The sequence below is a fragment of the Amycolatopsis mediterranei genome (assembly GCF_026017845.1).
GTDB lineage: Bacteria > Actinomycetota > Actinomycetes > Mycobacteriales > Pseudonocardiaceae > Amycolatopsis > Amycolatopsis mediterranei.
In genome coordinates this window covers 4354321-4409651 of record NZ_CP100416.1, presented here as the reverse complement: position 1 = coordinate 4409651, position 55331 = coordinate 4354321, and the positions used below count along the sequence as shown (strand labels likewise).

Here is a 55331-nt window from a genome sequence, read left to right as displayed (position 1 = left end):
CCGCGCGGCGGCGATCAGGTCCGCCACCTCGCGTTCGAAGGACAGCTGCTGGGGCAGCAGGGTGACGCCGCGCTCGATGCCCAGGGTGCCCATCGCGGTGCGCCAGCCCTGGCCGACCTCGCCGACGACGAGGTCGGCCGAGGTACGGGCGCCGGTGAAGAAGACCTCAGCGAACTCGTCCTGCCCGGCCAGGTTCCGGATCACCCGCACGTCCACGCCCGGCTGGTCCCGTGGCACGAGCAGCATGGTGAGCCCGCGGTGCCGCCGCGAGTCCGGGTCGGTCCGCACCAGGACGTACAGCCAGTCCGCGGTGTGGGCCATCGTCGTCCACACCTTCTGGCCGTCGATCACCCATTCGTTCCCGTCGAGCTCCGCGCGGCAGCGCAGGGACGCCAGGTCGGAACCCGCTCCCGGCTCGCTGAAGCCCTGGCCCCACAGCTGCTCGACGCGCAGGATGGGCGGCAGGAACCGCCGTTTCTGCTCCGGCGTTCCCAGGGCCAGCAGCATCGGCCCGAACAGGTCGAGGCCGCTGGTGGTGGCCCGGTAGGGCGCGCCGGACCGGGCGTACTCGTAGTTGAAGACGACCTCTTCCAGCAGGGTCAGGCCGCGGCCGCCGTACTCCACCGGCCAGCTCAGCCCGAGCCAGCCGCCGGCCGCCAGTTCGCGGTCCCACGCCAGCCGCACCTCCCACGCCTCCGAGTCGGCCGGGCCGCCGATCCCGCGGTGCGCGGCGAACTCGCCGACCAGGTGCTCGGCCAGCCAGGTGCGGGCCTCCTCGCGGAAGTCCGCGACCGCGGGCCCGAAGTCCAGTTCCACCGGACGCTCCTCTCGACGGGTGGTCACAGGCCCAGCAGTCCCGCGAGCCGGGCGCGGTGCTCGGCCGGAGTGCCCAGCAGCACCTCGGAACCCTTGGCCCGCTTGAAGTACAGCTGGGCGGGGTGCTCCCAGGTGAACCCGATCCCGCCGTGCACCTGGACGGCGCCGGCGGCGACCCGGGTGAACACCTCCGAGCAGAACGCCTTGGCCACGGAAGCGGCGGTCAGCAGTTCGGTGGTGTCGCCGCCGGCCAGGGCACGCAGGCCGTCCTGGACTGCGGATCGGGCGCACTCGACGTCGGTGAGCATGTCGGCCAGCCGGTGCTTGACCGCCTGGAAGGACCCGATCGCGCGGCCGTACTGCTCGCGGATCTTCGCGTAGTCCACGGCGAGTTCGAGGGCGCGGGAGGCGCCGCCGAGCTGTTCCGCGGCCAGCAGGACGGCCGCGGCGGCCAAGGTGCGCTCGACCGCGGGCCACGCGCCACCCGCCTCGCCGACGAGCCGGGCGGGGACCGCGTCGAAGTCCAGGCGAGCCTGTTTGCGGGTCTGGTCGAGTGCCGGCAACGCGGTCCGGCGCAGGCCCGCGGGCTCGCTCGCGGTGTCGACGGCGAACAGCGCGATCCCGGCGTCCGTTCGCGCCACGACCAGCAGCAGATCGGCCGTGTGGCCGTCCAGGACGTAGGTTTTGGTGCCGGTCAGCCGCCAGCCGTCCGCGCCGCGGCCGGCCCGGGTCGTCACACCGCTTTCGTCCCAGCGGCCGGCCGGTTCGGTGAGGGCGAGAGCCGCGATCGTCTCGCCGGAGGCGATCCCGGGCAGCAGGTCCTTCGCCGCGGACTCGTCGCCGGCGCGCACGAGCACCTCGGCGGCCAGGGCGACCGTGCCGAAGTACGGCGCGCACAGCAGCGCGCGGCCCATTTCCTCGAACACCAGCCCCAGCTCCGCGCAGCCGAAGCCCGACCCGCCGTACTCCTCGGGGATCGCCAGTCCCGGCAGCCCCAGCTCGCCGCTGAGCTGCCGCCACACCTCGGCGTCGTAACCCGCCTCGGTCGCCATCTGCCGGCGCACGTCGGGCTCCGCGCTTCGCTTGCCGAGGAAGGCGCGCAGCACTTCGCGCAGCTGAAGCTGTTCCTCGCTCAGCACACCGGCCAAGGCGGTCTCCGTCATCCGACACCTTCCCGGTCGCCCACAATCAGTTATATAATTATAGTATAACCGGCACGGCGTGAGTCAATGCCCGAGAAGGAGAACCATGAGCGACCGCTACGGCGAATTCCCCTCCCTCACCTTCGAGCGCCCGGCGCCCGGGGTGCTGCGGCTCGTGCTCGACGCGCCGAACCTCAACGCCGTCTCCTCGCGGATGCACACCGAACTCGCCGACGTCTGGGCGGTGATCGACCGGGACACCGACACCCGCGCGGTGCTCGTGCAGGGGGCGGGCAAAGCGTTCTCCGCGGGCGGAACCTTCGACTCCATCGAGGACATGAGCCGCGACTACGCGGTCCGCGCCCGCGTGATGCGCGAAGCGCGGGACATGGTCTACGGCGTCCTCGACCTTTCGAAGCCGGTCGTCGCGGCCATCCACGGACCCGCGGTCGGCGCCGGGCTCGCGGTCGGCATGATGGCCGACATCTCGATCGTGGGCCGCCGGGCGAAGATCGTCGACGGGCACACCCGCCTGGGCGTCGCGGCGGGCGACCACGCGGCGATCTGCTGGCCGCTGCTGTGCGGGATGGCCAAGGCGAAGTACTACCTGCTGACCTGCGAGGTGCTCACCGGCGAAGAGGCCGAGCGGATCGGCCTGGTGTCCCGGTGCGTCGACGACGAGGACGTGCACGCCGAGGCACTGCGCGTGGCCACCTCGCTGGCCGCGGGTTCGGCCAGCGCCATCGGCTGGACCAAGCGCTCGCTCAACCACTGGTACCGCACCGCTTCGCCGATCTTCGAGTCGTCCTTGGGTCTCGAATTCTTCGGCTTCGGCGGCCCCGACGTGCTGGAGGGCCTCGCGTCGCACCGGGAGAAGCGCAGCCCCGAGTTCACCGCGGACATCCCGCTCTGAGGCGGGTTCACGCCCCGCGGAACTCCGCGGGGCGCCGCTCCCGGAAGGCGCGCAGGCCCTCGGCCCGGTCCTCGGCGGTGAACATGACGGCCACGGTTTCCCGCTCGGCCGCGATCCCCGCGTCGAGGTCGCCACCGCTGCGGTCCACCAGGGCCTTGCCCGCGGCCAGGGCCAGCGGGGCGCCGGCCGCGAGCCGGGCGGCGAGGGCTGTCGCCACGGTCAGGACCTCCCCCGGCTCGGCCAGCTCGTTCACCAGGCCGATGGCGTGGGCCCGCTCGGCGTCGATCGGTTCGCCGGTCAGGATCAGCTGCTTGGCGATCCCCGGCGGGACCAGGCGCGGCAGCCGCTGGGTGCCGCCCGCCCCGGGCAGCACGCCGAGCTTCATCTCGGGCAGCCCGAGCTTGGCGCCCCGCTCCGCCACCCGCAGGTCGCACGCGAGGGCGAGTTCCAGCCCACCACCGAGGGCGAACCCGTGCACGGCGGCCACCGACGGCTTCGCGAACTTCTCGAGCCGGCCGAAGACCTCGGTGAGCCGCCCCACGAAGGCGCGGAACTCGTAGGCGGTGCGGAGGGATTCGATCTCGTCCAGGTCGGCGCCCGCCGAGAAGCCACGACCGGCCCCGGCGACGACCAGCGCGCGGACGCCCGGGTCGGCGTGCAGCGTGTCGAGCACGGCGTCGAGCCGGTCCACGGTCGCGGTCCCGATGGCGTTGAGCCGGTCGGGCCGGTTCAGGGTGAGCACGGCGACCCGGCCGGTCACGTCGACGTTCAGCAGGTCGGCCATGTCGTTGCCTTTCACAGCATGGTCAGGCCGCCGCTGACCGAGATCGTCTGCCCGGTCAGGTAGGCGGCCGCGTCGGAGGCGAGGAACCCGACCACGCCGGCGATGTCGGCCGGCTGGCCGACGCGGCGCAGCGGAATCGCCCGCAGGGTGGCTTCGTACATGCGCCGGCTGTAGTCGGCGACCTGGCCGAGCAGTGCCGTGTCGGTCGGGCCCGGGCACACGCTGTTGACGGTGATGCCGTGGCGGGCGACCTCCCGGGCCAGCGCCTTGCCGAACGCGATGATCCCGCCCTTGGTCGCCGAGTAGACGACCTCGCCGGAGGAGCCGACCCGGCCCGCGTCGGAGGCGATGTGGACGATCCGCCCGCGGTCCCGCTCGATCATCCCGTCCAGCACGGCCCTGGTCACCGTGATGGTGCCCCGCAGGTTGACCGCGATGATCCGGTCCCAGCTGTCCTCGGTGCTGTCGACGAACCGGCCGATGACGTCGATGGCGGCGTTGTTCACCAGGACGTCGACCGGGCCGAGCGCGGCTTCCGCCTCGGTGACGGCGGCCCGCACCGCGGCGCTGTCGGCGATGTCCGCGACGACCGCCGCCGTCTTCACGCCGTGGCGCTCGGTGATGTCCGCGGCGACGTCGGCCGCCGCGGCCCGGTCCAGGTCGCACACCGCGATCCGGTGGCCGCGGGCGGCCAGTTCGGCGGCGATGGCCGCGCCGATGCCACGGCCGGCACCGGTGACGAGCGCGACCGGGTCGGTTGCGTCCACGAATCCTCCACTCAGGTCAGGTTTCCGGCGAGGTCGGCGATGGCGGTCGTCATCGCCCGGCCGCGCGGGGACAGGTCGTAGCCGGCCAGCGGATATCCGTTGCACAGCAGGGCGAACGACACCCCGCTGACCGGATCCAGGAAGCCGAGCTGGTAGGCGGCGCCGCTGTTGCCGAACAGGGCGGGGGAACCGGTGGACGGCAGCCCGCCGCCGGCGGTCGACCCGGCCACGGTCACGAACAGCCCCATGCCGACGGGAGTGCCCCCGCCGTAGGCCTCCTCGCCCGCCGGGCGCTCGATGCGGCGGAGCCGGCTGCCCTCGGCGACGGCGTCGGCCGTCCAGAGTCCGGAGTGGACGAGGGCCTGGAAGTACAGCGCCACGTCGGCCGCCGTGCCCACGAGGGAGTGGCTCGGCTCGCCGCCGGCGAGCACCCGGGGGTCGGCCAGGTACCACGGGCCCCACGGATCGGGCTCCTGGTCGTCGCCGGTGCGGTCGGTGGCGATCATCGGCAGGGCCGTGCCGGCCGCGACGCCCAGGTCGAGCGAGGACAGGCCGAGCGGGCCGGCGAGCTCGGTGCGCAGGTATTCGGCGAAGGTCAGCCCGGTGCGGCGCTCCACGATCTCCGCGAGCACCCAGGCCGCCGAAGTGAGGTGGAACTGCAGCCGGTCGCCGGGCGGGTAGTCCAGCCGCCAGCGGGCGAACGCCGCCAGCCGCTGTTCGCGGCTGAGCAGCTTCGGATACCCCAGCGGCGCGAACGGGAACCCGGCCGTGTGGGTGAGCACGTGCTCGACGGTGACGGCGTCCTTCCCGTTCGTCCCGAACTCGGGCACGATCGCGCAGACGTGCTCCCGGACGTCGAGCCGGCCCGTCCCGATCAGGTGCCACACCACACCCGCGACGATCGACCGGCCGACGGACTGGAGGACGTACCGGTCCGCGTTGGTGGCGTCCCCGAAGGTTTCGAAGGCCGCCAGCCGGCCGTGCCGGGCCACGGCGACCTGCATCGACGGCAGCGGCATCTCCTCGACCGCCTGCCGGATCCGGCGCAGCAGCGCGTCGAGCCGGCCGGGATCGACACCGAGCGCGGCCGCCTCGCGTTGCCCGACTTCGGTCATCCGTCCTCCTCGACTCGGCCCACGGCACAAGCTAGCATAAAGAATAATATTAGTTAACTGATTGGAGCAGCTGGTGGGCATCCTCGACGGCAAGGTGGCCATCGTGACCGGCGGCGGACGGGGGCTGGGCCGGGCGCACTGCCTGGCCCTCGCCGAGGCGGGTGCGACGGTCGTGGTCAACGATCTCGGGTCCGGCCTGCACGGCGAGCAGACCGGTGAGTCCCCGGCCGAGGACGTCGCCCAGGAGATCGTCAAACTCGGCGGGACCGCGGTCGCGAACCACGCCTCGGTGACCGATTGGGCCGCCACCGAGGCGATGGTCGCCGACACCGTCGCGGAGTTCGGCCGGCTGGACGTCGTGGTGAACAACGCGGGCATCGTGCGTGACCGCATGCTGTTCTCGATGTCCGAAGCGGAGTTCGACGCGGTGATCGCGGTCCACCTCAAGGGCACCTTCGCGCTGACCCGGCACGCCTGCGCCTACTGGCGCGCGGCGGCCAAGCGCGGCGAACCGGTGGCCGGCCGGGTGATCAACACGACCTCGGGCACCGGCCTGTTCGGCAACGCGGGCCAGGCGAACTACGGTGCGGCCAAAGCGGGCATCGCCGGCCTCACCGTGATCACCGCCATCGAGATGCGCCGCTACGGCGTGACGGCGAACGCGATCTCCCCGATCGCGGCCACCCGGATGACCGAGAACCTGGCCGTGGCCGGCACCGGCGGCGACGCGCACGGCTTCGACCCGCGCGACCCCGCGAACGCCTCCGGCGCGGTCGTCTACCTCGCTTCCGACGCGGCGGGCTGGCTGACCGGCCAGGTGCTGCGCATCGACGGCGCCACCGTCAACCGGCTGCAGGGCTGGACGGTGGTCGGCAGTCACCCGAGCGCCTCCGGCCAGGCGATCACCGCCGAGGAGCTCGCCGAGGCCCTCCCCCAGCTGTACGGCGCCGCGCCGACCGGCCGTCCCGCGGTCCGCTAGGACACCGGGCCTCACGCTCTGTTGCCACGACGACAGCGCGTGCTAGCTTTGTGCACTTCATCGGGCTGCCTTCCGGATGGGTCGACATGAGCACTGTGGCTCTGCGTCACCACTTCGACACCATGGACTGGGGTGTCGGGCGGGCGGTCTCGCTCGCGACGGACCCGGCCGACCTCGCCCCCTCGGCGACCGCCCGGCGCTGGGCGAACGACCTCCGCTCGGTGCTCGGCGCGGCCCCGCGCGGACGGCGGGTCCTCGCCGGCTGGAAGCACCTGCAGCCGGACGGCCCCGGCCCCCTCGACCGCCGCGCCGCGGACGCCTGCCTGCGCGCCCTCGACGGCCTGCTCGCCGCCGGGCACGAGCCCGTGCTCACCCTGCTGCACGGCGACGAGCCGGGCTGGCTGGACGCCCACGGCGGCTGGCTCGCCCGCGACAGCGCGTTCCGGTTCGCCGACTACGCCGCCGAACTCGGCCGGCTGCTGGGTGACCGGGTCAGCCGCTGGGTCACCTCGGCCGACTTCGGCATCCCGTCGCTCGGCGAACGCGTCGCCGGGATGACCGGGCCCGGCCGCGGCGTGGGTGCGGCCGGGCTCGCCGCCGTGCACCACGTGCTGCTGGGCCACGGTCTCGCCGTGCGCGCCCTACGCGCCGCCGGGGTGCGTGCCGAGATCGGCGGTACCGCCCTCCTGGCCGGCGGCTACCCGGCCAGTGACGACCCGGCCGACCGGGCGGCGGTGGACACCGCGGAGTCGTGGGCGAACCGGCTCTTCCTCGATCCGCTGCTGCTGGGCCGGCACCTGGTCACCGAGGACGGCCGGTGCCCGGTCGGCGAGTCCGGGTGCGTGCGGCCCGGCGACCTCGAACTCATCTCGTCCCCGCAGGACGTGCTGTACCTGACCTGGTACGCGCCGGTCCGGGTGACCACCCCGCAGAACCTGCCGCTGCTCCTGCCGGCCGAGAGCTGCTACCGGGCGCTCAACGAAGTCAACGGCCTGCTCGTCAAGCTGGGCTTCGCGCTCGTGCCGTTCGACGGCGTGGAAACCGGCCGGTACGGCTGGCCGGTGCTGCCGGAGGCCCTCGCCGACGCGCTCGCGGGCTTGGCCGGGAGCTACGGCTCCCGGCTCCCCCCGGTGCGCATCGTGGACAACGGGATGGGTGACGCGAGCGGCGGCGCGACCCGTCGCCGCGCCGTCCTCGCCAGCCGGCTGGGTTGGCTGGCGAGGCTGATGGAGCGGGGCGTGCCGGTGCGCGGCTACGAGTATTGGTCCCTTGTGGACAATCTGCCGTGGCTGCGGCGGTACGCCCGGCTGTACTCGATCTCCGACCCCGCGGCCCCGGCCGAGAGCCTCGAAGGCGGCGACTGGACGCGGTCCGGTGCGTTCGCCCGTCCCCAAGAGGCACCGCGCGAAGGGCACACCCTGCACATCGTCTGAGCCGGTCAGTCCCCGCGACCGGCGTCCTGCTCGGCCAGCCAGCGCTGGTGCCGGTCGAAGTGCGCGGGGTCGCGCTGGACCCAGATGCCCGACGCCTTCGCCAGCAGCGCCCGGTTCGGGAGCAGGACCAGCTCGCCCCGGATGTACCAGCGGGAGCCGGCCCGGCGCTCCACCCAGGCACGCACTTCCAGGGGCCGCTCGACCGGCACCGGCTTGACGAAGCTGACGCTCAGCTCCGCGGTGACCGACAGGACCCGGTGCAGCAGCGGGACGTGCCCGAGGCATTCGTCGAGCACCGCGGCCGTCCAGCCGCCGTGGGCGACGTCCGGGCCGCCTTCCTGGTCGCGGGGGCAGTGGACGTCGAAGAGCGCGGTGTCGTCGCCCTCGAGCCGTTCCCGCTCGACACCGAGCCGGCAGGAACCCCGCACCCGGCAGGCGCCGCACAGCGCGACCCCGCCGCCGGTGCGGGGCGGTTCCTGGAAGTCGGAGCCGGCCCAGCGCCGCTCCGGGCCGGTCAGCGTCCGCTCCAGACGGGCGGGCGCTTCTCCGCGAACGCGCGGGCGCCTTCGACGGCGTCGGCGGAGGAGAAGACCGGATCGGTCAGGACCCGCTGGCGTTCCCACTGCTCGGTGGCGGGCCACTCCCCCGCCTCCGCGACGATCTGCTTGGTCGCGTGCACGGCCAGCGGTCCGTTCGCCGCGATCCGCGCGGCCAGGTCACGGGCGACGGCCAGTGCGCCGCCGGGCTCGGTCAGCCGGTTCACCATGCCCCAGTGGGCCGCGACGCCGGCGCCGAACAGGTCACCGGTGAGCGCGTACTCCAAGGCGATCCCCCGCGGGATCCGCTGGGGCAGGCGCAGCAGCCCGCCCCCGCCCGCGACGAGCCCGCGCTTGGTCTCGGGCAGCCCGAACCGGGCGTCCCGCGCGGCCACGATCAGGTCGCACGCCAGGGCGATCTCGCAGCCGCCGGCCAGCGCGTACCCCTCGACGGCGGCGATGATCGGCTTCACCGGCGGGCACGCGGTGAAGCCGAGCAGGCCGCGACCGGGGATGTCCGGCGTGTCCCCGGTGAGGAACGCCTTGAGGTCCATGCCGGAGGAGAAGGTGCCGCCGGCGCCGGTGAGCACGGCGGTGACGAGGGTCGGGTCCTCGTCGAGCCGGTCCAGGGCGTCCGCGACGCCGCGGGCGAGCGCGCCGTTCGCGGCGTTGCGCACCTCCGGGCGGTTCATCGTGATGATCAACGTCGCGCCATCGCGCTCGGTCAGGACTTCGTCAGCCATGTCGTGCCTTCTTCCCCGGCTCAGCCGAGCAGTTCCAGGATGGTGGCGTTGGCCTGGCCGCCGCCCTCGCACATGGTCTGCAACCCGTAGCGGATCCCGTTATCCCGCATGTGGTGCACCAGTGTGGTCAGCAACCGGGCCCCGGAGCCACCCAGCGGGTGCCCGAGGGCGATCGCGCCGCCGTTCGGGTTCAGCGCCTTGACGTCGGCGCCGAGCTCGGCCAGCCAGGCCAGCGGGACCGGCGCGAAGGCTTCGTTCACTTCGAACGCGCCGATCTCGCCGATCGTCAGGCCGCTGCGGACCAGGGCCTTGCGGGTCGCGTCGATCGGCGCGGTCAGCATGATGACCGGGTCGGCCGCGGCGAGGACGGCGGTGTGCACGCGGGCCAGCGGCCGCAACCCCAGCTCCGCCGCCTTCTCGCTGGTGGTCAGCAGCAGCGCCGCCGAGCCGTCGGAAATCTGGGAAGAGTTCCCCGCGGTGATGGTCCCGTTCTCCTTGAACGCCGTCCGCAGCCCGGCCAGCGATTCCGGCGTCCCGCCGCGGCGGATGCCCTCGTCGCGGGAGACGACCGTGCCGTCGGCGAGCGTGACCGGGGCGATCTGCGCGTCGAACCGGCCCCCGTCCTGGGCGGCGGCCGCCTTTTCGTGGCTGCCGAGCGAGAACTCGTCCAACTGCGTGCGGCTGAATCCCCACCGCTGCGCGATCATCTCCGCGCCGACCCCCTGGTTGGGGTACGCGCCGTCGTAGCGGGCCAGGTAGCGCGGGCCGTACGGGTCCTGTCCCATCGCGGAGGAGCCCATGGGCACCCGGGACATCGACTCGACGCCGCCCGCCACGACCACGTCGTAGTGGCCGGCGATCACCCCGGCCGCGGCGAAGTGCAGCGCCTGCTGGGACGAGCCGCACTGCCGGTCGACCGTCACGCCGGGCACGGACTCGGGCCAGCCCGCGGCCAGGACGGACGTGCGCGCGATGTCCGCGGTCTGCTCGCCCGCCTGCCCGACGCAGCCCCACACGACGTCGTCCACCAGGGCGGGGTCCAGGCCGCTGCGCTCGGCGAGCGCGCCCAGCACGTGGGCCGACAGGTCCGCCGGGTGCACCCCGGACAGTCCGCCGTTCCGCTTGCCGACCGGCGTCCGCACCGCTTCCACGATCACCGCGTCACGCATGTCGCATCCTTTCACTGTCCCGTTTGGACTCGGCCGGGGCGCCAGGTCGCGCCGAGCAGCACGGCGGCGCCGAGCAGCCCGCCCCCGGCGGCGATCGCCAGCCCGGCACCCCCGGCCAGGGCGCCGTCCCAGCCGATGGCGTGGTCCAGGGAAATCCGGCCCGGGCCCACGAGCGCGAGCGCCGCGCAGATCACGGCGATCATCAGGACGTACTCGTAGCCGTCCTTGAACACGAAGAAACCGTTGGCCCGGTGGGCGGTGATCCCGGCGACCGCCATCGTCCCGACCACGAACGCCGCCGCGAGCGGCGTGAACAGGCCCAGCACGAGCGCCGCGCCCGCGGCCAGCTCGCCCGCGCCGCTGAGGATCGCGTGCAGCCGCGCCGGGCGCATGCCGAGCGAGGAGAACCACCGGGCGGTGCCGTCGACCCCGCCGCCGCCCCACAGGTGGTTGTAGCCGTGCGCGCCCATCGTCGCTCCGACCACGAGCCGGACGAGCAGCGCGGCGGTGTCAATAGTGTTCACGGTGGTCATCGCGGGCTCATCCGGATCGCGCCGTCGAGGCGGATCACTTCGCCGTTGAGCATCGGGTTGGCCACCACATGGGCGACCAGCGCGGCGAACTCGGCCGGATCACCCAGCCGGGAGGGGTGCGGCACCTGCTTGCCCAGCGCCGCGCGCAGTTCTTCGGGCGCGGCCGCCATCGGCGGGGTGTCGAACAACCCGGGGGCGACGGTGACAACGCGGATCTGCTGACCGGCCAGGTCGCGGGCGATCGGCAGGGTCATGCCGACGACACCGCCCTTCGACGCGGAGTAGGCCGCCTGCCCGATCTGCCCGTCGAAGGCCGCCACGGACGCGGTGTTGACCACGACACCCCGCTCCTCGCCGAGCAGTTCCTGCTTCGCCATCCGCTCGGCGGCGAGCCGGATCACGTTGAACGTGCCGATCAGGTTGATCTCGACGATCCGGGTGAACTCCGGCAGTGGGAAGACGCCGTTGCGGCCGAGCATCCGGACGGCGTTGCCGGTGCCCGCGCAGTTGACCGTCACCCGCAGCGCGCCGAGGGAGTCCGCGACGTCGAGCGCGGCCGCGACCTGCTCGGGGTCGCGTACGTCGGCGGGCGCGAACCGGACGTTCTCGCCGAGCCCGGCGGCGACCTGTGCTCCGTCCGAGCCGGGCAGGTCGACGATCACCACGCGCGCGCCCGCGCCGAACAGGGCCTGCGTGGTCGCCAGGCCGAGCCCGGACGCTCCGCCGGTCACCAGGGCGACCCCGTCACGGATGTCCATTCGCCATCACCTTTCGTCTTTCACTGCGTTAGCGGGACAAGATCGTCACCGCGGACGCGCCGGGCGCGCCGTAGAGGTGGGTGTAGCCGACTCCCGGGTTCCCGCCGACCTGGCGGTCGCCGGCCCGGCCCTGCAGCTGCCGGACGATTTCGTAGATCTGGCGCAGCCCGGAAGCACCGATCGGCTCGCCGTGGGCGATGAGGCCGCCGTCGGTGTTGACCGGCAGCGTGCCGCCGATCTCGGTGGCGCCCTCGGCGAGCCACTTCTCCTGCTCGCCGTCGGCGCAGAACCCGTTCTCCGCCAGGTGGATCAGCTCGGAGCCCGCGTCGGTGTCCTGCAGCTGGGCGACCCGGACGTCCTCCGGGCCGATGCCCGCGACCTCGTAGGCCGCCCGGGACGCGTCCACGGTGGGACTCGGCGCGCTGGTCAGCGGCAACGACGGGCTCTGCAGCTCGAACGCGCCGAAGCGGCGGGACCGCAGTTCCGCGGCACGGACGTACACCGGCGTCGAAGTGAATTCCCGCGCCAGGTCACCCCGGCACAGCACGACGGCCGCGGCGCCTTCGTCCGGACCGCAGTACATGAAGCGGGTCAGCGGGTGGTTGACCACCGGAACGTCGAGGATCTCCTGCTCCGAAAGCGGCTTCCGCCGCCACGCGTGCGGGGTGATCGAGCCGTTGCGCAGGTTCTTGGCGGCGATCTTGGCGAGACTGGCGGTCGACACCCCGTGGTCGTGCAGGTACTTGCCGATCTTCGTGCCGAAGAAGTGGGTGGTGAGGAACAGGCCGGTCTGGCCGTACCAGGCGGGCAGCCCGGCCACCGCGGGATCGGCGGCGAACGCGCCCCGCGGGTGCTTGTCCATGCCGATCGCCATCGCGATGTCGGCCTCGCCGTGCCGGATGGCCGCCGCGGCCATCTGCAGCGAGGTGCCACCGGTGGCGCACCCGTTGAAGACGCCGCGCACCGGGATGCCGGTCAGGCCGAGCCGGCCGACGATCGCGTCCGGGTTGGACACTTCGTAGCTGCCGACGTACGCGCTCTGCACCCGGGACCATTCGGTCCCGGCGTCGGCCAGCGCCGCCTGGGTGGCCTCGGCCCCCATCTCCAGGGCGAGCTTGTCCCCGTGCCGGCCGAACGGGTGCAGGCCGACGCCGATGATCGCCACATCCGGAGTGCTCACGGCGTCTCCTCCGCGTCGTCGGGAACCGGAGCGAACGCGTAGGTCAGCACCTCGGTGCCGTCCTCCCGGGTGGTGTAGGGGACGATCCGCAGCTCCATCGGCTGGCCGATCCGCAGCTTCGCCGGATCGGCCTCGGTGAAGCGCGCCTGAACCAGCAGCTCGCCGGGCAGTTCGACGTAGCCCAGCGCGTACGGCCGGAACGTCTCGTCGGTGTCGTTGCCGTCATACGGCGGCGAGGGCGGCCGGAACTGCTGCGTGGTGAACGCCCAGAGCGTGCCGCGCCGGCCGAGGAGATGGCGCTCCTCGCCCGGACGGGCGGGAAAGGAGAGGACGCCGTCGTCCCCCCGGGAGGCGATCAGCCTCGGTTCACGCGACGGCCACGTGAACAGGCCGTCCGCGACGGCCACCTGCGTCGTCATACACCAAGGCTAGCAGTAGCTGAATCATCTATCCATATCTTTTAGTTAGATAATTAAGCTCAAACTCTTGCGAGGGTCTCTCAACCCGACATAGCATCGCAGCCATGACACTGCGGGAGCGCAACCGGCTGCGGACCGCCGCCGAGGTCGAAACCGCCGCGCTCGAGCTGTTCGAACGACACGGCTACGACCACACGACGGTGGAGCAGATCGCCGCCCGGGCGGGGATCTCCAGCGCGACCTTCTTCCGGTACTTCCGCGCGAAGGAGGACGTGCTGTTCAGCGGGGAGGACGCCGCCGCGCTGAAGCTCGTCGCCCTGGTGGCCGGCCGGAGCGATCGACGGCGCAGCGTGGCCGCGCTCGCCGAGCCGGTCTGCCGGTTCGCCCACCACGCGGTCGCCGACCCGGCCACCGGCGGCCAGCGGCTGACCCACCTGGTCATGACCACGCCGGCGCTGGAGGCGCGCAGCCTCCGGCTGCGGCTGCGCTGGGAACGGGAGATCGCCGGGCAGCTGGCGCGCGAAGCCGGCGCCGCCCGCCCGGACCTCGGCCCCACCCTGGTGGCCGCGGTCGCGGTGTCCTGCCTCGCCAGCGCGCTGCGCGCCGGGCACCACGCCGACGGGTCCATCGCGGACCTGACCCGGCAGGCGTTCGCGCACTGCACAGACCTCACCTGCTGACCAAGACGAGGAGATCCACGATGGCGGACCAGCTGCCCTACAAGATGATCGATTTCGACACCCACTCCTACGAGACCGAAGACTGCTTCACCCGGTTCATGCCGGAGGGCAAGAAGGACAGCGCGATCCAGACGGTCCGGCTGGCCTCGGGCAAGAAGGTCCTGCTCGCCAACCACAAGATCGTCAACGCGCTGGAGAACGACCTCGACAAGGCCTACGTGCCAGGCTCGCTGGCCGAGATGCTCCGGCAGCGGTCGCTGGGCGTGGAGTCCGATTCCGAGCGCTTCTTCGAAGACATCAAGGACGAGTACCTCCGGCACGACGCCCGGCTGGCCAAGATGGACGAGCAGCAGATCGAACGCGCGCTGATGTACCCGGGCGGCTGGGCGCTGATGGCCGAGGCCTACCTCGACGGCGTCGACCCGCTCTACGACAACCTGCACTCGTTCAACCGCTGGATCGACGAGGACTGGGGCTTCAACTACAAGGATCGGATCTACGCGCCCGCGATGCTGTCCCTTCGCGACCTCGACCGGGCCGTGGCCGAGCTGGACACCGTGCTCGACGCCGGCGCCCGGTTCATCCTGCTGCCCGCCGGACCGGCGTACGGCCGTTCCCCCGGCGACCCGTACTTCGACCCGATCTGGTCGCGCGTCAACGAAGCGAAGGCGCGCGTCGCCTTCCACATCTCCGAGTTCCACTACCAGTCCAATGTGGCCTCCCAGTGGGGCTGGGGGCTGGTGCCACCGTTCCAGTTCTCGGCCTGGCAGTGGCAGAACACCTACGGCGAGCGGCCGATCACCGACACGCTCTCGGCGCTGATCTTCGACAACCTCTTCGGCCGGTTCCCGGACATCCAGGTCGTGGTCAGCGAGTTCGGCGCCGAGTGGGTCCCGCACTTCCTGAAGCACATGGACAAGAGCCGCGGCATGGGCCGCAACGGCGTGTGGCTCGGCGGCCAGCTGCCCGAACGCCCGAGCCGGATCTTCCACAAGCACGTCAAGGTGGTGCCCTACCCCGAGGACGACATCGTGGGCCTGGTCGACCGGCTGGGCACCGCCGACTCGCTCGTGATGGGCTCGGACTGGCCGCACGCCGAAGGACTCGCCGAGCCGGCCGACTTCTACGACCGGATGAGCGGCCTCGGCGACGAGAACCGCCGGAAGTTCCTGCGCGACAACGCCCTCTCGGTCCTGGAGGACTGACCACGACGGCCACCTCGCCGGCCGTCCCCCGGCGAGGTGGCCCCCGAGCAGCCCGGCCGCCGCGTCCCCCCATCGATGAAGCGCGGCGGCCGGGTACCCAGGGCGCTCACATCCCCATGGACCGGCCGATCAGGTCCTTCATGATCTCGGTGGTCCCGCCGTAGAGCCGCTGCACCCGGGCGTCGCGCCACAGCCGGGCGATCTCGTACTCGTTGACGTAGCCGTACCCGCCGTGCAGCTGGAGGCAGCGGTCGAGGATCTCCCACTGCGTCTCGGTGGTCCACCACTTCGCCCCGGCGGCCTCCTCGGCGGTCAGCTCACCCGCGTTGACGGCGAGGACGCACTGGTCGAGGTAGGTCCGCATGACGTCGATCTTGGTGCGCATCTCCGCCAGCGCGTGCCGGTTCACCTGGAACTTCCCGATCGGCTGGCCGAACGCTTCCCGATCGCCGGCGTAGGCGAGGGTGATCTCGTAGGCCCGCTGCGCGCTCGCGACGGCGTGCACCGCGATGCCGAGCCGTTCCTTCGGCAGGTTCCGCATCAGGTGGTAGAAGCCCCGGTTCTCCTCGCCGATGAGGTTGTCCACCGGCACCCGCACGTCGGTGAAGATCAGCTCGGCGGTGTCGGCCGAGCGCTGGCCGATCTTGTCCAGCTTGCGGCCCCGGGAGAAGCCGGGCGTGCCGGCCTCCACGGCGATCAGGCTGATGCCGCGGTGCCCCGCCGCCGGATCGGTCTTGCACGCGACCATCACCAGGTCGGCCAGCAGCCCGTTCGAAATGAACGTCTTGGTCCCGTCGATCACGTATTCGCCGCCCTCGCGGCGGGCCGTGGTGCGCAGGCCGCGGACGTCGGAGCCGGCTCCCGGCTCGGACATCGCGATCGCGGTGATGATCTCGCCCGAGCAGAACCCGGGCAGCCACCGCCGCCGCTGCTCCGGCGTCGTCAGCTCGATCAGGTACGGCGCCATGATGTCGTTCTGCAGGCCGAGCCCGATCCCCACCGAGCCGCTGGCCCAGTACTCCTCGGTGAGGACGGCGTTGAACCGGAAGTCTCTGACGCCGGAGCCGCCGAACTCCTCGGGCACCTCCCAGCCGAGCAGGCCCTGTTCGCCCGCCTTCAGCCACGCCTCCCGGCTCACGTGGCCGGCCGCTTCCCACTCCTCGACGAACGGGACGCACTCCTTCTCGAAGTACGTCCGGCAGGTTCGGCGGAACAGCTCGTGCTCTTCGGCGAAAATCGTCCGGCGCATCGGCCGACTCCTCGTCCCGGCCTGGCCGGCCGTCGTGTGCGGGTCACCAAAAGCAAGTAGTTAACTAATTGAACTATAGTGCCCGCTGTCAAGGTCCACGGGCACCGGGTGATCGCCTGCTCTACGCTGAAGCGGGTCGGCTCGACCGGAAAGGGGTGGCGTGGACCAGACGTCGGAACGCGACCGGCTCGTGGACGCCGCCTACCGGGCGCTGGTGGCCACCGGCGGCGCGAGCCTGTCGGTGACCGAGGTGCTGCGGGCCGCCGAGCTCTCGACGCGCGCGTTCTACCGGCACTTCGCCTCGAAGGACGAGCTGCTGCTCGCCCTGTTCCGGCAGGACTCCGACCGGGTGGCGGCGCGCCTGCGCCGGGCCGCGGCCGCGGACCCCCCGACCGCCGCCCTGCGCGCGTTCGTGCAGGCCATGCTGCGCATCACCGCCGATCCCCGCCGCCGCCAGCGCGTGCTGGTGATGTCGTCGGAGGAGATCGCCCGCGCGAAGGGGTTCGCCGCCGAACGCCAGCGCTACCACGCGCTGGTGCAGGACGAGCTCGTCGCCATCCTGGAGCGCGGCCGGGCCGACGGCACGTTCCCCCTGGCCCGGCCGTCCTCGGACGCCGGCTGGATCCGCGCGGCGATCCAGCACGCGTTCGACGAGCAGATCACCGGGTCGGCCCCGGCCACCCCGGACGAGGCGGCCGAACTGCTGACCGGTTTCGCGCTGCGCGCGCTCGGAGCGCGCGATGCGGAGCCGGCCGGCGGCTGACAGACCCAAGTCGCCACACCGCAGGTGTTGACAGCCTGGCGTTGAAGGACTCTACTGAAAACGTCATTTTCACTCGACCGGCACGCGACACCTCTCGGGCGCGTCCGGCGGCGGCCGACGGCCCGCCGGCAGGAAGAAGGATTTCCGATGGAGAAGATCTGGGCGAACTCCGGCGACTCGCACTTCCTCGAGCCCGAAGAGCTCTGGCGGGAGAACCTGCCGGCGCGGCTGGCCGAGCTCGTCCCGCGGGCCGAGCGCGACCCCGACGGCGAGTGGGAGACCGTCCACATCGACGGCATGTCGTTCCGCCGCAAGCTGCCCACCGGCCGCAACAAGGAGTTCCTCGAGGCGACGCACCGGGCGCCGGGCGCCCGCGACCTCACCAAGCGGATGGTCGACCTGGACAACGAGGGCATCTGGGCGGAGCTGGTCTTCCCGTCGCTGGGCATGTGGAGCTCGTCGTTCCGCACCCCGGAAGTCCTGCGCGAGGCGCTCAAGGTCAGCAACGACTGGGCCTGGGACGCCATCGAGGAGTTCTCGCCCCGGCTGGTCGCCACCGCGCAGGTGTCCACCTTGGACATCGACGACGCGGTGAGCGAGCTCGAACGCGTCGCCGAGATGGGCTACCGCGCCGTCTACCTGCCGGTCGCCCCGCACCCGCTGCAGAAGGACTACAACCAGGACGCCTGGGAACCGTTCTGGACGGCCGCGGAGCGGGCGAACCTCGTCCTCGCGTTCCACATCGGCACCGACCCCATCGACCTGTCCAAGGGCGGCGCGTCCGGTGTGGTCTACCGCGGGCCCGGCGGCGCGGTGCTGAACTACACCGAGACGACGTTCGGCGGTCAGCGCGCCGTGATGAAGCTCGTCGCCTCCGGCGCCCTGGACCGCCACCCGGACCTGCGGGTGCTGGTGTCCGAGGGCGGGGCCACCTGGGTGCCGTTCGTCGCGGACCGGATGGAGGAGGGCTACCGCCAGCACGCGATGGCGGTGCGGCCCAAGCTCAAGCGGTCCCCGAAGGAAATCATCTACTCGCAGGTGTACGCCTCCTTCCAGCACGACGAGTCGGCGATCGCCGCGTGCACCGCGATGGGCTACCGGAACGTCCTGTGGGGCAGCGACTACCCCCACATGGAAGGCACCTACGGGCACACGCAGGAGACGCTGCACCACCTGTTCGACGACGTCGCCCCCGAGGTCCGGCACCGCATCACCGTCGGCGCCTTCACCGAGCTGTTCCCCGGCGTGCCGCCGCTGCCGGCCCCGGCCGCGGCTTGAGGCGCAAGGGAGCGCCGCGAGATGAGTGACGACAACGTCCTGTACGACTCCCCGACCGAGTTCCTGCACGAAGTGGCCGAGAAATCGGGTCACTGCGTGGCCCAGTCCGTGATCCCGCTGGAGGACGGCTCCTACGTGTGCGCGTGCTCGTGCGAGCGGTGGGAGGTGGTCGCGCCCAGCCGCCAGGAGGGGTTGCGGCTGGCCCGCGCGCACACCGGCTCGGCCCCGTGACCGGCACGTCCGCGTGGACCGACCGGCCGGCGCCCGGCCCAGCGCACGCCGCGTTGCTCGAGCTGACCGGCGAGATCCTCGACCTCGAGCACCTCGAAGTGGACCTGTTCCGCGGCCGGAGCCCGCGCCACGCCACGCTGCGGGTGTTCGGCGGCCAGGTCGCCGGGCAGGCCCTGGTGGCCGCCGGGCGCACCGTCGTCGGGAACCGGCCGGTGCACAGCCTGCACGGCTACTTCGTGCGGCCGGGCCGGCCCGCGAGCCCGATCGTCTACCGGGTCGGCCGGATCCGGGACGGCCGCTCGTTCACCACCCGCCGGGTGGACGCGCTGCAGAACGGCGAAACGATCTTCACGATGTCGGCGAGCTTCCACGTCGACGAGCCGGGCCTGACCCACCAGGACACCATGCCGGCCGCGCCGCCGCCGGAGTCGCTGCCGACGTCCCGGGAGGCGTTCCTGCGCGCCGGGCGGGACATCCCGGTCAACATGCTGCCGTTCGACCTGCGCCGGGCCGGCGCCTGGCAGGCCGGCCCGGAACCGGAACGCAGCACGCAGGTCTGGCTGCGGGCGGCCGACGTCGTCGGCGACGATCCCCTGCTGCACGCCTGCCTGCTGACCTACGCCAGCGACTTGACGCTGCTCAGCGGCGTCACCTCCGCCCACCGGCTGGAGCCGTTCGGCGAGCACGACAGCCAGGTCGCGATGGCCAGCCTGGATCACGCGGTCTGGTTCCACCGGCCGTTCCGGGTGGACGACTGGCTGCTGTTCGACCAGGACTCCCCGACCGCCGGCGGCGGCCGCGGACTGGCCCGCGGCCGTTTCTTCGACCGCGACGGCCGGCACGTGGCCAGCGCGGTCCAGGAAGGACTCGTCCGCGTCCGTCCGCGATAGCCCGCTTCCGGTGGCCGTGCCTCTACTATATAGTTAGATAAATTGACTCTTTCTCTAGCTGAGGACGGCCTCCGAAGTGCGTGACGGTTCCGGCGCGACGGCGCAGCTCGCCGAGTGGGTGCACGGCATGCAGACGGCGACCCTGGACGCCGCCGTCGCTCATCAGGTCAGCCGGCTGGTGCTGGACTGCCTCGGTGCCGCGATCGCCGGTTCGGCGACCGAGGTGGCCGGGGCGGTCCGCGACCTGGTGGCCGGGATGTATCCCGGTGATCACGCGTCGGTGATCGGCGGCGGCCGCGCGTCGGCCGCCGGTGCGGCGCTGGCCAACGGCACCGCCGCGCACGCCCTCGACATCGACGACGGCTACACCCCCGGCTCGGTGCACCCGAGCGCGCCGGCCGTGCCCGCCGTCCTGGCGGCGGCGCAGCACACCGGCGCCCCCGCCGAGACGGTGCTGCGCGCGGTCGCCGCGGCCGTGGAGGTGACCTGCCGGGTCGCCCGATCCGCGCATCCGGCGACGCGCGAGGCGGGGTTCCACAACACCGCGCTGGCCGGGGTCCTCGGCGCCGCGGCGGGTGTGTCGGTGGTGCTCGGCCTCGACCGCGCGGAAGTCGCGTCGGCGCTGGGCGTCGCGGGTTCGCACTCCGGCGGCCTGTTCGAGTTCCTGGGCAGCGGAGCCGAGGTCAAGCGGCTGCACGCCGGGAAGGCGGCCCGGGACGGCCTGCTGTCCGCCCACTTCGCCCGGCTCGGCGTGACCGGCCCAGCCACCGTCTTGGAAGGCACCAACGGCTATTTCCGCGCGTTCGCCGGCGGCGCGTGGCGCCCGGGCGCCCTGCTCGACGGGCTCGGCGAACACTGGGCGTTGCGGGACACCTACGTCAAGGTCCACGCCTGCTGCCGGCACCTGCACGGCGCGATCGACGCGCTGCTGGACCTGCGCGCCGAGCACGACCTCAGCGGCGTGACGGCGGTGCGCGTCGAGACCTACGCGATCGCGGCGGGCCACGCGCACACGACGTTCGACAGCCACCTCGACGCGCAGATGAGCCTGCCCTACGCCGTGGCGGTGACCCTGCTCGACGGAAAGGCCGGGCTGGCGCAGTTCGATGCGGCCCACCGCGCGTCCCCCGCGGTGGCCGAGCTCGCGGCGCTGGTCGAGGTCGTGGCCGAGGCCGGTTTGGACGCTCGTTACCCGGCCGAGCGCCCGGCCCGGGTCACGGTCCACCGCGCCGGGCGGCCGCCGCTGTGCCGGGAGGTGGGCCAGCCCCGGGGCGAGCCGAGCCGGCCCCTCGACGACGACGAACTCACCGCCAAGTTCCGGCTGCTCGCCGATCCCGTCGTCGGACCGCACCGCGCGGCGCGGATCGCCGCGGCCGTGTGGGCGTTCGACGACGTCACCGCCGTCTTGGGCGAGCTTGCGGACCAGCAGGAAGGGAAGACCCGATGACCACCAGCACCGAGGACCGGACGGCGTTCGCCGAGTCGATCCGGGCGTTCGCCCGCGACCGGCTGGCGGCCGGCGCCCTCGAACGAGCGCACGCCCCCGGCTACCCGTGGGAGGTCGCGGAACTCCTTGCGCAGCAAGGCTTGCTGGGCCTCACCGTGCCGGAAGAGGACGGCGGCCAAGGCGCCACCCTGCTCGACGCGGTGCTCGCCATCCAGGAGATCGGCCTCGTCTGCCCGAAGAGCGCCGACGTCGTGCAGGCGGGCAACTTCGGGGCGCTGCGGACCTTCGCCGAGTACGCCACCGACGACCAGAAGGCGCGGTTCCTGCCCGGCTTCCTGGCCGGCAAGTCGTTGCTCGGGCTGGCGATGAGCGAGCCGGAGGCGGGCTCGGCGGTCACCGACCTGACCACGAGCGCCGAGCGGGACGGCGATTCCTACGTCGTCGACGGCACCAAGATCTGGTCGACGCACAGTGTCGAGGCGAACGTGTTCCTCGTCTACGTCCGCTTCGGCCCCGGGGTCGGCGGCATCGGCTCGGTCCTGGTCGAACGCGGGACCCCCGGCCTGGAGATCGGCAAGCCGTCGGAGTACATGAGCGGCGAGCAGTGGGCCCCGCTGTACTTCGACGGCTGCCGCATCCCCGCGGAGAACGTGCTGCTCGGGCCCGGTGGCTTCAAGAAGCAGATCAGCGGGTTCAACGTCGAGCGCCTCGGCAACGCGGCGCGCTCGCTCACCCTCGGCAGGCTCGCGTTCACCATCGCTCGCGACCACGTCCTCCAGCGCGAGCAGTTCGGCCGCACCCTCGCGGACTTCCAGGGCATCCAGTGGAAGTTCGCCGACATGGCGGTCGCCCTCGACGGCGCGCAGCTGCTCCTGGACCGGGCCGCGGCCAACGCGGCGCAGGGGCTGCCGTCCGCCTACGAGACCTCGGTCGCCAAGCTGGCGGCCAACCAGGCCGGGTTCCAGGCCGCCGACCAGGCCCTGCAGGTGATGGGGGCGATGGGCTACAGCACTGAGACGCTCGTCGAGTACTGCTTCCGGCGCACGCGGGGCTGGATGATCGCCGGCGGCTCCCTGGAGGTCCTGCGCAACCGGATCGCCGAGGACGTGCTGGGCCGCCGGTTCAGCCAGCGGGCCCCGAAGTGACGGCCGATCTCGCCGCCGCCCTGTTCACGCCGCGCAGCGTGGCACTGGTCGGCGCGTCCGCGGACCCGGCCAAGGCGTCCTCGCGGCCGCTGCGCTTCCTGCGGCGCAGCGGGTTCGCCGGCGCCGTCTACCCGGTCAACCGCCGGGCCGGCACGATCGACGGCGAGCCGGCCTTCCCGTCGCTCGACGCCCTGCCCGAGGTGCCCGACCACGCGTTCCTCATGACGCCGACGGCGGCCACCGTCGAGGCCGTCGGCCAGTGCGGGCGCCTGGGCGTGCCGGTGGTGACCGTCCTGTCCGGCGGGTTCGCCGAGGCCGGTCCGGAGGGCGCCGCCCGGCAGCGGGAACTCGCCGCCGTGGCCGCGGAATCCGGGATCCGCGTCCTCGGGCCGAGCAGCCTCGGCCTGGTCAACACCCGCACCGGGCTGACCCTCACCGCCAACGCGGCGTTCGCCGAGCCGGACCTCCCGCGCGGCGGGATCTTCGTCGCCTCGCACTCCGGGAGCCTCATCGGCGCGCTGCTGTCCCGCGGGGCCGCGTGCGGCGCGGCCTTCTCCCACCTGGTGTCCGTCGGCGGCGAGGTGGACCTCGGGATCGGCGAGATCTGCGGTGCGGCGGTGGCCGATCCGGACGTCACCGGCTTCCTGCTGTTCCTGGAAAACCTGCGGCACGCCGACCGCCTGCGCGCCTTCGCCCGCGAAGCGGCCGCGCACGGGAAACCGGTGCTGGCCTACAAACTCGGCCGCTCCCGCACCGCGGCGGAGCTGGCGGTTTCGCACACGGGTTCACTCGCGGGCGAGGACGACGTCGCCGCGGCCTTCCTCGCCGACTGCGGGATCGCCCGCGCGCACACCCTCGACGGCCTGCTGGAAGGGCTCCCGCTGCTCGCCAGGACCCCGGTGCGCACCGGGACGACCCCGCGGGTCGGGGTGGTCACGACCACCGGGGGCGGCGCCGCGATGGTCGTCGACCAGCTCGGCGTGCTCGGCGTCGAAGTGGCCGGACCTTCACCGGCCACTCTCGTCCGGCTGGCCGAGGCAGGTGCACCCGCCGCACCCGGCGCGATCGTCGACCTGACGCTGGCCGGTACCCGCTACGCCGTGATGGCCGCGGCGCTGGACGTCCTGCACGCCAGTGGCGAGTTCGACCTCGTCGTCGCGGTGGTCGGGTCGTCGGCCCGGTTCGAACCCGAGGTCGCGGTCCGCCCGATCGTCGACCGCGCCGACCGCGGTGGGCTGGCGGCGTTCCTGGTGCCGCACGCGCCCGAGGCGCTGGCCATGCTCGCCGACGCCGGCGTGCCCGCGTTCCGCACCCCGGAATCGTGCGCCGACGCGATCGCCGCGGCACTCGGCCGTCGTCCCCCGCGCGCGGTGCCGCCTCCTCCCCCCGCCGGGCCCGGACCGACGCGTCCGCTCGACGAGGCCGCGTCCTACGCGGTGCTGGCCGAGCTGGGGGTCGTCGCCGCGCCGCACCGGGTGGTGCCCGTCGACGACGTCGAAACGACCGGGCTGGAGTTCCCGGTCGCGGTCAAGGCGCTCTCCTCCGCACTCGGGCACAAGAGCGACGTCGGCGGCGTAGTGCTGGGGGTGGAGACACCGGCCGGCGTCGGTGAGGCAGCCCGCGAGATCCAGGCCGCGGTGGCCGGACGCGGCGGCGTCGAGATCTCCGACGTGCTGGTGCAGTCGATGGCGGACGGCCTCGGCGAGGTGCTCGTCGGGTACCGCGTCGACGCGGGAGTGGGACCGCTCGTGCTGGTCGCCGCCGGCGGCGTGCTCACCGAGGTCTACGCCGACCGCAGCCTCCGGCCGGCGCCGGTCGACCTCGACACCGTGCGCCGGATGCTCGCCGAGGTGAAGGGCCTCGCAGCGCTGCGGGGCCACCGTGGAGCGCAGCCCGGCGATCTCGACGCACTGGCCCGGCTGGTCGTGGCCGTGTCGGAGCTGGCCGGGCGCGCCGACGTCGCCGAGGCCGAAATCAATCCCGTGCTCGTGCGCCCGGCGGGCGAAGGCGTGGTCGCCCTCGACGCCGTCGTGCGGCTGTTCGAACGTCCCGCAGGAGAACCATGAGCTCGCACCCCGAACCCCGGATGCTCGTCGACGGCCGCTGGACCCGCGGTTCCGGGCGGGAGACCCGCCCGGTCGAGAATCCGGTTACCGGCGAAATCCTCACCGAATTGCCCGTCGCCACCATCGAGGATCTCGACGAGGCACTGGACGCCGCGCGCCGGGCGTTCCCCGGCTGGCGCCGGACCTCGCCGGTCGAGCGGAGCCGCGTGCTGCGCGAGGGCGCCCGGCTGATCCGCGAGCGGGCCGGTGACGTCGCCATGGTCATCACGCTGGAGCTGGGCAAGCCGCTGGCCGAGTCCCGCGCCGAGGTGCTGCTGGCCGCCGAGCACCTCGAGTGGGCGGCCGAGGAGGCCCGGCGCGGCTACGGCCGGGTCATCCCGGCCCGGGACCCGGACACCCTGCAGCACACCGTGCTCGAGCCCGTCGGTGTGGTGGCCGCGTTCGCGCCGTGGAACGCACCCGCGGTGACCCCGTCGCGCAAGATCGGTGGCGCGCTGGCCGCCGGCTGCTCGATGATCCTCAAACCGGCCGAAGAGACCCCGACGGCGGCGCTGATGATGGCGGCGGCCCTGCAGGAAGCCGGGCTGCCCGACGGCGTGCTGAACGTGGTCTTCGGCGATCCGCCGATGATCGGGCGGCACCTGGTGACCTCGCCGATCGTGCAAGCGGTGACCTTCACCGGATCCACCGCGGTCGGCGCCGAGCTGCACGCGCTGGGCGCGCCGTCGATGACCCGGATGACCATGGAGCTCGGCGGCCACGCCCCGGTGCTGGTGCTCGCCGACGCCGACGTGGCGACGGTCGCCCGCTCGGCCGTCCCGGCCTGCTACCGCAACTCCGGCCAGGTGTGCACTTCCCCGACGCAGTTCCTCGTCCACACGGACGTCTACGACCGGTTCCTGACCGCGTTCGTCGACGCGGTCCGCGCCCGCAAGGTCGGCGACGGGCTGGCCGACGGTGTCCAAATGGGACCCGTCGCGACCGGACGGCGGCTCCAAGCCTTGACCGAAATGACCGCCGACGCCCGGGCCCGTGGTGCCGTTGTGGAGACCGGCGGAGAGCGGATCGGCGACATCGGGTGGTTCTTCGCCCCGACCGTGCTGACGTCGGTCCCGCCGGACTCGCTCGCGGGCTCGGTCGAGCCGTTCGGCCCGCTCAAGACCGTGACCCCGTTCGACGACCTCGACGCAGCACTGGCCGAGGCCAACCGGCTGCCCTTCGGGCTGGCGTCCTACGCGTGGACCCACGACTCCCGCGCGGCGGCCCGCATCGCCGGCGAGCTGGAAGCCGGGTCGGTGGCGCTCAACAGCTGGCGGCCGTCCCTGCCGGAAACCCCGTTCGGCGGGTTCCACCTCAGCGGCGTCGGCACCGAGGGCGGTGCCGAGGGCCTGCGCGGCTTCCAGCGGATCAAGTACGTGAGCCGCAGCTGAGCGCTACTGCCCGGCCCACTCCTGGTAGACCTTGAGCACGGCGACGACGTCCTCGTTGCCGAGCCCCTTGGCCCGCGCCATCTCGAAGATCTGGTGCACGGTGGCGGCCACCGGCGTCACGTAACCGCTCTCGTGGGCCAGTTCCAGCCCGAGCCGGATGTCCTTCTCCCCCAGCGATACCGCGAACCGGGCGTGGTAGTCGTCGGCCAGGGCGTAGGGCCACCGCTTGAGGAAGTGGAACGAGCGCCCGCCGGAGCGGCTGAGCACGTCGAACAGCTCGTGCCGGTCCAGTCCGAGCCGGACGCCGAGGGTGAACGCCTCCGCGGCCACCACGATGCTGCCCATCGCCATCAGGTTGTTGAGCAGCTTGACCGTCTTGCCGTGGCCGACCGCGCCGACGTGCTCGATCGTGCCGAGCGCCGCCAAGACCGGCCGGGCTCGTTCGAGCGCGTCGTCGTCCGCCCCGACGAGCTGGACGAGCTTGCCCGCGAGAGCTTCCCCGGGGCCGCCGCTGACCGGGCAGTCGACCACCGCGACCCCGTGCGGCGCGGCGGCCTCCGCGATCGCTTTCACCGTGTCCGGCAACGTCGTGCTCAGCTCCACCAGGACGCGGCCCGCCCAGCTCTTCAGCACGCCGCTCCCGAGCACCACGTCGGTGACGATCCGGTCGTTGGGCAGGCTGGTGATGATCACGTCAGCCGCGCCGGCGTCCTCCGGCGAGCAGGCGGTCGCGCCCAGCTCGACGAGCCGGGCCACGGCGGCCGGATCGACGTCGTGCACGAGTGTGGGGAACCCTTCGGCGCGCAGCCGCCGGGCGACCGCACCGCCCATCGTGCCCAGGCCGACCACCGCTGTCCGCATCATAGTTTCTCCACTTCGGGTTCGAGGGGACCCGCGGTCAGTTCGACCGCGGTGCCGGCCAGGTGCGGGCCGGCCACGGGGTAGCGCGTCAGGACGGCCGGGTCGTGGCCCGGCACGATGTGCGCCGCCGGGCCGGCCAGCTCGCGCAGCCGGTCGAACGCCGCGTGCGCGCCGCTCACCGACTCCAGCGCCGAGTACGGCCGGTCCGCGGCGAGGTTGGCGTAGTAGTGGGCGGCGTCGGAGGCGAGCACGACCACGCCGTGCCCGGTCACCACCCGCACCACCTGCATGCCCGCGGTGTGCCCGCCGACGTGGTGCAGCGACAGCCCCGGCGCGATCGTGACGTCGCCGTCGACCCACCGGACGCGGCCGTCGAGGTTCAGCGCGGCCACGGCGGTGATGTCCTGGCTCATCACGACCCGGCGGAACGAGGGGCGCCGCGCGTTCGGCCCCATCCAGAAGGCCATTTCCCGCTGCTGCAGCCAGAACCGCGCCCGGGGAAACCGGCCGAGCTCGCCGCAGTGGTCGAAGTGCAGGTGGGTGAGCACCACATCGGACAGTTCTTCGGGTGCGACGCCCAGCGCGCGCACGGCGTCCAGGGGATCTCCGCGCAGGCAGTCCTCCCGGTCGCGCAGCCGGGCCACCTCGCAGCCGAAGCCGGTGTCGACCAGGAACCCCCCGGCCGGGCCGGTGACCAGCCAGAGGTAGTAGGCCATCGCGCGCGGCTCGTCGGACGGCGTGGCGTGGAGGAAGACCTCGTCGGCCGCCACCCCTTCGCGCTCGGCGTAGCGGATGGCGAAGACCCGCCAATCCCGCTCCGGCGCGGTCATCGCGAGACCAGCGCGGGCAGGCCGGCTTCCATCAGCTTCTCGGCCTCGTCGACGATCCGGTCGACCAGCTCCCCCACCGTGGGGATGTCGTCGATCAGGCCCTGCGCGCAGCCGGCCGTCCAGATCCCGGCGTCGAGGTCGCCGGTGCGGAAGACCTCCCGGCCGCGCACCCCGGCGACCAGGTCCCGGATGTCGGCGAACTCCGCACCCTCGTCCAGCATCCGCACCACCTCGACGCTGATCTTGTTGCGCGCCACCCGCGCGGTGTTGCGCAGCGGCCGGAAGATCAGCTCGGTGTTGCGTTCGTCACCGTCCACAATGGCCTGCTTGACGCGGTCGTGCACCGGGGCCTCGGCGGTGCACAGGAAACGGGTGCCCATGTTGATGCCGTCCGCGCCGAGCGCGAGCGCCGCGACCAGCCCGCGGCCGTCGGCGAAGCCGCCCGAGGCGATCACCGGGATGTCCAGGCGCCGGGCCGCCGCCGGGATGAGCACGAGGCCGGGAATGTCGTCCTCACCCGGGTGGCCGCCGCACTCGAACCCGTCGATGCTGACGCCGTCGACGCCAACGGCCTGCGCCTTCACCGCGTGCCGCACGCTGGTGCACTTGTGCAGCACCTTGATCCCCGCCTCGCGGAAGTGCGGCAGGTGCGGGGCCGGGTTGGAGCCGGCGGTCTCCACGATCCGCACGCCGGACTCGATGATGGCGGCGCGGTACTCCGCGTAGGGCGGCGGCTTGATGCTCGGCAGGATCGTGAGGTTGACGCCGAAGGGCTGATCGGTCAGCTCGCGGCAGCGCTCGATCTCGCGGAGGAGTTCCTCGGGCGTGGGCTGGGTGAGCGCGGTGATCAGCCCGAGGGCGCCGGCGTTCGCGACGGCGGCGACGAGCGGAGCGGTGCCCACCCACTGCATCCCACCCTGCACGATCGGGTGGCGGACGCCGAATGCTTCGGTGAAGCGCGTCTCGATCATCGGTCTTCCTCTCCGGCGGCGGTGCCCGGCTTCCAGCTTATCAGTTAGATAGTTATTCTGATTGCTATCATCTACCTCAAGTACTCGAACTCACGGAGGTGCCCAGTGGTCGTCATCGTCGAAGCGGTCCGGTCGGCGGTCGGGAAGCGGCGCGGCACCCTGTCCGGCTACCGCGCCCCCGAATTGCTCGGCGACGTGCTCGCCGCGCTGTTCGACCGGACCGGCCTGGACCCGGCCCTGGTGGGCCAGGTCGTCGGCGGGTGCGTCGGCCAGGTGGGCCAGCAGGGCGGCAACGTCGCCCGCAACGCCTGGCTGGGGGCGGGCCTGCCGCTGGAGGTGCCGGCCAGCACGGTGACCGTCCAGTGCGGATCGTCCCAGCAGGCGACCACCCTGGCCCACGCGCTGGTGGCCGGCGGCCTGGTGGACATCGCCGTCGCGTGCGGCGTCGAATCGATGAGCCAGGTGCCGATGGGGTCCAGCTCGATCACCGAGCTCGGCGACAGCCGCGGCGGCCGGTACGTCGAGCACTGGGAGGCCACCACCCAGTTCGAGGCGGCCGAGCGGATCGCCGAGCGCTGGGACATCGATCGCACCGCGCTGGACGCCTTCGCGACGCAGTCCCAGCAACGGGCGGCCCACGCGATCGCCGGGGGCCGCTTCCGCGACCAGATCGTGTCGATCACCGTGCCGGTCACCGACGAGCACGGCGTCAAGACCGGCACGAAGACCTTCGACACCGACGAGTGCCCGCGTCCGACGAGCCTGGAGGTGCTGGGCACGCTCAAGCCCAACCTGCCCGGCCGCACCCCGGCCCGCCACACGGCGGGAACGTCGTCGCAGATCGCCGACGGTGCCTCCGCGGTGCTCATGATGACCGAGGAGCGCGCCGCGGAGCTGGGTCTGCGGCCGCGCGCCCGGATCGTGGACTCCGTGCTGGCGGGCAGCGATCCCGAGCTGATGCTGACCGGGCCGATCCCGGCCACGCGCCGGCTGCTGGAGCGCACCAGGCTCACCCTGGCCGACATCGACCTGGTCGAGATCAACGAGGCGTTCGCCTCGGTGGTGCTCGCCTGGCAGCGGGAAACCGGGGTGGACCCCGCCCGCGTCAACCCCAACGGCGGCGCGATCGCGCTCGGCCACCCCCTGGGCGGCACCGGCGGGATCCTGCTCACCAAGGCGCTGCACGAGCTCGAGCGCACCGGCGCCCGCCGCGCGCTGATCACGATGTGCTGCGGCGGCGGTCTCGGCACCGGCACGCTGATCGAGCGGCTCGGCTGATGCCCGGACCGCTCGACGGGATCCGCGTCCTGGAGATCGCCGCACTCGGCCCGGCGCCCTACGCGGCCATGATGCTCGCCGACATGGGCGCCGACGTCCTCCGCGTCGACCGGCCGGTGTCCACCCTCGCGGGCGACCCGGCCAAGGCCGTGCTCAACCGGGGCCGCCGATCGGTGGTCGTGGACCTGAAGGCCCCTGGCGGCGCGGACGCGGTGCTGCGGCTGGCCGAGCGCGCCGACGTGCTCGTCGAGGGCTTCCGGCCCGGCGTCATGGAGCGGCTCGGCCTCGGGCCGGAGGTGTGCCTGGACCGCAACCCGCGCCTGGTCTACGGCCGGATGACCGGCTGGGGCCAGCACGGCCCGCTGGCTCCGGCCGCCGGCCACGACCTCAACTACCTCGCGCTTTCCGGCGCTCTACGGCTGTTCTCGCGGCGCGGGCAGCTCCCGGCCACTCCGCCGGGCCTGGTGGCCGACTTCGGTGGGGGCGGGCTGATGCTGGCGTTCGGCGTCGTCTGCGCCCTGCTGGAGCGGTCCCGCTCCGGCCTCGGCCAGGCGATCGACGCGGCGATGATCGACGGCGTCGCCTCGCTCACGGCGATGGTCCACGGCTTCCTCGCCCAGGACCGCTGGGTGGACGAGGTGGGCGTCAACTTCTCCGACGGCGGCTCCCCGCACTACGAGGTCCACGAAACCGCGGACGGCCGGTTCGTGGCGGTCGCGGCGGCCGAGCCGCGGTTCTACGCGGAGTTCCTGGAGCGGCTCGGTCTCGATCCGCGAGAGGTGCCCGACCGCGACGACCCGGCGCAGCGACCGGCCCTGCGCGAGCTGATCGCGGGTGTCCTGCGCACCCGCACCCGCGACGAGTGGGAGAAGGAGTTCGACGGCACCGACGCGTGTGTCACACCGGTACTGAGCCTCACCGAGGCGACGACCCATCCGCACAACCAGGCACGAGAAGTGTTCACGACGGCGTTCGGCGTGGTCCAGCCGGCTCCGGCACCCCGGTTGGCGCGCACGCCGGGCGCGATCGCCGGTCCGCCGCCGCGCCCGGGCCAGGGATCAGAGGAGGCTCTGCTCGATTGGGGGTTGTCGGCGGCCGAGATCGCTCGGCTGCGCGCGGACGGGGTCGTCGGCGCCGAACCGGCCTGATCCTGCCCCGACCGGCACGGAGACGCCTCGTGGCGGGGTATCCGAGGCATGCCGGTCTGTGCTTCGGATACCCCATCGGGTTGGCTTGATGCCGGCCGTGTCACGCGGCTTGCTGTTGTGGTGGGTCGTGGGCGTTGTTGCGCACCGGTTGTCGCTGCGGATCGAGCCACGCGGGTGGGATCCAGTAGACGACCCCGTGTCGCAGTTCGATGCCCCAGCCACCATGGTGGATCAGCCGATGGCACCGCTCGCACACCAACGCGAGATCGTTGATATTGGTCTCGCCACCCTGGGCGGCCCAGAAAACGATGTGATGTGGTGTGGTCCACTTCGGGCCCCGCGGGCACCCCGGCCTCGTGCACCCGCGGTCCCGGATCACCAGCGCCCGCCGCTGCGCCGCGGTCGCAGTCCGCGCGGCCCGACCCAGATCCAGCACCTGGCCTTCCCCGCCCAGCACCGCCGGATAGATCTTCGCGTCGCACAGCAGCCTCCGCAGCTGGGACACGGTCAGCTGCTCGCCATCGTCGAGAGCGATCAGCCCGGCTTCGCGCTGCAGGTCCGCGTACGGGATGGTCACGGTGGCGACCGCGCGTTCCCCGGCCCGGACCGGCAGGTCGGCGGCGCGCGCCGCGAGGTCGAAGATCGCCGCGACCGCATCTCCCTGCCGCTCTGCGGCCGTGCGGGGGTCGGGCTCGCCGTGCTCGTCTGCCGGGTCCGGCTTGGCCAGCGGCACGAACAGTTGCTCGGCCAGCCGTCCGGCCTCGGCATCGAAGGCGCCGGAGAACTTCATCCGGCCATCGCGGGTCCAGGTGTAGCGAAACTCCCGTCGCGGCCGCGCCAGCTCGCCTTCGCGGTCCCGGGGCGCCTTGCCCTCGATGTCCCAGTAGTCGATGATGCGCTGCCCGGCCTTGTGCACGGTGGCCGGGGTCGCTTGGCGCGCCAGCTCCACCAACGTCCGCTCATGCGCGGTCACCTGCTCCGCGCTGACGGTGGGCGGGGCCTGCTGGAGCACCTTCGCGATCGCCGCCGCGTGCTTCGCACCGATCTCTCCCGCAGCGAGCGCCGCTCGTAGCCCCGGCAGCCCGGCGGTGGCGATCGCCACCCGTTCCCGGGCGTCGTCCCAGGAGATCCGCTGCGCCCCGACCAGGAATGCCGCGGTGTCCCGGAACCCGGTCGACGGCCCGAGGCCACGCCGGTCGGCTTCGGCCACCAGATCCAGGTGCGCTGCGTAGGCGGCGCGCATGGCTTTCTCGGACGCGCAGAGCGCCGCGGCCAGCTCCCCATCGGAAAGCTGCCACGCTGCGGTCTGCCCGGTCTCGGCCATATCTCCACGCTACCGAACACTCGTTCGAAAGAACATCACTCGATAGTGCCGTCCACAGTGGACAAAGGAGTCTCCGGCCCCCACGACGAACCGCAGCAGGAGCGGTTACGCCGGGGTCGCGATGGTCTTCGCCTGGAGGTACTCCCGAAACCCGTCCTCGCCGTGCTCGCGGCCGACGCCGCTGATGCCGTAGCCACCGAACGGCGTGTCCGGCGACAGGTAGAACGACGGGCCGACGTTGACGGTCCCCGCCTTCATGCGGTGCGCCAGCCGCAGAGCTCGGTCCGGGTCGCGAGTCTGGATGTAGGACGACAACCCGTAACGAGAATTGTTGGCGACCCGCACCGCTTCGTCGTCGTCTCCGTCGTAGCGCACCACGGTCAGCACCGGGCCGAAGACCTCGGTCTGCGCCAGCTCGGCGTTCTCGTCGACGTCGGCGACCACCGTCGGCTCGTACCAGAAGCCCCTCGGCGAGCCGCCGCGGCGGCCGCCGACGAGGACCCGGGCGCCCGCGTCGCGCGCGCGGTCCACCAGCCCCTCCATCCGGGCGAGCTGGGCGGCGTTGATGATCGGCCCGACGAACGTCGCCGGATCCGTGGGGTCGCCCCAGGGCAGCGCCCCGACCGCGGCGGTCAGCGCGTCGAGCACCTCGTCGTAGCGCGAAGCGTGGACGACCAGCCGGGTCGCGAGCGCGCAGCCCTGCCCGCTGTTCGACATGCACATGCCGACCGTCATCGGCATCGCCACGGCGAGGTCGGCGTCGTCGAGGATGATGTTGGCGGACTTGCCGCCCAGTTCCAGGCAGACCTTGCGGATGCCGACGGCGCCGCGCTCGTAGATCCGCTGCCCGACGGCGGGCGAGCCGGTGAAGTGGAACATGTCCACCCGCTGGTCACCGGTCAGCGCCTCGCCGGCGATCGCCTTGTCCCGCGAGCTGATCACGTTCAGCACGCCGGGCGGCAGGTCGGTCCGCTCGTGCGCGATCCGGGCGATGAAGGCGCCGGTCAACGGCGTGTCCGGCGCCGTCTTGAGCACGATGGTGTTGCCGGTGGCCAGCGCGTGCTGGATCTTCCAGAGGTCGGTCATGAACGGCGCGTTCCACGGCGTGATCGCCCCGACGACCCCGTACGGCTCATAGCGGACGTGACGGTTGCTCCGCGGTCCGACCCCCTGGTGCGGGCCGAAGCCGCGCTCCCACGGGAAGCGCCCGATCAGGTCGTTGAAGAACGACATGTCCTCGATCATCACGTCGATGTGCGCGGCGATGTTCGACACCGGGGTCCCGGCTTCGGCGATCTGGATCGACGCGGCCGCCGCGCGTTCCTCGCGCAGCGCGTCCTGCAACTGGCGCAGGACGCGCTCGCGGAAGGCGTGCTCGGTGGGCCACGACGTCTCGTCGGCGGCCCGCCGGGCGGCGCCGACCGCGGCGGCGACGTCCTCGGGCTGCCCGTCGGCCGCGGTGCCGGCCGGCGACTCGTCGGCCGGGTTCAGGACCTCGAACCGGCCGCCGCCCGCCGCCTCGCGGAACTCGCCGTCGATGTACAGCCGTCCCTCGGGTGTCATGGGTTTCCTCCGGAATCCGGGTCGGCTCAGATGCCGATGCGCTGGGCGAGCTGCTCGCGGTGGTGGTCCGCACCGCCGAGGAACAGAGCGCTGTTCTTCGCTCTCTTGAAGTACAGGTGGGCGGGGTGTTCCCAGGTGTAGCCGATCCCCCCGTGGATCTGGATGTTCTCCCCCGCGGTGAACTGGTAGGCGTCGGAGCAGAACGCCTTGGTCAGGCTCGCCACCGCCGGGAGGTCCGGTGCCTGCGTCGATGCCGCCCACAGCGCGTAGTAGACGGCGGCCCGGGCGGCCTCGACCTCCATCAGCATGGTGGCGCACTTGTGCTTGATCGCCTGGAACGAGCCGATCGGCCGGCCGAACTGCTCCCGCACGCCGGCGTAGGACACCGCCATCTCCAGCGTCCGCTGCGCACCCCCCAGCATCTCGGCGCTCACCGCGATGGCGGTCAGGTCCAGCATCCGGTCCACGGCCGCCCACCCACCGGCGATCAGCCGGGCCGGAGTGTCCGCGCAGGTCAGCCGCCCCTGCTTGCGGGTCTGGTCCAGCACAGGCAACGGCTGCCGCTCGAGCCCCGCGGCGCCGGGCTCCACGGCGAACACGCCGAACGCGCCGGCCTCCGCATCGACCCGCGCGATCACCAGGACGAGATCGGCACTCATCAGGTCCAGCACGAACGACTTGTGCCCGTCGAGGACCCACCCCGCCCCGGCCGGCCGGGCCTGCATGGCGACGCCTTCGCGCGTCCAGTGCCCGCTGTCTTCGGCCAGGGCGACCGTGCCGATCCGCCGCCCCTCGGCCAGCGCGGGCAGGTAGTCGCTCTTCGCCCCCTCGTCGTCCGTGGCCAGCAGCAACGTCGTGGCCATGACCACGGAGGCGAGGAACGGGGTCACCGTCAGGGCCCGGCCCAGTTCCTCCAGCACGATGCCGAGCTCCACGAAGGTGTAGCCGGCGCCGCCGTACTCCTCCGGCACGGCCAGGCCGGCGAGCCCGAGCTCACCGCACATCTTCGTCCACATCGGACGGTCGTGGCCCCGGTCGTCGGCCATCAGGCGCCGCACGAGGGGTTCCGGCGAGAAGTCCGTCAGGAATTCCCGCACGACCGAGCGCAGGTCCTCCTGCTCCTTGTCCAGCGCGAACCGCACCGCTGACCTCCGGGTCGTCTCAGGGCTTGCGGGCGGACCGCGCGCGGAACGCCTCGGGAACGGCGCGGAATTCCGCGGTGTCGTGCGACTGGCTCTCGGCGGCCAGCCCGTAGCCGAGCACCGAGACCGCCGCCTGCCGCACCCACTGGTTGAGCACGGCCTTGGTGTCCTGGACCGCCTGCGGGGGCAGCGCGGCGAGCCGGTGGGCGAACGCGAGCGCCTCCGGCATGAGCGACTCGGCGGGCACGACCCGGTTGGCGAGGCCGAGCTCGACAGCGGTCGCCGCGGGCACCCGGTCCCCGGTCAGCAGGAACTCCTTGGCGCGCAACAGGCTGACGTGCAGCGGCCAGGTCGCCGCCGCGCCGTCGCCGGCGACCAGCGCCACCGTGACGTGCGGATCGGCGAGGAAGGCGTGCTCGGCGATGAAGACCATGTCGCAGGCGGTCACCAGCGTCGCCCCCAGGCCGACGGCCGGGCCGTTGACCGCCGCGACCACCGGCAGGTGCAGGCCGACCAGCTCGTCGAACAGGCGGCGGCCGATGCGCAGGGTCTGCCGCCGCTCCTCCAGGTCGTTCGCGTGCCGTTCGAACGTCTCCAGGTCGCCGCCCGCGCTGAACGCCCGGCCGGCGCCGGTCAGCACGACCGCACGGGCCTCGCGGTCGAGGCTCAGGCCGGCCAGCACCCGGGGCAGCGCGTGGTGCAGCTCGGTGTCGAACGCGTTGAGCGAGTCCGGCCGGTTGAGGGTCAGCACCCGGACCGGCCCGTCGGCGGTGACCAGGACGGCGTCGTCGGCCATCTCACGCCCCCGTCTCGGCGAAGTCGGCGCCGCGGATGAGCCGGACCGGCCGGTACACCGCGACCTCCTCGCCGCGCTGGTTCCGGATGGAACAGCGGCTGGTGACGACCCCGCGCCCCGGCTTGCTGGACGGGCGCGACTCGATCGTCCGGACCACGACGTGCAGCGTGTCGCCGACGTAGGTGGGCTCCGCGATGTCGAAATCCAGGTGGACCAGGGCCAGCCCGGTGCCGTGCAGCGCGTTGGTCTGCAGCACAAGCCCCTCGGCGAACATGTAGACCAGCCCGCCCGGGACCAGCCGGCCCGAGTAGCCGCCCGCCTTCGCGTGCCCCGCGTCGTAGAACAACGGCTCGGTGAACCCGCCGAGCGCGACGAAGTTGACCAGGTCCGTCTCGGTGATGGTGCGGGCCGAGGTCCGGAAGACCCCGCCCACCGGCATCCTGTCCCAGGTCAGCCCGGCGGCCAGCAGGGGTGCTTCGCCCTCGTCGGTCACATCCATCTCCTTAAATAGCTAACCTATTTTACTCTTTATACTCTCCTGGGATCGCGGACGCGAGCCCCTCCTGCGCGAGACTGGACACGAGTTCGCCTTCGCGGGTGAAGACCTGGGCCTGCGCGAGGCCGCGGCCGTCGCAGGCGCGCGGGGAGCGCTGCACCACCAGGTGCCACTCGTCCACCCGGAACGGCCGGTGGAACCAGGCCGTGTGGTTCAAGGAGGTCATCAGCCAGCTCTTGCGCGCGGTGCGCTCGTGCGGCAGCCGGATGGAGGCGACCAGCGTCAGGTCGCTGGCGTAGAGCCACAAACAGGCGTGCAACGCGGGATCGTTCGCCACCGGGGCGGTCGTGCGGCACCACAGCGCCCGGGTGCCGGCGACGTCCCGGCCGCGGACCGGCACCGGCCGCAGGTCGAACGACCGTTCACCGGCCAGCCACCGGGGCCACACCGCCTGCGCCTCGGTCCAGCCCCGCAGGCCGCCGAGCTCTTCCGGCGCCGGGACCGGCGGCATCGGGTCGTGGTGCTCGAACGCCGTGGCGCCGAGGTGGAACGAGAACATCGCCGTGAAGATCACCTTGCCCGCCTGCTCGATGTCGACCCGCCGCAGGGAGAAGGCGCGTCCGTCGCGCAGCCGGTCGACGCGGATCCACAGCGGTTCCGCGGGATCGCCGGGCCGCAGGTAGGTCGCCTGCGTGACGTGCACCGCCCGGTCGGCGGAGACCGTGAGCTGCGCGGCCGCCAACGCCCGCGCGGCGGCCTCGCCGCCGAACATCCGGCCCGGCTCGCCGGACGGCAGTGCCGTGAAGACGTCCGCATCGACCCGCTGCAGGTCCACCAGCAGCATCAGCCGATCGGTGAGTGATCCGTTCACCAGGACTCCGCTCCTTTGCCGCGAATCAGTTAACTGATATAGATAATATTACCCCCTACGTGCGGAGGACGGGATGACGGTGCAAGCGTCCGGGACGCCGGCGTGGATCGATCTTGTGGCACAGGCACTGGAAACCGGCCGCGACCGCGTGCTGCTCACCGCCGCCGACCAGCCCGGCACCCGCTGGACGGGCGCCGAGCTGACCCGGCGGATCGGCGGCGCGACGGCTCTGCTCGACCAGACCGGCTGCCCTCCGGGAACCGTCGTCCCGGCACTGATGACAACCCGGCCCGAGGCGATGGCGATGGTCGTCGCCGGTGCGGCGACCGGGCGCCCGCTCGCCCCGCTGTCGCCCCGGCTCACCGTCGCCGAACTCGCGGACTGCCTGGCGGACCTCGACTGCCCGATCCTGCTGAGCGAGCCCGGCTCGGCCGACATCGGCCGCGCACTGGCGCGGCGGTGCGGCCGGAGGTCCGTGGTGGTCGGCGACCTCCCGCGCGCGGACGCGCCCGCGCTGACCGCCGCCGCCGAGCACACGGCGTTCGTGCTGCACACCTCCGGCACCACCGGCCGTCCCCGGCGGGTCGACGTCCGCCAGGACCGGCTCGGCGCCCGGGCGATCGTCAACGCCCGGCTGACGCGGCTGGACACCGGGAGCGTCTACAGCGCGAGCTCGCCGTTCCACCACATCGGCGGACTGGGCGCCTTCGCCGTCGCGCTGGCCGCCGGCGCCGAGATCGTCGCGTTCCCCCGGTTCACCGTCGACGCCTGGCAGAGCCTGGAACGCCTGGGCGTCACCCACGCCCAAGCCGTCCCGGCGATGATCGAGATGCTGCTGCGCGCGGACGCCTTCGCGCTGCCCAGCCTGCGCCTGCTCCAGTACGGCGCGTCCCCGATCCACCCCGCCACCCTGCGCCGGGCGCTGGCCGCGATGCCCGGCGTCGCGTTCGTGAACCTCTTCGGGCAGACCGAAGGCGCTCCGCTGACCTGCCTGTCGCCGGAGGACCACGAGCGCGCGGCCGCGGGCGACGAGGAACTGCTCGACTCGGTCGGCCGTCCGGTCGAGGAAGTCGAGCTGATCATCCACGAGCCGGACGAATCCGGCGTCGGCGAGGTCCGGGCGCGCGGCGCACACCTGTTCGCGCCCGGCCCCGACGGCTGGCTGCACACCGGCGACCTCGGCCGGCTCGACGAGCGCGGCTACCTGCACCTGGTGGGCCGCAAGGGCGACCTGATCATCCGCGGCGGCGAGAACGTCCACCCCCTGGAAGTCGAGCAGACGCTCGCCCGGCACGACGCCGTCGAGGAAGCCGCAGTGGTCGGCGTGCCCGACGAGCGGGTCGGCGAGGCCGTGATGGCGTTCATCGTGCCCCGCGACCCGTCGGCGCCGCCCGAGCCGGCCGAGCTGCGGGCGTTCGCGCGGACGACGCTGGCCGGCTTCAAGGTGCCCGAACGCTGGGAGTTCGTCGCCGCCCTCCCCCGCAACCCGAACGGCAAGGTCCGGCGGCGGGATCTCCCGCTCCCGCGATCAATACAGTAAACTTATTTAGATTATTACGGTCGAAGGAGGCGTGCATGGACCTGAGCTACCCACCCGAGGTGCAGGGCTTCCGGGAAGAAGTGCGGGCGTTCATCGCCGCGAACGTGCCCGCGGGCTGGCGAGGTCTCGGCGCGCTGGACACCGACGAGGCCAAGGCCTTCGTCGAGCAGTGGCGCCGGGTGCTGGCCGCGCGCGGCTACCTGGCTCCCGCCTGGCCGGTCGAATACGGCGGTGGCGGGCTGGACCGGCTGCGGCAGGTGGTCCTCGTCGAGGAACTGGCCGCGGCCGGGCTGCCGGCGAGCGGCTCGCAGGACGTCTTCGGCATCAAGATGATCGGCAACCTGCTGCTGCGGCACGGCACCGAGGAGCAGAAGCGGTACTTCCTGCCCCGCATCATCAGCGGCGAGGACCGGTGGTGCCAGGGCTTCTCCGAGCCCGGGGCCGGCTCCGACCTGGCCGCCCTGCGCACCCGCGCCGTCCTGACCGGCGGCGAATGGGTCATCGACGGGCAGAAGGTGTGGACTTCCCAGGCGCGCAGCGCGGACTGGATCTTCCTGCTGGCCCGCACCGACCCCGCCGCCGTCCGTCATCGCGGCCTCACGATGCTGCTGGTCCCGCTGGACCAGCCCGGGGTGGACATCCGCCCGATCACCATGATCACCGGGGACACCGGCTTCAACGAAGTCTTCTTCACCGGCGTCCGCACCGCCGAAGCCAACGTCGTCGGCGAAGCCGGAAACGGCTGGACCGTGGCGATGAGCCTGCTGGGGCTGGAGCGCGGCGACGAGGCGGCCACCAACCCGATCATGTTCCGCGCCGAGATCGACCGCCTGATCGAGCTGGCGCGCGAACGCGGTGTCGCCGGCGACCCGGTCGTCCGGCAGCGGCTGGCCCGCTGCTACAGCCGCGCCGAAATCATGCGGCACCTGGGAAACCGGGTCCTGACCCGGTGGCTGCGGGGCGAGCCGACCGGCACCGAGGCGTCGGTGTCCAAGCTGTACTGGAGTGAGCACCACCGGGCGGTGACCGAACTGGCCATGGACATCCTCGGCCCGGAGGCCATGGTGCCGACGGGACGCGGCCCGCTGCGTCACTACCGCACCGACGACCCCGGCGCCCCGAACTCGACCGCGTCCTGGTCCACGGTGTGGCTGCACGCGGTGTCCGGCACGATCTACGCCGGCACCTCGGAAGTGCAGCGCAACATCCTGGCCGAGACGGCACTGGGCATGCCCCGCGAACCCCGGCCCGACAGGAGCACCCGATGACCGAGATCGTCACCCGGACCGTGGCCGACGGGGTCGCGGTGCTGACCCTGAACCGGCCGGACCGGCACAACGCGTGGTCCGTCGAGCTGGAAAACCGGTACTACGCAAGGCTTCGCGACGCCGAAGCCGATCCGGACGTCCGGGTCGTCGTGGTCACCGGCGCGGGCCGCAGCTTCTGCCCGGGGATGGACACCGCCGCGCTCGCCGACCAGGTGGCCACCGGCGTCTCGACCAACCCCCACCTCCGGCAGCCGATGACCACGCCGACGACCATCGCCAAACCGGTGATCGCCGCGATCAACGGCGCCTGCGCCGGGATCGGCCTGATCGCCGCGCTCAACTGCGACCTGCGGTTCGTCTCCGCCACGGCCAAGCTGACCACGGCGTTCGTCCAGCGCGGGATCATGGCCGAGCACGGGCTGGCCTGGACCCTCCCCCGGCTGATCGGCACGTCCCGCGCCCTGGACCTGCTGCTGTCGGGCCGGGTCGTGCTCGGGGACGAAGCCGTCGCGCTCGGGCTGGCGGACCGGGTCTTCCCGGCCGGCGAGCTGCTGCCCAAGACGCTCGAGTACGCGAAGTCCCTGGCTGCGAACAGCTCCCCGGTCGCCATGGGGACGATCAAGCGGCAGGTCTACGCGAGCTGGGAGAGCTCGCTCGAGGAGTCCCGCGTGACGGCGATCCGGTTCTGGATGGGCCACCTGCGGGGCCACCCCGACTTCAAGGAAGGCGTCGAAAGCTTCCTCGAAAAGCGGCCGCCGCTGTTCGCACCGTGGGACCCGGCCACGCCCGCCGAGCCCGATCCCCTGCCGGGGTCCTGACTCCGCGGCCGGTCAGGCCACCGGCCCGCCGAGGTAGGAGCCGAACAGGTCGGAGTTCAGCAGGTCCGCGGCCGGACCGCCGTGCACGATCCGGCCGCGCCGCAGGACGTACGCGGTGCTCGCCAGCGCGAGCGCCCGCCGGGCGAACTGGTCGACGATCAGCAGCGCGGCGCCGTCGTCGGCGCGTTGCCGCAGGAACTCGAAGATCTCGTCGACGATGATCGGCGCGAGCCCCAGCGACGCCTCGTCGACGAGCACCAGGCCGGGACTGCGCACGTGGGCGGCCGCCATCGCCAGCATCTGCTGCTGCCCGCCGCTGAGCGTGCCGGCCTGCTGGCCCAGGCGCCGGCCCAGGATCGGGAACGCGGCCACCGCCCGCTCGAGCGCGTCGTCCTCCTGACCGGCGGCGGCCTGCAGGACGAGGTTCTCCCGGACGGTCAGCCCGCGGAAGACGCCCCGGCCCTCCGGAACGTGGCACAGCCCGCGCGCGAACCGCCGGTGGGCCCGCTCGCGGGTGACCTCACGCCCCGCGATCCGGATCGTCCCGGAGCGCACCGGCAGCAGGCCGGACACCGCGCGCAGCACCGTGGTCTTGCCCGCGCCGTTCGGGCCGAGCAGGGCGACGACCGAACCGGCGGGCACGGTGAAGCTCACCTCCCGCAGGACCGCGGTCGGCCCGTAACCCGCCGAGACGCCCTCGACCTCCAGGGCCGGCGCGTCGAGTGTGCTGTTCACGGTCATCGGGACTCCAGGGTCGGGGCCAGGTCGTCCGAGCCCAGGTAGGCGGCCTGCACGGCCGGGCTCGCCGAGACCTCGGCCGGGGTGCCGTGGAAGAGCAGGCGCCCGAAGTCGAGGACGTAGATGTCGGCACAGATCCGCATCACCAGGGCGATGTCGTGCTCGACGAGCAGGACGCCCACGCCCCGGTCCTCGACGACCCGCCGCAGGATCTCCCCGAAGCGCTCGGTCTCGTCGTGGTCCAGGCCGGACGACGGCTCGTCGAGCAGCAGGACGTCGAACGGGCCGGCCAGGCAGCGGGCCAGCTCGACGAGCCGGCGTTGCCCGGTCGAGAGCGCTCCGGCCTGCTCCCGCGCCAGGTGGGTGATGCCGCACAGCTCCATCGCCGACCACGCCGCGGCCTCGGCCGCCTTCCGCTCCGCCGGGCGCGCCGCGAGCTGGGCGAGCAGCCCGGCCCCCGCTTGCGCGCATTCCCGGCCGAGTACGACATTTTGGGCCACGGTGAGCGTCTCGCAGAGCTCCATGCGCTGGAACGTGCGGCCGATCCCGCTGCGGCCGCGCCGGGCGGGCGGCATCCGCGTGACGTCGCGGTCGTGCAGCAGCACCTGGCCGCCGAACCGCCGGTTCAGGCCGCTGCAGGCGTCGAAGGTGGTGGTCTTGCCCGCGCCGTTGGGCCCGATCAGCCCGGTGATCCGGCCCAGCGGCGCGTCGAAGCTGAGGTTCTCGACCGCGACCAGCCCGCCGAACGAGACCGACAGACCGCGCACGGAGACCCCGGCGCCCCCGGAGACCACGTGGACCGGCGCCTCGGCGACGACCGGATCGCCGCGACGGCGTCCGCCGAGCCGGTCGAGCAGGACGCGCAGCCGCGGCGGCATCGGCGGCCCCCCGCCGCGCACGGCCACGAGCACGGCCGACACGCCGAACACGATCCCCAGCACCTCGGTGACCCCGTCGCCCGGGACGTAGCCGGGGATCACGTTGGTCAACGCGATCAGCGCGAACCACGGTTCGGCCAGCGGCGCCAGGCTCAGCTGCGCGAGCAGCTGCAGGGACGTGAAGGGCTGGAAGAACACGTCCGAACCGACCGCGAACCCCCGGGCGACGCCCAGCAGCGCCCCGGCGACACCGGCCAGGAAGGCCGACACGCAGAAGACGATCACCTTGGACACGGTGGTGCTCAGGCCCATCGAGGTGACCGCCGTCGGCGAGTCGGACATCCCCTGCAGGAGCCGGCCGAGCCGGCCCCGCTGGATCGTCACGAGCAGCACCGCGACCACCACCAGCACGGCCAGCACGACGTAGTAGAAGGCGCCGTCGTCCGGCGCGAAGTCCGGGCGCGGCATCGTGCGGCCCTGCGACAGCGACGTGAACATGTACGGCTCGTGGTAGAGCAGCTGCTGCACGAGGATGCCGAAGCCGAAGGTCGCCAGCGCCAGGAACAGGCCCGACAGCCGGATGGCGGGCAACGCGACGAGCGCGCCCACCGGGACCACGACCAATCCGCCCAGCAGGAGCGAAACCACCCACGGCAGGCCGAGGTCGACGGCGAACTGCGAGAAGGCCACCGCGCCGATCGCGGCGAACGCGGCGTGGCAGAGCGACACCTGGCCCGACGTGCGCACCAGCAGGCCCAGCGAAAGCAGCAGGACCGCGCCGATCAGCGCGGCGATCCAGTACGGCAGCGTGTCCGGGCCGACGACCGCCGGCAGCAGGACGAGGACGGCCAGCACGACCGCGCCCGCGACCAGCCGGACCCGGCCCGGCGCGCGGTAGGCCGGCGGTGGCCGTCTCTCCACAGTGGACGGCCGGACCAGCTTGCGCTTGGGCAGCACCAGCAGCGTCACGAAGAGCACGAGGAACGGCAGCGCGGACGGCAGCCCGCTCAGCCACGGCACGTCGAGGACGTAGTGCTGCGACACGGCCGAGGCGATACCGATCACCAGGCCGCCGGCGAAGGTCAGCGGGATGTTGCCGAACGCGCCGACCGCCGCCGCGCCGAAGGCCTGGACCACCAGGAAGGTCAGGCCCACCGCGTCCAGCCCGATGAGCGGCATGACCAGGACGCCGGACAGCGCGGTGAACGTCGACCCGATGACCCACGCGATCCGCCGCACCCGCCGGGGGTCGGTGGCCTGCATCGCCAGCAGGTCCGGATCGTCGACGACGGCGCGCATGGCCAGGCCGATCCGGGAGAACCGGAACATCGCGTACAGCGCCGCCACCGCGACCACGGCGATGGCCACGATGGTGACCTGGCCCCAGGTGACCACCGTGCCGAACAGGCGGAAGGTCGCCTGCCCGGCCGGCAGCCACTGGTCGACCTGAATGGTGTTGGCCCCGTAGCCCAGGGTCGCCAGCCCCTGCACCGCCAGGATGATGCCCACCGTGCCGACGATCTGCAGGGCGACGCGCTGCGGCGCCAGCCGGGCGGCGATGACCTCCATCAGCAACCCGATCACCGGGCCCGCGATGCCCACCGCCGCGATCAGCGCGAGCACCCAGGGCAGCCCGAGCCCGGTGTGCAGCGCGTAGAACACGTAAGCGGCGACGGTGGCGATGGCGCCGTGCCCGAAGTTGAAGATGCCCGATGACTTGTAGGTCAGCACCAGGCCCGTCCCGGCAAGGCCGTAGATCGCCCCGGCGGCGACCCCGGCGACGACGAAGGGCAGCAACTGCAGCACGGTGGCGCCTTCCTAGCTGGGGCAGGTGGGCTGGGCGGACCCGGCGAACGCGCCGTTCTGGTACTGGTACAGCCAGTAGCAGTTCACCGGCGGCGCGGGCTGGCCGGCCGTGAAGGTGATCGGCTGCGGCAGCAGGCCGTCCAGCGTCTCACCCTTGACCTTGCCGTAGGCGCCCAGGACGGTCTGCCTCGTGACGGGGTCGCTCGCCTTGCCGGCGGCCGAGGTCAGTGCCTTCTTGAACAGCTCGCCGCTGGCCCACATCGCGGTCGACGCGGGCTGGCCGGCGTCGTCGTCGGAAACGCCCTGCTCGCTCATCGCGGCGCGGTAGGCCTTCACCGGTGCGGTGTCGGCCCACCAGGGGAACGCGTTGAGCGCGCCGGCCAGCCGGATGTTCGCGGTGCGGTACAGCGTGGGGGAAATCGCCGAGGCCGAAGACCCGAAGTAGCCCGCGTAGCCCTGCGCCTGGCAGTCCTTGACGACCCGCACGCCGACCGCGGGCGAGATCGACAGCTGGACGAAGTTCACCTTGCGGTTGACCAGGTCCAGGCACTGCGCGGTGTAGTTCGGCGAGGCGGCCGCGACCTGCATCGTGCCCGAATAGGTCTTGCCCGCCGCCTTGGCCGCGGCCTCGAACAGCGGCACCGCCGCGACGCACGCGGGCTCCTCGGCGCACGCGACCACCGAGATCGCGCTGCCGCCCACCGGCTGCGCGGAGGCGATCTGCATGTTGACCACCTGCGGGAAGGTGGTGGTGAGGCCGAACCAGTTCTTCAGCTTGCCCCACACGGTCGGGTTGTAGCCGATGCCGCCGGTGACCGGCAGCCCGGAGTCGGCCAGGATGCTGCCGACGGCCGCGTCGGTGCTGGTGCTGGCCGCCACCACGGCCGCGATCGAGCTGTCGGAGATCAGCGAGCGAGCCGCGGCCGCCGCGGCCGGGGCGTCCTCCTTGGTGTCCTTGACGACCACCTGCACCGGGTGCCCGCCGATGCCGCCGGCCTGGTTGGTGTGGGCGGCCCAGGCCTGGAACACCTTCGTGGCCGACGCCTCCGAGGCGCCGGTCGGGCCACTGACGTTGGCCAGCACGCCGATCTTGATCGGGGTGCCGGTCAGGCCGTGCGTGTCGGTCGCGGCCGAGCCGGTCGTACTGCACGCGGCGGCCGCGAGCGCGACCACCGCCACGCCGGCCGGCCACCGGAATCGGGTGAACGCGGGAAGTCGGGTTCTCATGGGCGGGTTCTCCTCGGGCTTTCGGGTACGTGAAGGCGCACCGGAGCGCGCGGTGCAGCGGCCGGGGATCGCCCGGCCGGACGGGACCGGGCGGCTACGCCGGGATGAGACGGGGTCCGGGCAGTCCGCAGGGACACGGCGCCTGCTCGAGACGCCCGGCCGGGGCCACCAGCAGCTCGTGCACGACGTGCCGGCGGTCGCCCACGGTGGTCAAGGTGACTCCCTCGGGTCCGTGCGACAGCCGCCACTCGCCGGGATCGACGTGGGCCCCGGCTCGCCGGGGGCATTCCAGGGCGAGCGCGGGTCCGAGCATCGCGAACACGGCCGGGTCGAGGCCCGCGGCGCGCAGCGGGCCGAGCGCCTCCGGCCGGGCCCAGATCGGGGCCAGGGCGGCCAGGGCTTCCGCACAGTCCGGTTGGCGCAGCAGGCCCGTCGCCGTCTCGCCGGACATGGCGATGAACGCCTTGAACCGCAGCAGCCGCAGGAAGGTCGCGGACCGCCCGACGTCCCAGCTGTAGGGCTCCGAGTTGCTGTGCACGGTCCGCCGGTCGCGCAGGGCCCGCACCAGCGGGCTGGCCCACGGGCCTTCGAAGTTGGGCGTGCTGATGAGCACGTGATCGGCTTCGCCGATGCCCCACGTGTCGAGGACCCGGTGCGCCCAGCGCACGTCGCGGCCGAACTCCGCCCAGCCGATCTCGAACGGGACCTGCTCGCGGCCGTCGGTGTACAGCCCGATGCCGAACAGCGGGGACACCGGTCCCGGCAGCGCCGCCGCCATGCTCGCCCTGCTCATGACTTCACCACCCGGGGGAACTTGGCCACACTGGAACTGCGGGACAGCAGGTCGTCGACGGTGACGAGGTCGAGGTCGGGCTCGACCCCGACCCGGGCCAGCACCGTGTGCCGCAGCCGGACACCCAGCTCGGCGACGTCGGCGGTCCGGGCCGGTTCGTAGCCGACGCGCAGCCGCAGCCGGTCCACCGTGGCCGACTCGCGGATGATCTGGAACATCCCGTCCTTCGTCTCGGGCAGGGACTCGACGGCCGCCCAGACCTCGCTGAGCACCACCGGGGTCCCGGCCACCGTCGTCTCGTCACCGCGCCGGCCCACGACCCACATGCGGGCGTGCGTCCGGCCGCAGCCGCAGGGCTGCGTGCCGAGCCGGACGAGGTCTCCGCTGCGGTAGCGGATCAGCGGGGCCGCGCGGTTGTCGAGGTCGGTGGCCACCAGCTCGCCGACCGCACCGGCCGCGACCGCTCCCTCGCCGCCGGGTTCGAGGCTCTCGGCGAGCACCAGGTCCTCCCAGAGGTGGTAACCGTCGTGTTCGCGGCACTCCCAGCAGGTCCCGGTGTCCCCCGCACTGCTGTAGGTGAACATTTCGACGCCCCAGTCGTCGCGCACCTTCTCCGCGAGCGCGCGGCCGAGCGGCTGCCCGGCGAAGGAGGCGCCCTTGAGGGAGGACAGCGCGTCGCGGACGTCGTAGGTGCCCTCCAGCCGCTCGAGCTCGAGCACGGTCGGCATCATCAGCTGCAGGTACGCGGGCCGGAACCGCAGCAGCGCCTCGACGATCTCCCGGCCCTTGCCGATCCAGGTGTCGACGAAGATCGGCACGAGGCCCATCCCGTGGTAGAAGGTGTCGTAGAAGCCGCGGAACGAGCCCGCCGACACCAGCACCTTGTCCCCCGGCCGCAGCCCGATCTCCCAGAGGTCGCGGGCCGAACACAGCTGCAGCGGCGGGTAGGCGTCCCAGATCTCCGGGATCGGCTCGGGATCGCCGGTCGTGCCGGAGGTCGACATGATCGAAGTCAGTCCGGCCGGGGGGACGAACAGCATGCCGGCGAACGGGTCGCCGGTGCGTTCCCGGTAGGCCTGGACCTCCTTCTTGGTGAACGTCGGGATCAGCCGGCGGAAGTCGGCGAGCGTGCGGACCGCGCCCGGGTCGACCCCGGCGGCGGACCAGAGGTCGCGGTAGAACCCGGACTGCGCGTACGCCTCCGGCACCAGCTCCAGGATGCGCTTCTGCTGAAGCGCCTCCAGCTCGTCGCGGGGCATGGTCTCCACCGCCGGCTCCAGATAGCGAGAGCCGTCCCCGGTGTCCACGCGGTATTCGAGCACTGATGGTTCGAGCACTGTGGGTTGCCTGTCGGCCACGGTGGGTACCTCCGGCGATCGCCTTTGATCAAAGAGTTAGAAGATTAAGAGATTTAGGTCACGACCGTAACCTCTCCGTCCAGCCAGACCCAGGGAACGGCGTTCTCGTCGGAGGTCGACGACTTCGGGATCTTCGTGGAGATCAATTGCCTGCACGCCGGCCTGCGCGCCACTTGGAGACCGGGTCGCCATAGTGTAAATTATTTAACTATTGGGATCCGTTCCGTGCTCTCGGGACGGTCGGCCGGAGCGGAGGTGCGATGTCGCAGCTTGCCGTTGTCGAAGGCTCACCCGGGGATACCGAAGCCGCCCACATCCTGCGCGCGGCGTGGGCCGTGCTCGAGCGGTCGCACTTCCGCTCGCTGAAGATCCGCCAGGTGCTCACCGCCTCCGGCACCTCCGCCAGCACCTTCTACCGCGCCTTCCCCAGCAAGTCGCACTTGCTGCTCGCGTTGCTGGAGGACGAGACCGCTCGCGGAGACCGACGGCTCGCGCGGTGGATCGCCGAGGCGGACACAGCCGTGGACAGGCTGCGCGCCTGGCTGCTGTTCAACGTCCGCACGATCTACCGGCCGGAGCTCGCGGAACGGGCCCGGCTGTTCCTCGGCTCGGGACTGGTCGAAGAGCTTCCCGAGGACGTGCACCGGCTCTACGACGTCACGGGCAAGCGGCTGGTGGAGGTGATCCGCGGCGGCATGGCCGAGCGGGTGTTCCGCCCCGGCGACCCCGTCGCCGACGCCGCGATGGTGCGCCACCTCGTGCACGGCCTGCTCAACGACGGCCTCAACGGCCGGCTGCGCATGTCCGAGGAGCAGGCCCTGCACACCACGTTCGACTTCGTGCTCCGGGCGTTGCGTCCGACCTCCGACACGCGCGAAGAACGCACCCTGTGCGCGCTGCCCTGACAGCCGTTCTTCAGCCGCGCACAGGCCGGTGCGTGGGTGCGTCCGGCTCCCCCGCCCAGAAGCCGTGCCAGGCACGGTCGGCCCCGGGCAGCGCGGGCGGCCCCCCGGTACCCCAGCTGTCGAACCCCACGAACTGGGGGTGCTCGGCCACGTCCGCGGCGTACCAGTGTCGCTCGCGACGTCGTTCGAACAGCCACTCGCCGTCGACCAGCCGGTAGCTGTCGTCGTAACGGATTGCCATCACGATCCACCGGTCGCCGACCTCGTGCTCGGCCCGGCAGTAGACCTGACCGGTCGCGGTGCCGTCCGGACCGAGCTCGATCCGGTGCCCGGCCAGCAGGTGCACCGAGCGGTAGAACCAGCGCAGCTGCGGTTCGATGTAGGCGCGCAGGGCCTCGCGCCCCCGGCCGTGGCGGCCGAGGTCGACATCGGGGACGAACAGCGCGACCCAGGCGTCGAGGTCCCGCTGGTCCACGGCCAGGGCGTAGCGCATCGGGAGCTGCCCGATGGCCAGCTGCGCCTCGACCCGGGCCAGCCGCTGCTCGGTCGTCCCGGCCATCACGCGCCGCCGGTGAGCATCAGCGTGTCGCCGGTGAGGTAGGCCAGGTCGTCGCTCACCAGCGCGACCACCGCCCGCCCGATGTCGGCCTCCGGGTCGCCCAGCCGGCCCAGCGGCATCGTCTTCGTCAGCTTCCGGAACCGCTCGGGATCGTCCTGGGCGAACTGCTCCGCCGCGGGCGAGAGCGCGTTGGGCACGATCACGTTCACGCGGACGCCATAGCGGCCCCACTCCCGCGCCGCGACCCGCGAGAGCCCGCGGATCGCCTCCTTCGCCATCGCGTAGGCGCCGAAAGCGGCGTTCCCGTCGATCGCGGTGCTGGACCCGAAGTTCACGATCGAACCACCGCCCCGGGCGCGCAGCAGCGGCAGCGCCGCCTGCATGGCGTGCAGCGTGGCCAGCGGTCCGCTGCGCCAGCACACGTCGACGTCCTCGAAGGTCGTCTCGGCCAGGAGCCGCTGGACCGACGTCTGCGCGTTGTTGACGAGCGCGTCGAGCCCACCGAAGCGGCCGGCCGTCGCGGCGAGCGCGGACTCGATCTGGGTGCGTTCGGTGACGTCACACGCCAGCGCGAGCGCGGAGCCGCCGAAGGCGCCGATCTCGGCCGCCACCGCCTCGCACTTCGCGACCGTGCGCCCGGCCAGCGCGACGCAGGCCCCCTCGCGGGCCAGTGCCAGCGCGGTGCCCCGCCCGATCCCCTGCCCGGCTCCGGTGACCAGCACGACCTTCCCGGCCAGCCGCGTCGACGTCATCACACGTACTCCTTCCCGGCCAGCTGCCGGACGAGCGGAGTGTCCGCCTCCCGCGACAGCCGGTACTCACGGACTTCGCCGCCGGCCGCGTGCACGACGCGGCCCGTGATGTCGGCCGCCGACTCGGCGACCAGCGCCAGCACGACCCGCGACACGTGTTCGGGTGCCAGGTCGAGGCCGTGACCGGCGTGGTCGAGGTGGTCCTGGGACATGCGGGTGCGCGCGCCCGGGGACACCGCGTTCACCGTGATGCCGTGCGGCGCGGCTTCGTCGGACAACGCCATCGTCAAACCCCACAGCGCGGCTTTCGCCGCCGCGTACGCGACCCCCGCGTGACAGCCGGTCCGCAGTCCCGCCTCCGACAGCGTGTTGACCACCCGGCCGTACCGCCGCGCCCGCATGTGCCCGAAGGCCGCGCGGACCGTCCCGGCGCTGCCGAGCACGTTGACCGTGAGGCAGCGTTCGATGTCCTTTTGCGACAGTTCGGCCAGCTCGGCGCCGGTCAGGATGCCCGCGTTGTTGACGAGGATGTCGAGCCGGCCGAAGGTGTCGAGCGCACACCGCACCGCGGCCTCGGCGCCGGCGAAATCGGAGACGTCGGACCGGTCGGCCGCCGCTTGCCCGCCGTCCGCGACGATCGCGGCCGCCGTCCGCGCGGCGAGATCGTCGTCCTCGGCGGCGCTCCCGTCGACCGACACGGAGAGGTCGTTGACCACCACCGCCGCGCCTGCCGCGGCGAGCGTCCTGGCGTGCGCCCGGCCGAGTCCCCGGCCCGCGCCGGTGACGAGCGCGACCCGGCCGGCCAGGGGCCCGTCACCCGGCCGCTTCGCCGCCTCGTCCTCCGCCATGCTCCGACGGTATCCCGCCCGACGGGTGCGCGGTGGCTGCCGGAAGGGGAACCCGGTTCCCGTTGTCCCCACTGGAAAGCCGCGGTCCGGCCGCCCGCAGCAGCGGTGCCAGCTGGGTGGCGATCGTCTTCATGTGCCGGGCCACCACGTCCTGCCCCATGCCCGCGAGGCCGGCCCACAGGTACACGGCTTCGACGGGGGCGCCGGCGGTGTAGTCCAGGATCCGCGCGGCCACGTCCGGCGCGGTGCCGTAGAAGAAATAGTCCAGCGAGGCACGCGGTTCCCGCGCGCGCAGCCGTTCGGGATCCGCGGGGCGCGCGGGCGGCAGGGTGGTGCCCTGGCGCGCGTGCCGGGCGTAGGAGTCGACCTGCGCGGCCAGGTGCCGGGAAACCACCGGCCAGTCGCGTTCGGGATCGTCGGTGACCCAGGCCTGCACCCCACCGGCCATCCGGCCCCCGGCCGGATCGTGGCCCGCCTCGGCGAGCGCGGCACGGTAGGGCTCCCAGTTGCGGGCGTCCGCCGAGAGCAGGTTCTCCCCCAGCAGCCCGGCCCGCCGGGCGCCCTTCGGGCCCAGGTAGCCCATCCAGATCGGGAGGCGGGGCTGCACCGGCTTCGGCGTGACCGCGCCGGACCGCCACAGCTCGCGCACTTCCCTGGCCCGCGCGTCGTTTTCGGCGTAGCGCGTGCGCATCGAGGCCTCGTACAGGGCGAACTCCGTCGGCCGGTACCCGGCACCGAGCCCGAGATCCAGCCGGCCGTTGCTGAGGATGTCGACGACCGCGGCCTGCTCGGCGATCTCGGCCGCGCGGTGCAGCGGCGCGACCACCACCCCGGTCCCCAGCCGGATCCGCGTGGTCCGCGCGGCGACGGCGGCCAGCAGCGTCAGCGGGGCCGGCAGGTAGTCGTCGTCGAAGCCGTGGTGCTCGGTCACCCACACCGAGTCGATGCCCAGCCGTTCGGCCTCCTGGCACAGTTCGAGGAACTCGCCGTAGAGCGTGGCGGGGTCCCGTCGCCAGGCGGCGGGATTGCGCATGTCGAAGTACAGACCGGTGCGCATGGCCGCTCAGCCGACCGACGGCTGGTACAGCACCGCGCTCTGCCCGCAGTCCACCGGGATGGCGACGCCGGTGATCGCGGCGGCGTCGTCGGAGGCGAGGAAGGCCACGAGGTTCGCGATGTCGCCGGGCTCGACCATCCGCCGCAGCGGCAGCTGCTCGACGTAGGCGTCGAAGTCCGTCCCGAAGAAGGCTTCCAGCGAGGGCGTCCGGACCGAACCGGGCACCACGGCGTTGACCCGCACGCCGAACGCTCCGGCCTCGACAGCGGCCTCGCGGGTGAGTTGCACGACCCCGGCCTTCGCTACGCCGTAGTACGGGGTCACCCCGGGCACCTTCGCCAGCCCGGCGAGCGACGAGGTGTTGATCACCGCACCGCGGCCGCGCGGGGCCATCACCCGCAGTGCCGCGCGCACCCCGCGGAAGGTCGCCCCGAGGTTGCCGTCGATGCCCCGGGCCCAGGCTTCGTCGGTGACGTCGACGAGGGCGCAGCGGCGACCGAACCCGACGTTGTTGTGCACGATGTCGACTTGTCCATGAGCCGCGACGACCTTGTCGAACAGTTCGTCGAGGTAGCCCTCACCCAGCACATCCCCCACGGCGACCTCGCCGGTTCCCCCGGCGGCGGCGACTTCGGCCAGCGTCTCGCCGGCCCCCTCGGCGGAGAGGTCGTTGACGACCACGTGGGCCCCGTCCGCCCCGAGCCGGACCGCGCTCGCCCGCCCGATGCCCGAACCCGCACCGGTCACCACCGCCACCCGGCCGTCGAACCGTCCCATGGTGCCGCCTCCGTACCTGGTCGTCTCCCCCCTGCTGCACGTTAGGAGCCGGGCGTCCCGGGCGTCCAGGCATGCATCCCGAACGCGGTTCCCGGTGCGACGGGCCCGGGCTGGAGGTCGATGACGACCTTGCCCCGCACGTGCCGGCCGGCCTGGAGCTCGGCCGCGCGGCGGATCTGTTCGATCGGGAAGCTCGCCGCGATCGGCACCCGCAGCCGGCCCGCCGCGACCAGGCGGGCGATCTCCTCCAGGGCACCGGGAGCCGCGTTCGCGCCGTTGGCCCCCGCCACGCCGTCGACCTGGACGGCGATGGTGCAGAGGCGGCTGTCCGGGACCCCGAGCTCCCTCGCGACGTGCACTGTCTCCGCGCCGTACAAATCGAGGGCAGCGGTGACGCCGCCGGGAGCGAGCGCGCGGACCCGGTCAGCCAGGCCGTCGCCGTAGGCGACCGGCTCGGCTCCCAGCTCTCGCAGATAACCGGCCGAACTCGGCGATCCCGTGCCGATCACGCGTGCTCCGGCGATCCGGGCCAGCTGGACGGCGAACACCCCGACCCCGCCCGCTGCGCCGCCGATCAGCACCGTGTCGTCCGGGCCGGGGCCGACCGCGGCGAGAGCGGCGCACGCCGTGCGACCCGCGACCGTGAGGGTGGCGGCCGTGCGGTCGTCGACGCCGTCGGGCGTGTGGTGCGCCTCGTTCGCTGCGGTCTCGCCGGCCGCGTCGAGCACCACGAAGTCGGCGACCGCGCGGGACAGCGCACCCCCGAACACCCGGTCGCCGGGTGCGAAGCCGGTCACCCCGGCACCGACCTGGTCGACCACGCCCGCGTAGTCGGTCCCGAACCCGGCCGGGAGGCGCAAGCCGAACCGGGCGGCGGTGTCCGCGTCGGCGGTCATGATCCAGTCCATCGGGTTCAGGCCGGCCGCGGTGACCCGCACGCGGACCTGGCCCGGACCGGTCTGCGGCACCGGAACCTCCCGGACGTCCAGGACTTCGGGGCCGCCGAACGAGCCGAGCCGAACCGCCCGCGCCGTCGACGGTCGGTCGCTTTGTGCCTGCATGGGCGGTTATCTCCTTGGCTGCGTCGAAACGGACTATGCTCCGGTTACCTGACCGAGGCTAACACAACCGGAGCGTGTTCCGTTTTGCCTGAGCCGGAGAGCCGTCCGCCGCGCGCGGACGCGGCCCGCAACCGCGACCAGCTGCTCGCGGTGGCGACCCGCGTGTTCGTCTCGGCCGACGGCGAGCCGTCGATGCGGGCGATCGCCCGCGAGGCCGGGGTCGGCATCGCCACCCTCTACCGGCACTTCCCGACCCGCGAGTCGCTGGTCGACGCGGTCTACCGCGACCAGGTCGGGCGGCTGACGACCGGTGCCCGCGAGCTGCTCGGCGAACTGCCCCCGGCCGCGGCGATGCGGCGCTGGATGGATCTGTTCGGCGACTGGATCGCGACCAAGAACGGCATGCTCGACACGCTGCTCGCGATGATCGAGTCGGGCGAGATCGCCCACGCGCAGACCCGGACCGAGCTGCTGGCGGCCATCACCACGATCCTCGACGCCGGCCGCGCGGCGGGCGACCTCCGCTCCGACGTCACCGCCGAAGACATCGCCGCCTCCCTCATCGGCATCTTCACCGTCGCCCCTCGGCCCGAGCACGAAGCCAAGGCCGGCCGCCTGCTGAACCTCCTGATGGACGGCCTTCGGCACCCGTGGCCAGATCCCGGTGTTCCTTGACCGGATGGCCAGTGGTGGAGGACGTCGAGGGTGAAGAGCATGGCGGGTGATCACCACCGGCGAAAGGATCACCGATGTCCCACCCGCAAGCCCCGTTCGTGCTCTTCGACGTCACCGGCGAACGGGCGGGCGCGTGAAGGCGTTCCTGCTGTCCGTCCACGTCCTGGCGGCAATCCTCGCCATCGGGCCGGTCGCGGTCGCCGCGAGCATGTTCCCGCCCGCGGCTCGCGCGGCCCACCTGATGCCGGACGATCCCCGCAAGACCGCCGTTCCCGGCGTGCTGAACCGGATCACCCGCGTCTACGCGGTCATCGGCATTTTCGTGCCGGTCTTCGGCATCGCCACCGCGGCCGCCTTCGGCGTGCTCGGCGAAGCCTGGCTGATCATCTCGATGGTGCTGACCGCCGGCGCCGCCGTCCTCCTGGCCGGCCTGGTTCTGCCGGGGCAGCAACGAGTTCTCACCAGCGGCACCCCGGATCGGCGCCTGGCGATGTCCACCGGGCTGTTCAACCTGCTGTGGGCGGTGGTGGTCGTCCTCATGATCATCCGCCCCGGTTCGACGACCGGAGCCGTCCGGTGAACCCGCGCCGCACCCTGCACGTCCTCGGCGCCGTCGAACTCACCACGCTGGCGTTCCTGCTGCTCAACCTGGTCACCGTCCACCACCGCACGATCTCCGGCATCCTCGGGCCGGTGCACGGCTTGGCCTACACGGCCACGATCATCGCGGCGGTGCTCCTGGCCCACGGCCGGAAGCGGGTCTGGCTGTCCGCGCTCGTGCCCGGGCTCGGCGGACTGCTGGCGGCTCGCGCCGTCACTCCCGCCCGGCGCCAGGTGTGATGTCCGGGTTCGCTACCGAACGGCCACGCGGTCGATCGCTCGAGTTCCTCGGCGAGGAACTGCGCTCCGGTCATCGCCAGGGACGTGCCCCGGCCTGCCAGAGGGGACGCGCAGTGGGCGGCGTCGCCCAGGAGCGCGACCCGGCCCCGGTGCCAGGTGGGCAGGTGGATCTGGCTGACCGAATCGAAGTAGACGTCGGGATCGGCGCGCACCGCGTCGAGGATCGCCTGCACCTTCCACGAGCGGCATTCCGCGAAGTGGTCGAACAGGATGCTCCTTTCCGCACTCGGCAATGCACGCGACCGTAGCGGAAGCAATCGGCGCCGGAGGGCGGTCGTTGTGACCCGCGCCTCAACCGGTTGCCCCTGACACCGGTGTGAGAGATCAGGATGGCCACAGCGCCCCGGGACCGCCGGGGCCGGTCACCGGAAGGGGCAGAAATGGGCCAGGCATGGGGTTTCGGCAGGTTCGGCGGGCCGG

General features: G+C 72.7%; 56 protein-coding genes and 1 pseudogene (2 of these 57 only partly in view). 23 read left to right on the top strand and 34 right to left on the bottom strand.

Going from position 1 to position 55331, the window contains the following annotated elements:
* A protein-coding gene (locus ISP_RS20465) for an acyl-CoA dehydrogenase family protein (RefSeq protein ID WP_013225716.1) crosses the window boundary here: on the bottom strand, positions 1–816 show its 5' portion. Its footprint begins 363 nt before the window's first position; the window shows 816 of its 1179 coding nt (coding positions 1–816); the start codon lies at positions 814–816; the stop codon falls past the left edge of the window.
* Between the two features lie 23 nt (positions 817–839).
* Entirely contained in the window at positions 840–1979 is a 1140-nt protein-coding gene (locus ISP_RS20460) for an acyl-CoA dehydrogenase family protein (RefSeq protein ID WP_013225715.1), read from the bottom strand.
* An 85-nt stretch (positions 1980–2064) separates the two neighbouring features.
* Here ISP_RS20460 and ISP_RS20455 point away from each other — a divergent pair, with 85 nt between their 5' ends.
* Positions 2065–2871: an enoyl-CoA hydratase/isomerase family protein gene (locus tag ISP_RS20455; RefSeq protein WP_013225714.1), complete on the top strand. Its 807-nt coding sequence runs from the start codon at positions 2065–2067 to the stop codon at positions 2869–2871.
* A gap of 7 nt (positions 2872–2878) precedes the next feature.
* Here the strand turns inward: ISP_RS20455 and ISP_RS20450 are convergent, their stop codons facing one another.
* From ISP_RS20450 to ISP_RS20440, 3 genes are read right to left on the bottom strand one after another with little or no spacing between them, the layout of a single operon-like run.
* Entirely contained in the window at positions 2879–3655 is a 777-nt protein-coding gene (locus ISP_RS20450; protein ID WP_013225713.1) for an enoyl-CoA hydratase/isomerase family protein, read from the bottom strand.
* Between the two features lie 11 nt (positions 3656–3666).
* A complete protein-coding gene (locus ISP_RS20445; protein WP_013225712.1) occupies positions 3667–4422 on the bottom strand; it encodes an SDR family NAD(P)-dependent oxidoreductase in 756 nt (251 codons plus the stop codon).
* Positions 4423–4433: 11 nt separating this feature from the next.
* On the bottom strand, positions 4434–5537 hold the full coding sequence (locus tag ISP_RS20440; protein WP_013225711.1) for a serine hydrolase domain-containing protein: 1104 nt from the start codon (positions 5535–5537) through the stop codon (positions 4434–4436).
* 61 nt (positions 5538–5598) lie between these two features.
* Here ISP_RS20440 and ISP_RS20435 point away from each other — a divergent pair, with 61 nt between their 5' ends.
* Complete coding sequence (locus ISP_RS20435; RefSeq protein WP_013225710.1) at positions 5599–6516, top strand: SDR family NAD(P)-dependent oxidoreductase; 918 nt, start codon at positions 5599–5601, stop codon at positions 6514–6516.
* An 86-nt stretch (positions 6517–6602) separates the two neighbouring features.
* Positions 6603–7949 carry a family 1 glycosylhydrolase gene (locus tag ISP_RS20430; RefSeq protein ID WP_230468866.1) on the top strand — a complete coding sequence of 449 codons (1347 nt, stop codon included), beginning with the start codon at positions 6603–6605 and terminating at the stop codon, positions 7947–7949.
* Positions 7950–7954: 5 nt separating this feature from the next.
* On the opposite strand, the gene ISP_RS20425 is transcribed toward ISP_RS20430, so the two are convergent.
* The 7 genes from ISP_RS20425 to ISP_RS20395 form a co-directional block, all read right to left on the bottom strand.
* Entirely contained in the window at positions 7955–8377 is a 423-nt protein-coding gene (locus tag ISP_RS20425; RefSeq protein WP_013225708.1) for a PaaI family thioesterase, read from the bottom strand.
* Between the two features lie 86 nt (positions 8378–8463).
* Complete coding sequence (locus tag ISP_RS20420; protein WP_013225707.1) at positions 8464–9228, bottom strand: crotonase/enoyl-CoA hydratase family protein; 765 nt, start codon at positions 9226–9228, stop codon at positions 8464–8466.
* A 20-nt stretch (positions 9229–9248) separates the two neighbouring features.
* The gene (locus ISP_RS20415; RefSeq protein ID WP_013225706.1) at positions 9249–10397 is read right to left on the bottom strand and encodes a thiolase family protein; all 1149 of its coding nucleotides are present in this window, start codon (positions 10395–10397) and stop codon (positions 9249–9251) included.
* Positions 10398–10408: 11 nt separating this feature from the next.
* Positions 10409–10930 carry a DoxX family protein gene (locus tag ISP_RS20410; protein ID WP_013225705.1) on the bottom strand — a complete coding sequence of 174 codons (522 nt, stop codon included), beginning with the start codon at positions 10928–10930 and terminating at the stop codon, positions 10409–10411.
* A complete protein-coding gene (locus ISP_RS20405; RefSeq protein WP_013225704.1) occupies positions 10927–11688 on the bottom strand; it encodes a 3-hydroxyacyl-CoA dehydrogenase in 762 nt (253 codons plus the stop codon). Before ISP_RS20405 ends, ISP_RS20410 begins: the two co-directional genes overlap by 4 nt.
* Before the next feature lie 28 nt (positions 11689–11716).
* On the bottom strand, positions 11717–12868 hold the full coding sequence (locus tag ISP_RS20400; protein WP_013225703.1) for a thiolase family protein: 1152 nt from the start codon (positions 12866–12868) through the stop codon (positions 11717–11719).
* Entirely contained in the window at positions 12865–13287 is a 423-nt protein-coding gene (locus ISP_RS20395; RefSeq protein WP_034285273.1) for a Zn-ribbon domain-containing OB-fold protein, read from the bottom strand. Before ISP_RS20395 ends, ISP_RS20400 begins: the two co-directional genes overlap by 4 nt.
* Before the next feature lie 104 nt (positions 13288–13391).
* On the opposite strand from ISP_RS20395, the gene ISP_RS20390 reads away from it, so the two are divergent.
* Complete coding sequence (locus tag ISP_RS20390) at positions 13392–13967, top strand: TetR family transcriptional regulator (protein ID WP_013225701.1); 576 nt, start codon at positions 13392–13394, stop codon at positions 13965–13967.
* A gap of 20 nt (positions 13968–13987) precedes the next feature.
* The gene (locus tag ISP_RS20385) at positions 13988–15172 is read left to right on the top strand and encodes an amidohydrolase family protein (protein WP_013225700.1); all 1185 of its coding nucleotides are present in this window, start codon (positions 13988–13990) and stop codon (positions 15170–15172) included.
* A gap of 106 nt (positions 15173–15278) precedes the next feature.
* Here ISP_RS20385 and ISP_RS20380 read toward each other — a convergent pair whose 3' ends face one another.
* A complete protein-coding gene (locus tag ISP_RS20380; protein ID WP_013225699.1) occupies positions 15279–16421 on the bottom strand; it encodes an acyl-CoA dehydrogenase family protein in 1143 nt (380 codons plus the stop codon).
* Positions 16422–16581: 160 nt separating this feature from the next.
* On the opposite strand from ISP_RS20380, the gene ISP_RS20375 reads away from it, so the two are divergent.
* The 8 genes from ISP_RS20375 to ISP_RS20340 all read left to right on the top strand — a co-directional run bounded on the left by ISP_RS20375 (position 16582) and on the right by ISP_RS20340 (position 25671).
* On the top strand, positions 16582–17184 hold the full coding sequence (locus tag ISP_RS20375) for a TetR/AcrR family transcriptional regulator (protein ID WP_013225698.1): 603 nt from the start codon (positions 16582–16584) through the stop codon (positions 17182–17184).
* Positions 17185–17331: 147 nt separating this feature from the next.
* Positions 17332–18462: an amidohydrolase family protein gene (locus ISP_RS20370; RefSeq protein WP_013225697.1), complete on the top strand. Its 1131-nt coding sequence runs from the start codon at positions 17332–17334 to the stop codon at positions 18460–18462.
* A gap of 21 nt (positions 18463–18483) precedes the next feature.
* Positions 18484–18693, top strand: a complete 210-nt coding sequence (locus ISP_RS20365; RefSeq protein ID WP_013225696.1) for a hypothetical protein — start codon at positions 18484–18486, stop codon at positions 18691–18693.
* On the top strand, positions 18690–19583 hold the full coding sequence (locus tag ISP_RS20360) for an acyl-CoA thioesterase (protein WP_013225695.1): 894 nt from the start codon (positions 18690–18692) through the stop codon (positions 19581–19583). Before ISP_RS20365 ends, ISP_RS20360 begins: the two co-directional genes overlap by 4 nt.
* A 76-nt stretch (positions 19584–19659) precedes the next feature.
* Positions 19660–21030 carry an MmgE/PrpD family protein gene (locus ISP_RS20355; RefSeq protein ID WP_013225694.1) on the top strand — a complete coding sequence of 457 codons (1371 nt, stop codon included), beginning with the start codon at positions 19660–19662 and terminating at the stop codon, positions 21028–21030.
* Positions 21027–22175, top strand: coding sequence for an acyl-CoA dehydrogenase family protein (locus ISP_RS20350; protein ID WP_013225693.1), 1149 nt, complete (start codon positions 21027–21029; stop codon positions 22173–22175). Before ISP_RS20355 ends, ISP_RS20350 begins: the two co-directional genes overlap by 4 nt.
* Complete coding sequence (locus ISP_RS20345) at positions 22172–24241, top strand: acetate--CoA ligase family protein (protein ID WP_013225692.1); 2070 nt, start codon at positions 22172–22174, stop codon at positions 24239–24241. Before ISP_RS20350 ends, ISP_RS20345 begins: the two co-directional genes overlap by 4 nt.
* Positions 24238–25671 (top strand): NAD-dependent succinate-semialdehyde dehydrogenase, encoded by a 1434-nt coding sequence (locus ISP_RS20340; protein ID WP_013225691.1) that lies wholly within the window; start codon positions 24238–24240, stop codon positions 25669–25671. Before ISP_RS20345 ends, ISP_RS20340 begins: the two co-directional genes overlap by 4 nt.
* Before the next feature lie 3 nt (positions 25672–25674).
* On the opposite strand, the gene ISP_RS20335 is transcribed toward ISP_RS20340, so the two are convergent.
* Genes ISP_RS20335 through ISP_RS20325 form a run of 3 tightly spaced genes read right to left on the bottom strand, consistent with a single transcriptional unit; the run spans position 25675 to position 28333 of the window.
* Complete coding sequence (locus ISP_RS20335; protein ID WP_230468865.1) at positions 25675–26535, bottom strand: NAD(P)-dependent oxidoreductase; 861 nt, start codon at positions 26533–26535, stop codon at positions 25675–25677.
* A complete protein-coding gene (locus tag ISP_RS20330) occupies positions 26532–27362 on the bottom strand; it encodes an N-acyl homoserine lactonase family protein (RefSeq protein WP_013225689.1) in 831 nt (276 codons plus the stop codon). Before ISP_RS20330 ends, ISP_RS20335 begins: the two co-directional genes overlap by 4 nt.
* On the bottom strand, positions 27359–28333 hold the full coding sequence (locus ISP_RS20325; RefSeq protein ID WP_013225688.1) for an NAD(P)H-dependent flavin oxidoreductase: 975 nt from the start codon (positions 28331–28333) through the stop codon (positions 27359–27361). The genes ISP_RS20330 and ISP_RS20325 overlap by 4 nt, the downstream gene beginning before the upstream one ends.
* 105 nt (positions 28334–28438) lie before the next feature.
* Between ISP_RS20325 and ISP_RS20320 the strand changes: the two genes are divergently transcribed.
* Both ISP_RS20320 and ISP_RS20315 read left to right on the top strand, forming a co-directional pair.
* A complete protein-coding gene (locus ISP_RS20320) occupies positions 28439–29611 on the top strand; it encodes a thiolase family protein (protein WP_013225687.1) in 1173 nt (390 codons plus the stop codon).
* Complete coding sequence (locus tag ISP_RS20315) at positions 29611–30759, top strand: CaiB/BaiF CoA transferase family protein (RefSeq protein ID WP_013225686.1); 1149 nt, start codon at positions 29611–29613, stop codon at positions 30757–30759. Before ISP_RS20320 ends, ISP_RS20315 begins: the two co-directional genes overlap by 1 nt.
* A 100-nt stretch (positions 30760–30859) precedes the next feature.
* Here the strand turns inward: ISP_RS20315 and ISP_RS20310 are convergent, their stop codons facing one another.
* From ISP_RS20310 to ISP_RS20285, 6 genes are all read right to left on the bottom strand, one after another.
* A complete protein-coding gene (locus tag ISP_RS20310) occupies positions 30860–32083 on the bottom strand; it encodes an HNH endonuclease signature motif containing protein (RefSeq protein WP_013225685.1) in 1224 nt (407 codons plus the stop codon).
* 105 nt (positions 32084–32188) lie between these two features.
* Positions 32189–33646, bottom strand: a complete 1458-nt coding sequence (locus ISP_RS20305; protein ID WP_013225684.1) for an aldehyde dehydrogenase family protein — start codon at positions 33644–33646, stop codon at positions 32189–32191.
* Positions 33647–33672: 26 nt separating this feature from the next.
* Positions 33673–34788 (bottom strand): acyl-CoA dehydrogenase family protein, encoded by a 1116-nt coding sequence (locus tag ISP_RS20300; RefSeq protein WP_013225683.1) that lies wholly within the window; start codon positions 34786–34788, stop codon positions 33673–33675.
* Positions 34789–34807: 19 nt separating this feature from the next.
* Positions 34808–35584 (bottom strand): enoyl-CoA hydratase/isomerase family protein, encoded by a 777-nt coding sequence (locus ISP_RS20295; protein ID WP_013225682.1) that lies wholly within the window; start codon positions 35582–35584, stop codon positions 34808–34810.
* 1 nt (position 35585) lies between these two features.
* Positions 35586–36083: a MaoC family dehydratase gene (locus ISP_RS20290; RefSeq protein ID WP_230468864.1), complete on the bottom strand. Its 498-nt coding sequence runs from the start codon at positions 36081–36083 to the stop codon at positions 35586–35588.
* A 22-nt stretch (positions 36084–36105) separates the two neighbouring features.
* Positions 36106–36951, bottom strand: a complete 846-nt coding sequence (locus ISP_RS20285; protein WP_013225680.1) for an acyl-CoA thioesterase — start codon at positions 36949–36951, stop codon at positions 36106–36108.
* Positions 36952–37024: 73 nt separating this feature from the next.
* Between ISP_RS20285 and ISP_RS20280 the strand changes: the two genes are divergently transcribed.
* The 3 genes from ISP_RS20280 to ISP_RS20270 are packed head-to-tail and all read left to right on the top strand — an operon-like array spanning position 37025 to position 40577.
* Positions 37025–38491, top strand: a complete 1467-nt coding sequence (locus tag ISP_RS20280; protein WP_013225679.1) for a class I adenylate-forming enzyme family protein — start codon at positions 37025–37027, stop codon at positions 38489–38491.
* A gap of 35 nt (positions 38492–38526) precedes the next feature.
* Complete coding sequence (locus tag ISP_RS20275) at positions 38527–39759, top strand: acyl-CoA dehydrogenase family protein (protein WP_013225678.1); 1233 nt, start codon at positions 38527–38529, stop codon at positions 39757–39759.
* Positions 39756–40577, top strand: a complete 822-nt coding sequence (locus tag ISP_RS20270) for an enoyl-CoA hydratase-related protein (protein ID WP_013225677.1) — start codon at positions 39756–39758, stop codon at positions 40575–40577. Before ISP_RS20275 ends, ISP_RS20270 begins: the two co-directional genes overlap by 4 nt.
* A 12-nt stretch (positions 40578–40589) precedes the next feature.
* On the opposite strand, the gene ISP_RS20265 is transcribed toward ISP_RS20270, so the two are convergent.
* The 5 genes from ISP_RS20265 to ISP_RS20245 form a co-directional block, all read right to left on the bottom strand.
* Positions 40590–41318: an ABC transporter ATP-binding protein gene (locus ISP_RS20265; RefSeq protein WP_013225676.1), complete on the bottom strand. Its 729-nt coding sequence runs from the start codon at positions 41316–41318 to the stop codon at positions 40590–40592.
* Positions 41315–43999: a branched-chain amino acid ABC transporter permease/ATP-binding protein gene (locus ISP_RS20260; protein ID WP_013225675.1), complete on the bottom strand. Its 2685-nt coding sequence runs from the start codon at positions 43997–43999 to the stop codon at positions 41315–41317. The genes ISP_RS20265 and ISP_RS20260 overlap by 4 nt, the downstream gene beginning before the upstream one ends.
* Positions 44000–44011: 12 nt before the next feature.
* Positions 44012–45226 (bottom strand): ABC transporter substrate-binding protein, encoded by a 1215-nt coding sequence (locus tag ISP_RS20255; protein ID WP_013225674.1) that lies wholly within the window; start codon positions 45224–45226, stop codon positions 44012–44014.
* A gap of 94 nt (positions 45227–45320) precedes the next feature.
* A complete protein-coding gene (locus ISP_RS20250) occupies positions 45321–46019 on the bottom strand; it encodes a hypothetical protein (protein ID WP_230468863.1) in 699 nt (232 codons plus the stop codon).
* Positions 46016–47356: a phenylacetate--CoA ligase family protein gene (locus ISP_RS20245; protein ID WP_238594876.1), complete on the bottom strand. Its 1341-nt coding sequence runs from the start codon at positions 47354–47356 to the stop codon at positions 46016–46018. The genes ISP_RS20250 and ISP_RS20245 overlap by 4 nt, the downstream gene beginning before the upstream one ends.
* A gap of 281 nt (positions 47357–47637) precedes the next feature.
* Between ISP_RS20245 and ISP_RS20240 the strand changes: the two genes are divergently transcribed.
* Entirely contained in the window at positions 47638–48282 is a 645-nt protein-coding gene (locus ISP_RS20240) for a TetR/AcrR family transcriptional regulator (protein WP_013225671.1), read from the top strand.
* 10 nt (positions 48283–48292) lie between these two features.
* Here ISP_RS20240 and ISP_RS20235 read toward each other — a convergent pair whose 3' ends face one another.
* Genes ISP_RS20235 through ISP_RS20210 form a run of 6 tightly spaced genes read right to left on the bottom strand, consistent with a single transcriptional unit; the run spans position 48293 to position 53336 of the window.
* Positions 48293–48841, bottom strand: coding sequence for a nuclear transport factor 2 family protein (locus ISP_RS20235; protein ID WP_014467027.1), 549 nt, complete (start codon positions 48839–48841; stop codon positions 48293–48295).
* Complete coding sequence (locus tag ISP_RS20230; RefSeq protein WP_014467026.1) at positions 48841–49593, bottom strand: SDR family NAD(P)-dependent oxidoreductase; 753 nt, start codon at positions 49591–49593, stop codon at positions 48841–48843. The genes ISP_RS20235 and ISP_RS20230 overlap by 1 nt, the downstream gene beginning before the upstream one ends.
* Positions 49593–50441 carry an SDR family NAD(P)-dependent oxidoreductase gene (locus tag ISP_RS20225; protein ID WP_013225668.1) on the bottom strand — a complete coding sequence of 283 codons (849 nt, stop codon included), beginning with the start codon at positions 50439–50441 and terminating at the stop codon, positions 49593–49595. The genes ISP_RS20230 and ISP_RS20225 overlap by 1 nt, the downstream gene beginning before the upstream one ends.
* The gene (locus tag ISP_RS20220; RefSeq protein ID WP_013225667.1) at positions 50407–51498 is read right to left on the bottom strand and encodes an LLM class flavin-dependent oxidoreductase; all 1092 of its coding nucleotides are present in this window, start codon (positions 51496–51498) and stop codon (positions 50407–50409) included. Before ISP_RS20220 ends, ISP_RS20225 begins: the two co-directional genes overlap by 35 nt.
* Positions 51499–51504: 6 nt before the next feature.
* Positions 51505–52275 (bottom strand): SDR family NAD(P)-dependent oxidoreductase, encoded by a 771-nt coding sequence (locus tag ISP_RS20215; RefSeq protein WP_013225666.1) that lies wholly within the window; start codon positions 52273–52275, stop codon positions 51505–51507.
* Positions 52276–52316: 41 nt separating this feature from the next.
* Positions 52317–53336, bottom strand: a complete 1020-nt coding sequence (locus ISP_RS20210) for an NADP-dependent oxidoreductase (protein WP_013225665.1) — start codon at positions 53334–53336, stop codon at positions 52317–52319.
* An 84-nt stretch (positions 53337–53420) separates the two neighbouring features.
* Here ISP_RS20210 and ISP_RS20205 point away from each other — a divergent pair, with 84 nt between their 5' ends.
* From ISP_RS20205 to ISP_RS20195, 3 genes are all read left to right on the top strand, one after another.
* The gene (locus ISP_RS20205; protein ID WP_013225664.1) at positions 53421–54011 is read left to right on the top strand and encodes a TetR/AcrR family transcriptional regulator; all 591 of its coding nucleotides are present in this window, start codon (positions 53421–53423) and stop codon (positions 54009–54011) included.
* A gap of 133 nt (positions 54012–54144) precedes the next feature.
* A complete protein-coding gene (locus ISP_RS20200; protein ID WP_013225663.1) occupies positions 54145–54591 on the top strand; it encodes a hypothetical protein in 447 nt (148 codons plus the stop codon).
* Positions 54588–54851: a hypothetical protein gene (locus ISP_RS20195; RefSeq protein ID WP_013225662.1), complete on the top strand. Its 264-nt coding sequence runs from the start codon at positions 54588–54590 to the stop codon at positions 54849–54851. The genes ISP_RS20200 and ISP_RS20195 overlap by 4 nt, the downstream gene beginning before the upstream one ends.
* A gap of 53 nt (positions 54852–54904) precedes the next feature.
* On the opposite strand, the pseudogene ISP_RS20190 reads toward ISP_RS20195, so the two are convergent.
* Positions 54905–55063, bottom strand: a pseudogene (locus tag ISP_RS20190) (FAD-dependent monooxygenase); the annotation flags it as partial.
* A 228-nt stretch (positions 55064–55291) separates the two neighbouring features.
* Between ISP_RS20190 and ISP_RS20185 the strand changes: the two are divergent.
* Positions 55292–55331, top strand: partial view of an NADP-dependent oxidoreductase gene (locus tag ISP_RS20185; protein ID WP_013225661.1) — the 5' end (the start) only. 884 nt of this gene lie beyond the right edge of the window; only the first 40 of its 924 coding nucleotides appear in the window; its start codon is at positions 55292–55294; the stop codon falls past the right edge of the window.

Bases quoted from the DNA above. Each gene is read 5' to 3' on its own strand.
- ISP_RS20210 (WP_013225665.1), bottom strand. From the start codon at position 53,336: ATGCAGGCACAAAGCGACCGACCGTCGACGGCGCGGGCGGTTCGGCTC.
- ISP_RS20230 (WP_014467026.1), bottom strand. From the start codon at position 49,593: ATGACGTCGACGCGGCTGGCCGGGAAGGTCGTGCTGGTCACCGGAGCC.
- ISP_RS20220 (WP_013225667.1), bottom strand. From the start codon at position 51,498: ATGCGCACCGGTCTGTACTTCGACATGCGCAATCCCGCCGCCTGGCGA.
- ISP_RS20215 (WP_013225666.1), bottom strand. From the start codon at position 52,275: ATGGGACGGTTCGACGGCCGGGTGGCGGTGGTGACCGGTGCGGGTTCG.
- ISP_RS20255 (WP_013225674.1), bottom strand. From the start codon at position 45,226: ATGAGAACCCGACTTCCCGCGTTCACCCGATTCCGGTGGCCGGCCGGC.
- ISP_RS20460 (WP_013225715.1), bottom strand. From the start codon at position 1,979: ATGACGGAGACCGCCTTGGCCGGTGTGCTGAGCGAGGAACAGCTTCAG.
- ISP_RS20270 (WP_013225677.1), top strand. From the start codon at position 39,756: ATGACCGAGATCGTCACCCGGACCGTGGCCGACGGGGTCGCGGTGCTG.
- ISP_RS20450 (WP_013225713.1), bottom strand. From the start codon at position 3,655: ATGGCCGACCTGCTGAACGTCGACGTGACCGGCCGGGTCGCCGTGCTC.
- ISP_RS20385 (WP_013225700.1), top strand. From the start codon at position 13,988: ATGGCGGACCAGCTGCCCTACAAGATGATCGATTTCGACACCCACTCC.
- ISP_RS20395 (WP_034285273.1), bottom strand. From the start codon at position 13,287: ATGACGACGCAGGTGGCCGTCGCGGACGGCCTGTTCACGTGGCCGTCG.
- ISP_RS20280 (WP_013225679.1), top strand. From the start codon at position 37,025: ATGACGGTGCAAGCGTCCGGGACGCCGGCGTGGATCGATCTTGTGGCA.
- ISP_RS20325 (WP_013225688.1), bottom strand. From the start codon at position 28,333: ATGATCGAGACGCGCTTCACCGAAGCATTCGGCGTCCGCCACCCGATC.
- ISP_RS20350 (WP_013225693.1), top strand. From the start codon at position 21,027: ATGACCACCAGCACCGAGGACCGGACGGCGTTCGCCGAGTCGATCCGG.
- ISP_RS20430 (WP_230468866.1), top strand. From the start codon at position 6,603: ATGAGCACTGTGGCTCTGCGTCACCACTTCGACACCATGGACTGGGGT.
- ISP_RS20225 (WP_013225668.1), bottom strand. From the start codon at position 50,441: ATGGCGGAGGACGAGGCGGCGAAGCGGCCGGGTGACGGGCCCCTGGCC.
- ISP_RS20365 (WP_013225696.1), top strand. From the start codon at position 18,484: ATGAGTGACGACAACGTCCTGTACGACTCCCCGACCGAGTTCCTGCAC.
- ISP_RS20415 (WP_013225706.1), bottom strand. From the start codon at position 10,397: ATGCGTGACGCGGTGATCGTGGAAGCGGTGCGGACGCCGGTCGGCAAG.
- ISP_RS20440 (WP_013225711.1), bottom strand. From the start codon at position 5,537: ATGACCGAAGTCGGGCAACGCGAGGCGGCCGCGCTCGGTGTCGATCCC.
- ISP_RS20405 (WP_013225704.1), bottom strand. From the start codon at position 11,688: ATGGACATCCGTGACGGGGTCGCCCTGGTGACCGGCGGAGCGTCCGGG.
- ISP_RS20275 (WP_013225678.1), top strand. From the start codon at position 38,527: ATGGACCTGAGCTACCCACCCGAGGTGCAGGGCTTCCGGGAAGAAGTG.
- ISP_RS20240 (WP_013225671.1), top strand. From the start codon at position 47,638: ATGTCGCAGCTTGCCGTTGTCGAAGGCTCACCCGGGGATACCGAAGCC.
- ISP_RS20290 (WP_230468864.1), bottom strand. From the start codon at position 36,083: ATGGATGTGACCGACGAGGGCGAAGCACCCCTGCTGGCCGCCGGGCTG.
- ISP_RS20330 (WP_013225689.1), bottom strand. From the start codon at position 27,362: ATGACCGCGCCGGAGCGGGATTGGCGGGTCTTCGCCATCCGCTACGCC.
- ISP_RS20295 (WP_013225682.1), bottom strand. From the start codon at position 35,584: ATGGCCGACGACGCCGTCCTGGTCACCGCCGACGGGCCGGTCCGGGTG.
- ISP_RS20265 (WP_013225676.1), bottom strand. From the start codon at position 41,318: ATGACCGTGAACAGCACACTCGACGCGCCGGCCCTGGAGGTCGAGGGC.
- ISP_RS20420 (WP_013225707.1), bottom strand. From the start codon at position 9,228: ATGGCTGACGAAGTCCTGACCGAGCGCGATGGCGCGACGTTGATCATC.
- ISP_RS20380 (WP_013225699.1), bottom strand. From the start codon at position 16,421: ATGCGCCGGACGATTTTCGCCGAAGAGCACGAGCTGTTCCGCCGAACC.
- ISP_RS20340 (WP_013225691.1), top strand. From the start codon at position 24,238: ATGAGCTCGCACCCCGAACCCCGGATGCTCGTCGACGGCCGCTGGACC.
- ISP_RS20370 (WP_013225697.1), top strand. From the start codon at position 17,332: ATGGAGAAGATCTGGGCGAACTCCGGCGACTCGCACTTCCTCGAGCCC.
- ISP_RS20410 (WP_013225705.1), bottom strand. From the start codon at position 10,930: ATGACCACCGTGAACACTATTGACACCGCCGCGCTGCTCGTCCGGCTC.
- ISP_RS20390 (WP_013225701.1), top strand. From the start codon at position 13,392: ATGACACTGCGGGAGCGCAACCGGCTGCGGACCGCCGCCGAGGTCGAA.
- ISP_RS20250 (WP_230468863.1), bottom strand. From the start codon at position 46,019: ATGAGCAGGGCGAGCATGGCGGCGGCGCTGCCGGGACCGGTGTCCCCG.
- ISP_RS20235 (WP_014467027.1), bottom strand. From the start codon at position 48,841: ATGGCCGGGACGACCGAGCAGCGGCTGGCCCGGGTCGAGGCGCAGCTG.
- ISP_RS20315 (WP_013225686.1), top strand. From the start codon at position 29,611: ATGCCCGGACCGCTCGACGGGATCCGCGTCCTGGAGATCGCCGCACTC.
- ISP_RS20310 (WP_013225685.1), bottom strand. From the start codon at position 32,083: ATGGCCGAGACCGGGCAGACCGCAGCGTGGCAGCTTTCCGATGGGGAG.
- ISP_RS20335 (WP_230468865.1), bottom strand. From the start codon at position 26,535: ATGATGCGGACAGCGGTGGTCGGCCTGGGCACGATGGGCGGTGCGGTC.
- ISP_RS20455 (WP_013225714.1), top strand. From the start codon at position 2,065: ATGAGCGACCGCTACGGCGAATTCCCCTCCCTCACCTTCGAGCGCCCG.
- ISP_RS20305 (WP_013225684.1), bottom strand. From the start codon at position 33,646: ATGACACCCGAGGGACGGCTGTACATCGACGGCGAGTTCCGCGAGGCG.